63 protein-coding genes and 1 tRNA gene (2 of these 64 running past the window's edge) are annotated in these 53,975 nt (G+C 56.8%); 38 read left to right on the top strand and 26 right to left on the bottom strand.

Translation table 11 applies throughout. The annotated features are described in order from the left end of the window. Positions 1–331: the 3' end of a formaldehyde dehydrogenase, glutathione-independent gene (gene fdhA, locus FHW16_RS01470; RefSeq protein WP_182547397.1), read on the top strand. It extends 860 nt beyond the left edge of the window; 331 of the gene's 1,191 nt are visible here — the last part of the coding sequence; its start codon lies off the left edge, out of view; the stop codon is at positions 329–331. A 249-nt stretch (positions 332–580) separates the two neighbouring features. Then, positions 581–1,051 carry a DUF892 family protein gene (locus FHW16_RS01465; protein WP_182547396.1) on the top strand — a complete coding sequence of 157 codons (471 nt, stop codon included), beginning with the start codon at positions 581–583 and terminating at the stop codon, positions 1,049–1,051. Positions 1,052–1,109: 58 nt separating this feature from the next. Here FHW16_RS01465 and FHW16_RS01460 read toward each other — a convergent pair whose 3' ends face one another. Together FHW16_RS01460 and FHW16_RS01455 are read right to left on the bottom strand one after the other, a co-directional pair. Beyond that, positions 1,110–2,123 carry a sensor histidine kinase gene (locus FHW16_RS01460; protein WP_348643839.1) on the bottom strand — a complete coding sequence of 338 codons (1,014 nt, stop codon included), beginning with the start codon at positions 2,121–2,123 and terminating at the stop codon, positions 1,110–1,112. Between the two features lie 418 nt (positions 2,124–2,541). Then, a tRNA-Ser gene (locus FHW16_RS01455) sits at positions 2,542–2,633 on the bottom strand. A 78-nt stretch (positions 2,634–2,711) separates the two neighbouring features. Between FHW16_RS01455 and FHW16_RS01450 the strand changes: the two genes are divergently transcribed. From FHW16_RS01450 to FHW16_RS01435, 4 genes are all read left to right on the top strand, one after another. Then, positions 2,712–2,894, top strand: a complete 183-nt coding sequence (locus FHW16_RS01450; RefSeq protein WP_182547394.1) for a hypothetical protein — start codon at positions 2,712–2,714, stop codon at positions 2,892–2,894. A gap of 105 nt (positions 2,895–2,999) precedes the next feature. After that, positions 3,000–3,722: a class I SAM-dependent methyltransferase gene (locus FHW16_RS01445; RefSeq protein WP_182547393.1), complete on the top strand. Its 723-nt coding sequence runs from the start codon at positions 3,000–3,002 to the stop codon at positions 3,720–3,722. Between the two features lie 242 nt (positions 3,723–3,964). Continuing rightward, the gene (locus FHW16_RS01440; RefSeq protein ID WP_182547392.1) at positions 3,965–4,753 is read left to right on the top strand and encodes a hypothetical protein; all 789 of its coding nucleotides are present in this window, start codon (positions 3,965–3,967) and stop codon (positions 4,751–4,753) included. A gap of 80 nt (positions 4,754–4,833) precedes the next feature. Beyond that, the gene (locus tag FHW16_RS01435) at positions 4,834–5,238 is read left to right on the top strand and encodes a hypothetical protein (protein WP_182547391.1); all 405 of its coding nucleotides are present in this window, start codon (positions 4,834–4,836) and stop codon (positions 5,236–5,238) included. 336 nt (positions 5,239–5,574) lie between these two features. On the opposite strand, the gene FHW16_RS01430 is transcribed toward FHW16_RS01435, so the two are convergent. From FHW16_RS01430 to FHW16_RS01420, 3 genes are all read right to left on the bottom strand, one after another. Then, on the bottom strand, positions 5,575–6,522 hold the full coding sequence (locus FHW16_RS01430; RefSeq protein ID WP_182548865.1) for a tyrosine-type recombinase/integrase: 948 nt from the start codon (positions 6,520–6,522) through the stop codon (positions 5,575–5,577). 339 nt (positions 6,523–6,861) lie between these two features. Beyond that, positions 6,862–7,920, bottom strand: coding sequence for a porin (locus tag FHW16_RS01425; protein WP_182547390.1), 1,059 nt, complete (start codon positions 7,918–7,920; stop codon positions 6,862–6,864). Between the two features lie 69 nt (positions 7,921–7,989). Continuing rightward, positions 7,990–8,319, bottom strand: coding sequence for a DMT family transporter (locus FHW16_RS01420; protein WP_182547389.1), 330 nt, complete (start codon positions 8,317–8,319; stop codon positions 7,990–7,992). A 405-nt stretch (positions 8,320–8,724) separates the two neighbouring features. Here FHW16_RS01420 and FHW16_RS01415 point away from each other — a divergent pair, with 405 nt between their 5' ends. The 3 genes from FHW16_RS01415 (at position 8,725) to FHW16_RS01405 (ending at position 11,507) form a co-directional block, all read left to right on the top strand. Beyond that, complete coding sequence (locus tag FHW16_RS01415) at positions 8,725–9,807, top strand: porin (protein ID WP_182547388.1); 1,083 nt, start codon at positions 8,725–8,727, stop codon at positions 9,805–9,807. 178 nt (positions 9,808–9,985) lie between these two features. Then, complete coding sequence (locus tag FHW16_RS01410) at positions 9,986–10,651, top strand: BON domain-containing protein (protein ID WP_182547387.1); 666 nt, start codon at positions 9,986–9,988, stop codon at positions 10,649–10,651. Between the two features lie 175 nt (positions 10,652–10,826). Continuing rightward, positions 10,827–11,507: a hypothetical protein gene (locus FHW16_RS01405; RefSeq protein ID WP_182547386.1), complete on the top strand. Its 681-nt coding sequence runs from the start codon at positions 10,827–10,829 to the stop codon at positions 11,505–11,507. Here FHW16_RS01405 and FHW16_RS01400 read toward each other — a convergent pair. Beyond that, on the bottom strand, positions 11,504–12,394 hold the full coding sequence (locus FHW16_RS01400; protein WP_182547385.1) for an alpha/beta fold hydrolase: 891 nt from the start codon (positions 12,392–12,394) through the stop codon (positions 11,504–11,506). The genes FHW16_RS01405 and FHW16_RS01400 overlap by 4 nt on opposite strands. Before the next feature lie 31 nt (positions 12,395–12,425). Beyond that, the gene (locus FHW16_RS01395) at positions 12,426–14,522 is read right to left on the bottom strand and encodes a lytic transglycosylase domain-containing protein (protein WP_182547384.1); all 2,097 of its coding nucleotides are present in this window, start codon (positions 14,520–14,522) and stop codon (positions 12,426–12,428) included. A gap of 269 nt (positions 14,523–14,791) precedes the next feature. Here FHW16_RS01395 and dapA point away from each other — a divergent pair, with 269 nt between their 5' ends. Both dapA and smpB read left to right on the top strand, forming a co-directional pair. Next, positions 14,792–15,673, top strand: a complete 882-nt coding sequence (gene dapA, locus FHW16_RS01390) for a 4-hydroxy-tetrahydrodipicolinate synthase (protein WP_182547383.1) — start codon at positions 14,792–14,794, stop codon at positions 15,671–15,673. Positions 15,674–15,970: 297 nt separating this feature from the next. Beyond that, complete coding sequence (gene smpB / locus FHW16_RS01385) at positions 15,971–16,459, top strand: SsrA-binding protein SmpB (protein ID WP_182547382.1); 489 nt, start codon at positions 15,971–15,973, stop codon at positions 16,457–16,459. 113 nt (positions 16,460–16,572) lie between these two features. On the opposite strand, the gene FHW16_RS01380 is transcribed toward smpB, so the two are convergent. Together FHW16_RS01380 and FHW16_RS01375 are read right to left on the bottom strand one after the other, a co-directional pair. Continuing rightward, positions 16,573–17,223, bottom strand: coding sequence for a uracil-DNA glycosylase (locus FHW16_RS01380; RefSeq protein ID WP_182547381.1), 651 nt, complete (start codon positions 17,221–17,223; stop codon positions 16,573–16,575). 65 nt (positions 17,224–17,288) lie between these two features. Next, positions 17,289–17,861: an NYN domain-containing protein gene (locus FHW16_RS01375; RefSeq protein WP_112524482.1), complete on the bottom strand. Its 573-nt coding sequence runs from the start codon at positions 17,859–17,861 to the stop codon at positions 17,289–17,291. A gap of 310 nt (positions 17,862–18,171) precedes the next feature. On the opposite strand from FHW16_RS01375, the gene rpoZ reads away from it, so the two are divergent. The 14 genes from rpoZ to FHW16_RS01305 all read left to right on the top strand — a co-directional run bounded on the left by rpoZ (position 18,172) and on the right by FHW16_RS01305 (position 30,155). Continuing rightward, entirely contained in the window at positions 18,172–18,576 is a 405-nt protein-coding gene (gene rpoZ / locus FHW16_RS01370; protein ID WP_182547380.1) for a DNA-directed RNA polymerase subunit omega, read from the top strand. Positions 18,577–18,728: 152 nt separating this feature from the next. Then, positions 18,729–20,951, top strand: a complete 2,223-nt coding sequence (locus FHW16_RS01365; RefSeq protein WP_182547379.1) for a RelA/SpoT family protein — start codon at positions 18,729–18,731, stop codon at positions 20,949–20,951. A 9-nt stretch (positions 20,952–20,960) separates the two neighbouring features. Further along, positions 20,961–21,539, top strand: coding sequence for an orotate phosphoribosyltransferase (pyrE, locus tag FHW16_RS01360; RefSeq protein WP_182547378.1), 579 nt, complete (start codon positions 20,961–20,963; stop codon positions 21,537–21,539). 72 nt (positions 21,540–21,611) lie between these two features. Beyond that, entirely contained in the window at positions 21,612–22,172 is a 561-nt protein-coding gene (locus tag FHW16_RS01355) for a DUF2062 domain-containing protein (RefSeq protein WP_182547377.1), read from the top strand. Further along, on the top strand, positions 22,169–22,573 hold the full coding sequence (acpS, locus tag FHW16_RS01350) for a holo-ACP synthase (protein ID WP_182547376.1): 405 nt from the start codon (positions 22,169–22,171) through the stop codon (positions 22,571–22,573). The genes FHW16_RS01355 and acpS overlap by 4 nt, the downstream gene beginning before the upstream one ends. A gap of 88 nt (positions 22,574–22,661) precedes the next feature. Next, the gene (gene lepB, locus FHW16_RS01345) at positions 22,662–23,435 is read left to right on the top strand and encodes a signal peptidase I (protein ID WP_182547375.1); all 774 of its coding nucleotides are present in this window, start codon (positions 22,662–22,664) and stop codon (positions 23,433–23,435) included. A 7-nt stretch (positions 23,436–23,442) separates the two neighbouring features. After that, a complete protein-coding gene (rnc, locus tag FHW16_RS01340; protein ID WP_182547374.1) occupies positions 23,443–24,156 on the top strand; it encodes a ribonuclease III in 714 nt (237 codons plus the stop codon). Further along, complete coding sequence (gene era / locus FHW16_RS01335) at positions 24,153–25,091, top strand: GTPase Era (RefSeq protein ID WP_182547373.1); 939 nt, start codon at positions 24,153–24,155, stop codon at positions 25,089–25,091. Before rnc ends, era begins: the two co-directional genes overlap by 4 nt. A 15-nt stretch (positions 25,092–25,106) precedes the next feature. Next, on the top strand, positions 25,107–25,883 hold the full coding sequence (gene recO, locus FHW16_RS01330; RefSeq protein WP_182547372.1) for a DNA repair protein RecO: 777 nt from the start codon (positions 25,107–25,109) through the stop codon (positions 25,881–25,883). Further along, positions 25,880–26,398 (top strand): PaaI family thioesterase, encoded by a 519-nt coding sequence (locus FHW16_RS01325; protein WP_182547371.1) that lies wholly within the window; start codon positions 25,880–25,882, stop codon positions 26,396–26,398. Before recO ends, FHW16_RS01325 begins: the two co-directional genes overlap by 4 nt. 223 nt (positions 26,399–26,621) lie before the next feature. Further along, the gene (locus FHW16_RS01320; protein ID WP_182547370.1) at positions 26,622–28,013 is read left to right on the top strand and encodes a PTS galactitol transporter subunit IIC; all 1,392 of its coding nucleotides are present in this window, start codon (positions 26,622–26,624) and stop codon (positions 28,011–28,013) included. A 37-nt stretch (positions 28,014–28,050) separates the two neighbouring features. Beyond that, positions 28,051–28,512, top strand: coding sequence for a PTS sugar transporter subunit IIA (locus tag FHW16_RS01315; RefSeq protein ID WP_182547369.1), 462 nt, complete (start codon positions 28,051–28,053; stop codon positions 28,510–28,512). 27 nt (positions 28,513–28,539) lie between these two features. Continuing rightward, positions 28,540–28,827, top strand: a complete 288-nt coding sequence (locus FHW16_RS01310; RefSeq protein WP_182547368.1) for a PTS sugar transporter subunit IIB — start codon at positions 28,540–28,542, stop codon at positions 28,825–28,827. A gap of 149 nt (positions 28,828–28,976) precedes the next feature. After that, positions 28,977–30,155, top strand: a complete 1,179-nt coding sequence (locus FHW16_RS01305) for a glycoside hydrolase family 5 protein (RefSeq protein ID WP_182547367.1) — start codon at positions 28,977–28,979, stop codon at positions 30,153–30,155. A gap of 6 nt (positions 30,156–30,161) precedes the next feature. Here the strand turns inward: FHW16_RS01305 and FHW16_RS01300 are convergent, their stop codons facing one another. Then, positions 30,162–31,400, bottom strand: a complete 1,239-nt coding sequence (locus tag FHW16_RS01300; RefSeq protein ID WP_182547366.1) for an MFS transporter — start codon at positions 31,398–31,400, stop codon at positions 30,162–30,164. Between the two features lie 645 nt (positions 31,401–32,045). Here FHW16_RS01300 and nadA point away from each other — a divergent pair. From nadA to panB, 5 genes are read left to right on the top strand one after another with little or no spacing between them, the layout of a single operon-like run. After that, complete coding sequence (gene nadA / locus FHW16_RS01295; RefSeq protein ID WP_182547365.1) at positions 32,046–33,119, top strand: quinolinate synthase NadA; 1,074 nt, start codon at positions 32,046–32,048, stop codon at positions 33,117–33,119. 43 nt (positions 33,120–33,162) lie between these two features. Further along, complete coding sequence (locus FHW16_RS01290) at positions 33,163–34,743, top strand: L-aspartate oxidase (protein ID WP_182547364.1); 1,581 nt, start codon at positions 33,163–33,165, stop codon at positions 34,741–34,743. Between the two features lie 50 nt (positions 34,744–34,793). Beyond that, positions 34,794–35,657 (top strand): carboxylating nicotinate-nucleotide diphosphorylase, encoded by an 864-nt coding sequence (nadC, locus tag FHW16_RS01285; protein WP_182548864.1) that lies wholly within the window; start codon positions 34,794–34,796, stop codon positions 35,655–35,657. Next, positions 35,654–36,499 (top strand): pantoate--beta-alanine ligase, encoded by an 846-nt coding sequence (gene panC / locus FHW16_RS01280; RefSeq protein ID WP_182547363.1) that lies wholly within the window; start codon positions 35,654–35,656, stop codon positions 36,497–36,499. The genes nadC and panC overlap by 4 nt, the downstream gene beginning before the upstream one ends. Before the next feature lie 26 nt (positions 36,500–36,525). Beyond that, positions 36,526–37,341 (top strand): 3-methyl-2-oxobutanoate hydroxymethyltransferase, encoded by an 816-nt coding sequence (panB, locus tag FHW16_RS01275; RefSeq protein ID WP_182547362.1) that lies wholly within the window; start codon positions 36,526–36,528, stop codon positions 37,339–37,341. Positions 37,342–37,344: 3 nt separating this feature from the next. Here the strand turns inward: panB and FHW16_RS01270 are convergent, their stop codons facing one another. The 6 genes from FHW16_RS01270 to FHW16_RS01245 all read right to left on the bottom strand — a co-directional run bounded on the left by FHW16_RS01270 (position 37,345) and on the right by FHW16_RS01245 (position 41,239). Next, positions 37,345–37,635 (bottom strand): HigA family addiction module antitoxin, encoded by a 291-nt coding sequence (locus tag FHW16_RS01270; RefSeq protein ID WP_348643838.1) that lies wholly within the window; start codon positions 37,633–37,635, stop codon positions 37,345–37,347. A 99-nt stretch (positions 37,636–37,734) separates the two neighbouring features. Continuing rightward, positions 37,735–38,241 carry a cupin domain-containing protein gene (locus FHW16_RS01265; protein ID WP_182547361.1) on the bottom strand — a complete coding sequence of 169 codons (507 nt, stop codon included), beginning with the start codon at positions 38,239–38,241 and terminating at the stop codon, positions 37,735–37,737. An 8-nt stretch (positions 38,242–38,249) separates the two neighbouring features. Continuing rightward, a complete protein-coding gene (locus FHW16_RS01260) occupies positions 38,250–39,215 on the bottom strand; it encodes an NUDIX hydrolase (RefSeq protein WP_182547360.1) in 966 nt (321 codons plus the stop codon). A gap of 2 nt (positions 39,216–39,217) precedes the next feature. After that, positions 39,218–39,733, bottom strand: coding sequence for a tyrosine phosphatase family protein (locus tag FHW16_RS01255; RefSeq protein WP_182547359.1), 516 nt, complete (start codon positions 39,731–39,733; stop codon positions 39,218–39,220). A gap of 9 nt (positions 39,734–39,742) precedes the next feature. Beyond that, positions 39,743–40,375 (bottom strand): HD family hydrolase, encoded by a 633-nt coding sequence (locus tag FHW16_RS01250; protein ID WP_182547358.1) that lies wholly within the window; start codon positions 40,373–40,375, stop codon positions 39,743–39,745. Positions 40,376–40,387: 12 nt separating this feature from the next. Next, positions 40,388–41,239: a YgfZ/GcvT domain-containing protein gene (locus tag FHW16_RS01245; protein ID WP_182547357.1), complete on the bottom strand. Its 852-nt coding sequence runs from the start codon at positions 41,237–41,239 to the stop codon at positions 40,388–40,390. 76 nt (positions 41,240–41,315) lie between these two features. Between FHW16_RS01245 and FHW16_RS01240 the strand changes: the two genes are divergently transcribed. Next, positions 41,316–42,653, top strand: a complete 1,338-nt coding sequence (locus FHW16_RS01240; protein ID WP_182547356.1) for a dihydroorotase — start codon at positions 41,316–41,318, stop codon at positions 42,651–42,653. Here the strand turns inward: FHW16_RS01240 and FHW16_RS01235 are convergent. Further along, positions 42,641–43,429 (bottom strand): PhzF family phenazine biosynthesis protein, encoded by a 789-nt coding sequence (locus tag FHW16_RS01235; protein ID WP_246711599.1) that lies wholly within the window; start codon positions 43,427–43,429, stop codon positions 42,641–42,643. The two genes, FHW16_RS01240 and FHW16_RS01235, sit on opposite strands and share 13 nt — an antisense overlap. Positions 43,430–43,600: 171 nt before the next feature. Here FHW16_RS01235 and FHW16_RS01230 point away from each other — a divergent pair, with 171 nt between their 5' ends. Continuing rightward, a complete protein-coding gene (locus tag FHW16_RS01230) occupies positions 43,601–44,260 on the top strand; it encodes a DsbA family protein (RefSeq protein ID WP_182547355.1) in 660 nt (219 codons plus the stop codon). Positions 44,261–44,301: 41 nt separating this feature from the next. On the opposite strand, the gene FHW16_RS01225 is transcribed toward FHW16_RS01230, so the two are convergent. From FHW16_RS01225 to FHW16_RS01210, 4 genes are all read right to left on the bottom strand, one after another. Beyond that, positions 44,302–45,099 (bottom strand): sigma-70 family RNA polymerase sigma factor, encoded by a 798-nt coding sequence (locus FHW16_RS01225; RefSeq protein WP_246711650.1) that lies wholly within the window; start codon positions 45,097–45,099, stop codon positions 44,302–44,304. A gap of 55 nt (positions 45,100–45,154) precedes the next feature. Further along, positions 45,155–45,607 (bottom strand): carboxymuconolactone decarboxylase family protein, encoded by a 453-nt coding sequence (locus FHW16_RS01220; protein ID WP_182547353.1) that lies wholly within the window; start codon positions 45,605–45,607, stop codon positions 45,155–45,157. Positions 45,608–45,702: 95 nt separating this feature from the next. Further along, positions 45,703–46,095 (bottom strand): hypothetical protein, encoded by a 393-nt coding sequence (locus FHW16_RS01215; RefSeq protein WP_182547352.1) that lies wholly within the window; start codon positions 46,093–46,095, stop codon positions 45,703–45,705. Between the two features lie 47 nt (positions 46,096–46,142). Continuing rightward, positions 46,143–46,397: a hypothetical protein gene (locus tag FHW16_RS01210; RefSeq protein ID WP_182547351.1), complete on the bottom strand. Its 255-nt coding sequence runs from the start codon at positions 46,395–46,397 to the stop codon at positions 46,143–46,145. Positions 46,398–46,493: 96 nt separating this feature from the next. On the opposite strand from FHW16_RS01210, the gene FHW16_RS01205 reads away from it, so the two are divergent. Next, positions 46,494–47,273, top strand: a complete 780-nt coding sequence (locus FHW16_RS01205; RefSeq protein ID WP_182547350.1) for an AraC family transcriptional regulator — start codon at positions 46,494–46,496, stop codon at positions 47,271–47,273. On the opposite strand, the gene FHW16_RS01200 is transcribed toward FHW16_RS01205, so the two are convergent. The 4 genes from FHW16_RS01200 to FHW16_RS01185 form a co-directional block, all read right to left on the bottom strand. Continuing rightward, a complete protein-coding gene (locus FHW16_RS01200; protein ID WP_182547349.1) occupies positions 47,270–48,118 on the bottom strand; it encodes a hypothetical protein in 849 nt (282 codons plus the stop codon). The two genes, FHW16_RS01205 and FHW16_RS01200, sit on opposite strands and share 4 nt — an antisense overlap. Positions 48,119–48,140: 22 nt before the next feature. Further along, the gene (locus FHW16_RS01195) at positions 48,141–48,398 is read right to left on the bottom strand and encodes a hypothetical protein (protein WP_182547348.1); all 258 of its coding nucleotides are present in this window, start codon (positions 48,396–48,398) and stop codon (positions 48,141–48,143) included. Positions 48,399–48,501: 103 nt separating this feature from the next. Then, positions 48,502–48,870 carry a TIGR02301 family protein gene (locus FHW16_RS01190; RefSeq protein WP_432652002.1) on the bottom strand — a complete coding sequence of 123 codons (369 nt, stop codon included), beginning with the start codon at positions 48,868–48,870 and terminating at the stop codon, positions 48,502–48,504. Positions 48,871–48,955: 85 nt separating this feature from the next. Further along, positions 48,956–49,387, bottom strand: a complete 432-nt coding sequence (locus tag FHW16_RS01185; RefSeq protein ID WP_182547346.1) for an NUDIX domain-containing protein — start codon at positions 49,385–49,387, stop codon at positions 48,956–48,958. Positions 49,388–49,674: 287 nt separating this feature from the next. Between FHW16_RS01185 and FHW16_RS01180 the strand changes: the two genes are divergently transcribed. Next, positions 49,675–50,439 (top strand): SOS response-associated peptidase, encoded by a 765-nt coding sequence (locus tag FHW16_RS01180; protein ID WP_182548861.1) that lies wholly within the window; start codon positions 49,675–49,677, stop codon positions 50,437–50,439. Between the two features lie 41 nt (positions 50,440–50,480). After that, the gene (locus tag FHW16_RS01175) at positions 50,481–51,095 is read left to right on the top strand and encodes a LysE/ArgO family amino acid transporter (RefSeq protein WP_182547345.1); all 615 of its coding nucleotides are present in this window, start codon (positions 50,481–50,483) and stop codon (positions 51,093–51,095) included. Here the strand turns inward: FHW16_RS01175 and FHW16_RS01170 are convergent. Continuing rightward, positions 51,072–51,236 carry a hypothetical protein gene (locus FHW16_RS01170; protein WP_158531317.1) on the bottom strand — a complete coding sequence of 55 codons (165 nt, stop codon included), beginning with the start codon at positions 51,234–51,236 and terminating at the stop codon, positions 51,072–51,074. The two genes, FHW16_RS01175 and FHW16_RS01170, sit on opposite strands and share 24 nt — an antisense overlap. Before the next feature lie 385 nt (positions 51,237–51,621). On the opposite strand from FHW16_RS01170, the gene cysS reads away from it, so the two are divergent. The 3 genes from cysS to FHW16_RS01155 form a co-directional block, all read left to right on the top strand. Beyond that, positions 51,622–53,079, top strand: coding sequence for a cysteine--tRNA ligase (gene cysS / locus FHW16_RS01165; RefSeq protein ID WP_182547344.1), 1,458 nt, complete (start codon positions 51,622–51,624; stop codon positions 53,077–53,079). Between the two features lie 218 nt (positions 53,080–53,297). Then, on the top strand, positions 53,298–53,678 hold the full coding sequence (locus FHW16_RS01160) for an endonuclease domain-containing protein (RefSeq protein ID WP_182547343.1): 381 nt from the start codon (positions 53,298–53,300) through the stop codon (positions 53,676–53,678). Further along, on the top strand, positions 53,668–53,975 hold the 5' portion of the coding sequence (locus FHW16_RS01155) for a GFA family protein (RefSeq protein WP_182547342.1). The gene runs 187 nt beyond the window's last position; the window shows 308 of its 495 coding nt (coding positions 1–308); it begins with the start codon at positions 53,668–53,670; its stop codon lies off the right edge, out of view. Before FHW16_RS01160 ends, FHW16_RS01155 begins: the two co-directional genes overlap by 11 nt.

Here is a 53,975-nt window from a genome sequence, read left to right as displayed (position 1 = left end):
GCGTGCTGCCGGATCAATCGGCATTCCGGGTCTTTACGTGACGGAAGATCCCGGCGCTGTCGACAGTGCGGCCAAACAAGGCAATCTTTCCCTGCGCTTTGGTCTTGGCTGGGCAAAAGCCCAGTCCTTCCATACCGGACAGACACCTGTGCTCAAATATAATCGCCAGCTCATGCAGGCCATTCTTTATGATCGCCTGCCTATCGCCGATATCGTCAATGCACGGGTGATATCGCTGGAAGATGCAGCGCAGGGGTACGAAAGCTTCGACAAGGGCGCGGCACAGAAGTTTGTACTCGATCCCCACGGGGAGCTTGCCAAGGCGGCATAGGACCTGGTCCGGTTGCCGTGTGTAAAGACAGCGCCCAGCGTTGATGAAGGCTGGGCGTTCTGTTCGTCGGATAAAAGGCATCCATCGGTCAGATTGTGAAGCGCCGCGGTCTATCCAGGTGATGCGAAACTGGTCAGCAGCCAACTCGCAGGCTCGTGCCTGCTTCCGCAGCCATTCCCTGCGATAAATCGGGAACGATCGGCATCGCTGCGAGTTGGTTAAGTACTCAAATCAAAAGGGAGTACCACCGTGAAAACACTTGCAGAACTGTTCGAACACACGCTCAAGGATGTCTATTACGCCGAAAATGCGATTGTGAAAGCACTGCCGAAGGTGTCGAGTGCCGTTAAGAGTGCCGAGCTTAAGAAGGCGTTGGATCACCATCTTGAAGAGACAAAAGGTCAGATCAAAACCTTGGACAAGGTTTTCAAATCGATCGGAGTGAAGCCTGCAGGGGAGAAATGTGACGCGACGGAAGGGCTCATTAAAGAGACCGATGGCATCGTGGCAGAGGCAACGGGCGTTGCTCTTGAGGCTGGTGCACTTGCGGCCTGCCAGGCAGTGGAGCACTACGAAATTGCTCGATATGGTTCACTTCGCGAATGGGCCAAAGTACTCGGCAACGAGAAAGCGCATGTCCTGCTCAGTGAAATACTCGATCAGGAGAAAGCAGCGAACAACAAGCTGACCAACCTGGCGGTAACGTCAATCAACAAATGACAGAGTAAAATCGACAGTCGAAATCAGCGGCCATATGCTCGCTGTTTTCGATCCGGTTTTACCCCTCTTCTTTTTCCCGGAGGCATTGATCGAGGGGTGCTTTTAGTTCCCAGATGCGCAGCCCACCTTCTCGGGTAAATGTTGACGTCCCGTTGAGTGAAGACGGCGCCACCCGAAATAGGACAATGCTGCCGAAGCCTGTCCTTTGCTTCTTGTCCTCAACCGCGTCACCCGGAACATTATCCGTTTCGCTCCATGTCAAAGATAGGTATTTTTCATCTTCCTGAAGCACACGCCAGGTAACGGCAATTGTCCCTTCCGACGTTGCGAAAACGCCGTATTTTGCTGAGTTGGTTGCCAGTTCATAAATTGCCATTCCGATGTTTAAAACGGCATGCGGAGCCAGGTTTAGGAGTGGTCCCGACAGATGTACGAGACCGTCATGACCAAAGGGGCGCAACTGGTCTTCAATGAGCGTTCCTAAATATGCGCCACGCCAATCAGTTGCGACAAGCAGATCGTGCGAACTCGCCAACGAAGAGATGCGGGAATTAATCTGCGACGCAAAAGAATCCACACTCTCGGCTCGTTTTGCAGTCTCTCGAATGATCGACTGGATGACGGCATACTGATTCTTGACTCGGTGGTTTACCTCTCGAAGAAGAATGCGGATTCGCCGCTCGTTCTCCTTCGTCGCCGTTATATCACGGACTATCTTTGATGCTCCGACGATGCGGCCCGTGGCGTCTTTGATGGGCGAGACAGTGAGTGATACGAAAATCAAATCACCTGACTTCGTAAGACGTTGCGTCTCAAAGCTTTCTACGACCTCGCCGCGCCTGATGCGCGCAAGTATGGCATCCTCTTCGTCCTGATGGTCCGCTGGAATCAGGATCCTTATACTTTTGCCAATCATTTCTTCAGCGGAATAGCCGAAGTACTGCACGGCCGCTCTATTCCAGCTCTTCACGTTTCCGTCGAGATCTTTGCTGATGATCGCGTCGAATGAGCTATCCACAATCGCTGCAAGCCGCGCTTCAGTCACGCGATCGTCTTTGGTGTTCGAAGCCACGGTGATTTTTCCACTCATTTTAAAAAGCAACGCCTTCGGTATTTCATGAGTTTAAAAGCTTGTCCAATATAGTTGAACCATCGGTCCGTTGGCCTTCCCATGTTGCGATGGTCGATCACAACGATCTGAAACGATGGCTGAGACGTCTTCTTCAGGAGACGGTTCACCAGAGCTTCGATTTTCCACTCACGCAATACGCGGAGTCTGATTCCTTATACCTGAATCTGTCCGTTGAGGCGTGGTAGAGTGAATGGCGCGTGGAAATCATGCGATAATCAAGCAAGAATTCCGTTTTCGGGTCTGTAGCTGTGATGACGCATCACAGCTTCTGCACCACTTTAGCGAGAAAGCCGCTACGGGGTTTCTCCCGAGGAAAAATGCTGAAGTACTTGAAAAAGAAAATGAAAATCCAAGTAAATGGCGGAGAGGAAGGGATTCGAACCCTCGAGACCGTTTAACGGGTCTACTCCCTTAGCAGGGGAGCGCCTTCGACCACTCGGCCACCTCTCCAAGGACGCTGACTAAAGATGAAACCCCTTGTTGGCAAGGACTTTATGCGGGTCTGTCGAAAATTCTGTGAAAGGAAAGTTGACGACAGAAAACGGCGGCAAACGCCGGTTACAGGTCATTTCAGCAAAATTCGATCGCTCACCCTTTCGTTATATTTGGCGGATGGCCGGAGGCGTAATGAAGGCGGGCGCGATCGTTGCTCTGCTGGACCTGTTCGGGAGAATTGCATTGGTTGATCCCAAAGCAGTTGTCGTGTGCTGACTGGCTGGAATGCTGTGTTTGTTATCCGATTGGATGAATGCGTCTCAAGCAATCGGGATGGTAGGCTTCAGCATTGGTTTGTGGTTATGATATCGGGGGCTGGTCATGGGTGCGCCGATTGCTATGCAGCAGCGCTTCTGGAATGAGTGGAACGCTTCGACTCGGGAGATGCATCTTGATGAGGTATCCTTCCGCCAGGCAGCAGTAGTCCGTGACTGGCTCATGCGGCAGGGCAGTAAAACACTCGACATTCTGGAGGTTGGTTGCGGAGCATGCTGGTTTTCCGACGAACTTTCACAGTTCGGTCAGGTTACAGGCACAGATCTTTCTGATGAGGTTCTTGCGCGGGCACAACAAAACATACCTCAGGTGAGATTTGTTTCCGGAGACTTTATGGGACTCGATTTCGGCATCCAGTCCTTTGACGTCATTGTCTGTCTTGAAGTGTTGTCGCACATAGCTGACCAGCCAGCGTTTATAACCAAACTTGCAAGCCATTTGCGTCCCGGCGGCTACTTGATGTTGGCCACTCAGAACAAGACCGTTCTTCAGAAATATAACCGCATTCCACCGCCGGGCCCGGGTCAACTCCGGCAATGGGTTGACAGGACAGAACTCGCGTCGCTCTTGTCTGCGCACTTCGAGATCATCGAACTCTTCTCCGTAACACCAAGAGCCAATAAGGGCCTCTTGAGGATACTGCACTCGCGAACCTTGAATCGACCCGTTCGAGCGCTAATAGGGGATCGTCTGGACAAGTTGAAGGAGGCCATGGGGCTGGGTTGGACTCTCATGGTGCGCGCGCGAAAGCCTGTATCGGCGCTCTGACCGAATCTGGTTACAGGCAAGTTGGGTGCATGATTTTATGGAGATGGCCATATCTATTGAATCACGCTGATAAACCTGTCCGGACAGATGATGCCGCTATATTCCCATGATAAAGCATATGGCCCTTGCGGGCATTCAAAGCCTCAAATCGATTGATCCTGAAACTTGCCCGTAACGCATGACTTGTCGGTGTCATTCAGCTCGTGTAATTCAGGGTGTGTGCGGTATCAAAGAGGCAGCCTATGACATACGCTATTTATCGACGGGGTGCTCCGCACCGGCCGAGTATCACACATGACAATGGTTTTCTCGACAAGTTTGCCCGGCGCGCCCCGACGACCGAGGATCGCATGAACTATGCGCGGTGGCGTGCGAAACTGGAGCTGGGCGAATCGATACAGGGCGTGCCGGGGGTGCCACACAACAATCTTCCCGATGCTTTGGCGGCATACCGCCATTTTCTGGACGGCAGCGGCAGCGATCGCACATTCGGCTATGAGCGTTACGTTGCGAATGATCCATCAGGGCAGGTCACATTGCAGTCGGCAATGGTTGAGGCGATGGGAGCAGCCTACGACATCCATACGCTGCTCTATTCCGGAGCAGATGGTGTATTCCAATTCACCGGTACTGCAATCGCCTGCGGCGGCACCAACAGTTATTTCCCCTATCCAAAAACGGAAAATTGGCAAAAGGCCATTGGTGCCCATCAAATCTGGATCAGCGGTGATGTCAAAGCCAAGTGGAATGCGCCGGCCAATGGCGCGGATTTTGAAATGACATTCGTTCTCCATGCCGAGGACCGGTATAATTTCAATCCGGGCGCCGCTGATATTGCGACCGGCATTCCCGACAGCGACAATGGGATCTTTGAAATCACAGGGTTGGCCAAGCAGTATATGAATTATTCGACCCTCGAGCGGCATGTCAGCTGGACCGGCAAGCCGGCAGCCGGGTTCAATGTGTCGATGGTCCCATGGTTGCGCCAGATGCAACCGTCGGATAATCGGCGTGCCAGGAACCGCATATGATATCCCGGCGAAACATCTTTTCCATTTTCCTCACGCCTATATTCCTGTTCGCCGTGGCGAGTTCTAAGAGCGAGGCCGATATGACAATACCCGTGAGCACCGATGCTGCGATCCTGGCGAAGTTCATTCATCTCGATCCAAAGCCGATTGCCGTCAAATGGTCGGTCAGCGAGAAGGGGGAAGGTGAAGTTTTCGGCCCATCCGATTCGAGCCTTTACGCGCTTCTCACCTACGCGGATGCGGATTTTGCAAAAGTCGCGGCGAAACTCGCCTCCGGTCAGAAGCTTCCGGCTGCCAGCGTAGATGTCTTGCCGCCTTGGCTGTCCGAGGAAGCGGATCTCAAGAGCTTTAAAACGAATACGGGTTACGATTTCACCGGTCAGGCACTGCCGGCCGATCCATACCTCGCCAGTCCATATAGCGACGGTTTTGCTGTCACCTTCAGTCACAGCCGCACCATACTGGTTTACGGCTTCTCGCGTTAAGCCGGCAGTTCACCGTACCCACTGCGGACACATCGTCCCGATGCTGTAATGGCCGGTGAGGGCCTGAGGAGAATGGATATGCCGCTAGGCCCGGCGACGTTGAGGCCCGTATTGTCTTCGTCGGGATTGGTGGTGCCTTCATTCGCACCATGATGGTGATTGTAAAGGCCCGATCTTTCACGCGAATCTACCGGACAACCGGACGGGACTTGCACACGACCGGGCCAACGATCGCGGCAGGATTGCCGGCAGTATTCGGGTTGCTTGCCCTTGTCATCGCCGGACTGATTTTCCCGCTGATCAGTTGACGCTAACACCTTGCTTGTGACGCGCGGATCACCCGGCCATGCCGGCTCCGCAGCCTTTATTTTGTTCCAGAACAACCACGCAGGAGTCGAGATCATTGGTCGCCAGATGTGCGTAGCGCATGGTCATCTGCAATGTCTGATGACCAAGCCACATCTGCACGCGCCGGATATCAATGCCGCCGCGCACCAGCCGTGAGGCGCAGGTGTGCCGTAAGATATGAGGGACGACCTGATCGTCTGCTCCCAATCCTACTTCCAGCTTGGCCTCGTTCCAGATGGCGCGGAATCGCACCTGATTGTGCATGGAGAAGGGGCCTTTCAGACGGCTGCGTGGAATTTGGGTGGCCTCATGGGCCCGTCTCGTCAGTGGAACCGTGCGGCTGCGTCCGGATTTGGTCAGCCAGAATGTTGAACGGCTTCCTTGCAGATCGTTCCAGCTCAGCCCGATGGCTTCACCGAGCCGGCAACCCGTATCGACGAGAAAGATACTCAAACGGTAACTGTCCTCGCATTTGACCCTGATCGCCGAGAACAGGCGCGCTTCTTCCTCTGCTTCCAGAAAACGAATACGGCCCTGCCGCTCCTTTTGGCGGCGGAATTCCGGCAGATTATAGATATCGCCCATCTTGCACGCTTTCCGGAGCAATTTGCTCAAGGCAGCCATCTTTCGATTGATGGTTGCGTTGCTATTGCCGCGTTCGCGTAACGTGCCGATCACAGAATCCAGCATTTCCTGTGAAAAGATGCTGAAACGTTCACCGCCCAAAATCTCGCCGATCTCACCGAGGAAGGATCGTACGTTGCCCTTGTGCGAACCCTCATCCCACAGGATGCTGATATAATGTGCGGTCAATTCACTGAGAGAATGATCCTTGACCAGCCGTTTGGTGGCGTGATCCGCGGATGCGTAAGTGAGATTATACTGAAACTGGACCGGAAATTTCGTGTCCGGCCGTGTCGTACCCATGGGTGACATTGTCATAATGATTGCACTCTAAATCAGAAAAATATGCATAAAAAGAATATGCCACGAGTTGTAATCGTCTTTCTGAAAAGCACAATCGGGTGGGTTGTAACACTTTAGACTAATACCAATCCATTCGAGGAAGCCTTGCACAGCCCCGTCAACAACCAGTTCCCAGCGGTATTGCCCAAACATTTCAATGTCTCCTCGGCTCGCAGCCGTTTCGGAATCCTTTCTCGGTAAATGTCTGTGCGTCGCAGCTACGAACGCTGAAAATTGATTGTTGAATATGAATTAGGGAAAAAACCCAACGCCGGAAAATCCCCGGCGTTGGTTATGCAAGTCATGAGATCAGAAGTTGCGCTGGAAGCGGAGGAAACCGCCAATCGCGTCGTCGCCGCCTTTATTAGCCAGGGACTTGGTCTTACGGGCGCCATCGAACTTGGTGTAATTGATTTCAGGCGTGATCGTGAACCCGGGTACCAGCTCGTATCCGACGCCGAGTGCACCGGCGTAGGTGCCTTCGGATTCGTAGGCCAACTGCGCGTTGACTGTAGCCTTGTCGGAAACCTTGGCGGACAGACCACCCCAGAGTGCCCAGTCACCATCCCATGAACCATAGTAGGAACTGGTGCGGGGCTCTTTCAGATGATCGCCATAGCCGGACTGATAGCCACCCAGAATGAAGGCGGATATCGCTTCGGTGAGCTTCACGTCCAGACGGAGTTTACCGGCGAACTCTTCAATAACAGAGTCATATCCGACAACACCGGCAATGTCGCCCCAGCCCTGTTCGAACTTCGCACCAGCCACAACGTGCGGCAGGTAGTCAGTAATCCGGTGATCCTTGTCACCCTGCTCTGCGCCGATCAGAGCTGAGAAGCCATTGCCGCCAGTGAATGTGTAGCTGACCTGATTGGTGGAATCACCGGCATAGGCAATCACACCATCATTCAATACGTTACCGGCGGAACCGGTCCATGTGTCGTAGAGCGAGTCGGTGACACCGATGCGAAAGCCGCCGAGCGAGATATACGCATGGGGGATTGCCGCGCTGTTTTCAGCGTCCGCATAATTGAACTGTGTTTCGGCGAAGGAACGCAGCGTACACAATTCGGTGTCCGAACGGGCATCGAAGCGAATCGTGGCACGTGACTTCAGTTTCCAGGTGCCAAGTTTGCCGCCCTTGGAGACGTCGTCGCCGCCCTTGGTATCAAACCGTACATGGCCGGATACCTTAAGGCAGGTTTCGGTGCCTGGGATGTAGAAGAAGCCGGCGCCGTATGCGTCGCAAACGCGAACGTATTCGACAGCTTCTGGCTCGGCGACGACAACTGCATCGGCAGCGCGTGCACCGGTTACTGCAACGAGGGCTGCAGCGGAGCCGAGTAGAAGGCTCTTGATGTTCATTTCTGACCTCCAGTCACAGTTTGACCGGAAGCCGTGGTGATTTTGGGAGATCAGCCAGGCGTTAGAGCATCAATGCCCGACGGTTCCCGAGAACAAATTGACGATGAGAACACCAGCAATGATGAGTGCGAGGCCTATAATGGCAGGCAGATCAAGCGGTTGCTTGAACCAGAACCAGCCGATTGCTGCGATCAGCACGATTCCGGCACCGGACCAGATTGCGTAAACAATGCCGACAGGCATGGTTCTGATCAGAATGGACAGGACATAAAAGGCGGCCGCGTAGCCCGCCAAACAGATCAGAGATGGCCAGAGCCTTGTAAAACCATCGGCTTGCTTGAGGGCAGACGTGGCAGCAACTTCAAAAACTATGGCGACAATCAGATAGAAATAAGTCATGGCGGACCACCTGTCAGAATCGGCGTGCAATCGGTTCGATTCGATTCACGCACAGCAACTGTGCAGGTGATTGATGCCCGATTCCCAATCAAAACACCGTTCCAATTCCGCCATCGGCGCCGACGATTTTATGAAAATCCGGTTACCTATATTAATGAGTGGTAAAGATTTCGCCGGGGCGGCGACGATTTCGTGTCATTTGTGCAACAGGGATAAGGCATAGAGCCCCAGTGGGGTGTGGATGCCGACATTCATGGTTGAAACCCCGGAGATGGCGAGTATGTTCGGTCGCAGAGGAAGGGCGTCGATCGCATTTCTTCTTGGACTTAGGGGATGGGGACAAGGTTGTCCTTCAGCCAAATTGGAATGCCCAGACCCATTTTTAACTTTGACTGGAGGTCAGAAATGAACATCAAGAGCCTTCTACTCGGCTCCGCTGCAGCCCTCGTTGCAGTAACTGGCGCACGCGCTGCCGATGCAGTTGTCGTTGCCGAGCCAGAAGCTGTCGAATACGTTCGCGTTTGCGACGCATACGGCGCCGGCTTCTTCTACATCCCAGGCACCGAAACCTGCCTGAAAATCGGCGGTTACTTGCGTTATGACGCCAAGGGCGGCGATGACGCTTATATCGGCGGTGAGCGCGGTACTTGGAATAAGCAGACACGTGCAACTGTTCGTTTTGACGCTCGTTCGGAAACCGAACTCGGCACACTGCGTTCCTACATTGAAACACGTTTCAACTACACCGACGGTTCCAACAGCGGTGGTCTGATTCCTCAGGCTTACATCGAACTCGGCGGCTTCCGCATCGGTGTTGCTGACGAACTGTTCGGTTCGTGGACCGGTTATGCTGGCGACGTCATCAACGATGACGTGATCAACTATCAGTCAGGCACATCGAACCAGGTTAGCTACACGTTCACTGGCGGCAACGGTTTCTCGGCGATCATCGCTGCTGAACAGGGCCAGGAACAGACTGCAAGCTTCTTCGATTACGACTACCGTATCGACGACTACATGCCACACGTTCTTGCTGGTGCAAAGTACGAGCAGGCTTGGGGCGGCATCTCCGGTGTTGTTGGTTATGACTCCAAGGTTGAAGAATGGGCCGGTAAGCTGCGTTTGGACGTGAAGTTCACCGACACAGTCAAGGCATTCGTCATGGGTGGCTATCAGTCCAACTATGACTCCCGTGTAAATGGCGACCGTAACTGGTTCGGCACATGGGAAGGCGATTGGGCTGTTTGGGGTGGTCTGTCCGCTAAGGTTTCCGAAAAGGCAACTGTTAACGCACAGCTCGCTTACGAAGAAGAAGGTACATATTCTGGTACTTTGAACGTCGCTTACGAACTGGTTCCTGGCTTCACGATTACTCCTGAAGTAACATACACCAAGTTCGATGGCGCTCGTAAGGACTTCGCTGAAAGCCAGCGCGGTGGCAAGGACGATGCCATTCAGGGCATGATCCGTTTCCAGCGTAACTTCTAATCCTTCTTAGGATTAAAGGTCATCAGGACCCGGCAGCGCAAGCTGCCGGGTTTTTCTTTGCGCGCAGCTGAGCATGCATTTTGCAGAACGCATTTGATGCCAGCCGCCATGTTGATATTCCCGATGACATGGGGCAAGACAGCATTCTGTCCGATTGCCACAAGGGAAAACGTTGCACATGCACATCGTCAAAAGCTGGTTTTGGCCCGGTATCATCACCGTTGCATGTTTAACGACGCTTGCCGGCTGGTTCCTTGCCGAGCCGATAGACCGTCAACTGACCGATTCGGTCGCCGCTGCACTGGAAGTTGACAACAGCTGGGCCAGTATCGAGGTGGACGGTCGCGATCTGATATTAAAAGGTGTAGCACCTTCCGAAGAGGCACTCGCGTCGGCGCTCAAGATAGCCGATGAAACCAACGGTATCCGCGTGGTTGAAAACGCCGCAACACTCCTGCCGCTGGTGGAACCCTTCAGTTTCGTGGTCACGAAGTCCGATCAGGGGGTTCTTCTGTCTGGAAATGTTCCGTATGGCGATACGCGCGCGAAACTCCTGGCCGCCGCTGAAAATGCCATGCCGGGAATTGATATCCTCGATGAGATGGCTGTTGCGCGTGGCGCACCGAACGGGTTTGTTGAACTTGCCAATTTCGCCCTGCAACAGGCATCACAATTGGTGAGCGGGGAGATCAGCCTTGCCGGTGAGACCTACGGCATCAACGGAACAGCGGCAAATGCGGCTGATTATGAGTCGATCACCAACGCGTTGAAGACACAGCTTCCGGGTAATGGTAAAGTCGGTGAAGTAAAGCTGGCTCCTCCAGCCGTCAGCAATGCCGGATGATAGTCACGGGGCGGCGCTATTTCGGGCGCATTCAACAGGAGTGTGTACAATGATGTATCTCATCACCAAGCTGTGGCTTTTTCTGTTGGTGGCTGTTCTCGTCGGTTTCTATGTCGGCTGGTCGACCCACAGTGAGAAGCGCAACTGATCTCTCTTGAAACCGGAGTAAAGAGCTATGGTCATTTTTCTTGTACAGTCCCTTTTACTCGTTGCAGCGGCCTTTGTTATCGGTGCAATTTTAGGACGTTTTTTCAAAGGGTTGTCGCCAAAAACCGATTCTGTATCTCAGGATTCTACGCGTGCGGCTGATGCGCGTCTTGCAGCGGCTGTCACCCCTGCCAATGATGATGTCAACAAGCCCGCTTCGAACACTGTCGCGATGGTTCCCCCCGCCGAGCCGATTCCCGCAATGGCCGCTGCTACCGTGTCTGCAGATTCAGCTGTCAGCAGCACGGTAAAGGCGAAGACCAGAGCCCCGGCCAGAAAGAGCGGCGCAAAGAGTGCGCACGCGCGTCCCTCCAAGACAACGGAAGATGACAAACATCGTCCGGCAACGTTGAAGAACGCGCGGAGAGGCAAGCCTGACCGATTGCTGGATATTGACGGCATCGGCAATGTCATACAGTCGGAGCTCTACACACTCGGTGTATTTCACTTCGACCAGATTGCCGGCTGGGACGCAGATCAGGCGGCATGGGTCAGCCGGGCAATCGGTTTCCCGGGCCGTGCGCATCGCGAAAATTGGATAAAACAGGCTGCGGCACTGGCGAAGCCAGTGGCGGAAGCACCGGCCAAGCCGAAGGCTGCCGCAAAAGCCAAGCCCAAAGTGCAGGCGAAAAAACCTGCGAAAAGCTAGGCCGGACGCAGATCGACGCCAGACGCAAAGGCTGCGATCAGGTCAGGCAGACGTCCCGTTTCGAGCAACGGAGCATGACCCTGACCGGCAACGTTGAACAGCTGAAGCGCGTTATGCCGCCGCGCCATTTCGTCAACGGTTTCCTGCGCGAGCAGCTTGGTGTTTTCGCCCCTGATAACCAGCAACGGCAGATCTTTCATCAGGTCGAACTGGGCCCACAAATCGGGCAGTTTCTGCGAATAGTCGACACCTTCCATTGTTTTCAGAAGATTTGAATCGTAATCCGAACGGATAATACCATTGTCTTCGCGATAGATCGCATGGGCAAACCGGTGCCAATCCGCATTCGTCAGGGCAGGGAAGGCTGAACCATGCACCGCCAGCTGCAGTTCGGCTGCATCATCCCAGTTCCCGGGTTGGCGCGCTCCATCGAGATAACCGGCGATCTGTTTCAATCCCTCGACTGCTATTTCGGGTCCGATGTCGTTTAAGATGACACCGGCCAGCAACTGCGGGGCAAACGCCGCCAGAATGTGGGTGATAAGCCCGCCACGGGAGGTTCCCAGGAAGATCGCCCTGCTGATCTGAAGATGGGCAAGACCTGCGATAATATCGCCGGCTTCCGTGCCGATATTGTAGTGGGACCAGTCTGGATCATAGGCCGACAGCCCACGGCCACGATAATCAAAGGTTATCACCCGGCGCCGTGTCTGCGGATGCTGCGACAGAAAGAGGGCAAGCTCGTGAAAATCCCGGCTGTTGCGGGTGAGGCCCGGCAGGCATGCGACGGGGAGGTTGTCTGTCTTGATCTCCGGCTCGTACAGGCGCGCGTAAAGGCTCAGACCATCGGGGGCAGCGAAATGAATCTCACGAAATGAATCGGCCAATCTGCAATCCTGTTGTTGAGTTTCAGGCGGGCTACCGTTGCAATCTTCCGGCGGTCAGATCACTCTCGATCTGGGCCTTGCCGTAAAGTCGCGATTTATAGACCTCATAGTTTTCCATGACACGTTGCACGTAATTGCGTGTCTCCGTGTAGGGAATGCGCTCGATCCAGTCCACGACCTCATCCACCGATTTGCCGCGGGGATCGCCATAGCGTGAAACCCATTCGTTTGCCCGGCTGGGACCGGCATTGTAACCGGCAAAGGTCAGCACATAGGAGCCGTCGAATTTTGCGATCTGTTCCCCGAGGAACCGCGCACCCAAGGTTGCATTGTAGGCTGCATCGCCCGTGAGCCGGTCCTTGGAGTAGGAGATGCCGGCGCGTTTGGCGACGTCTTTTGCCGTGCCTGGCAGCAATTGCAGCAGACCCCGCGCACCGGCGCTTGAAACCGCGCCGGCATTGAACTCGCTCTCCTGCCGCGCAATCGCATAGGCGAGTGCCGCGCCGGAACCGGATATATTGGCATTCTGCGGAATAGCCCCGATGGGATGCGAGAGCGCCCCAACATCAATGCCGCGCTGCGCTGCGGTCTTGCCGACCCGCAGGGCAACGAAGTGGTTGCTCTTGCGCTCTGCCATTACGGCCAGCAAAGCCAGCTCGCCCGGACTGTCGAGTTCCTGGCTCAGACTGGTATAAAGCATGGCGGCACGCTGGTCGTATCCGGTCTCTTCGAGGCGCAAGATGGCACGAACGGCCTCGCGCTGGGTGAAACGTGCACGATCGGCATCGCTCGGTTTCGGATAGGGAAGCTGCAGGCTCGATTGTCCAAGTTTGGCGGCGGCCAGCTGGCCGTAAAACGTCGTGCCATAGCGGGCGGAACGGCCGTAGTAATCACGGGCATTGCCGCCAGCGCCGGCTTCTGCCGAACGGCCGAGCCAATAGTAGGCGCGCGAAGCCGACATTGGGCGTGATGAAATTTCGGCAATGCGGGCAAAATGGCGCTGTGCCGTCTGCGGATCTTTCAGGGCGCGCAGGGCGTACCAGCCCGCATGAAATTCGGCTTCCGCTGCCACCGCAGGCGTTTCTGCGCTGTGCATCGCCGCAACCTGATAGGCGCGCTTTGCGTCACCAATATCCAGCAGCTCCCGCGAAAGCACACGCCGCTCTACCCACCATGCGTCGGGATCAACGAGCGATACGGCATCACGCGGCGCGGTCGCCATGACATCGGCAGCTTCCTTGAAGCGCTCCTGACGGCGCAGATACTGTGCCTTGGCAAAGATATAGGCCGGATTGGATTGCCACGCGCTGCTGATTGCCGCCAGTTTCTTGGCCGCGTCAGGTGATTTCTGTAGAACAGCGGCGAATGCGTCATAGAGCGATTCCGCATTGGCGAGTTTGGCGACACGCCCGGCGGACTTTGCCTTGCCTTCATAAAGCATGGTGAGCATGCGCATCATATGATCCTCGCGCGGAATAACCGCTGCGAATTCCTTCAGGATCATCGCTTCCTGTACATCGTCGAGCTTTTTCGTGCGCCAGAAAGGGCCGAGCACCTGACGAGCTCGCATGGGGTTCCCCGTTGCGACGAAAGCCCGCGCGAGAATGATTGTGCCTTCGGCCGTTTGCGGCGGAGTGCCGCCAAAGGCGCTGATCACTGTCGCGGGAGCCGGGTTCTCCTTGTAGAGCGCCCGTTCCGAATTATTGCGGAAGGTAGCCATGCCGGGCCATCCCGGCAATTCCGCGGCTGCATGGGCAATTTCCGAACTGGGGACACCCGGTGCATTCGACAAACCAATGGCCCAGGTCAGGATATGCCGGTCGAGAGCATTGACCGGCAGGCCATTGCGGATGCCGAGGGCCTGCTGCACATCGCCGCTTGAAAGCGCGTCAAGCCCGCTTTTCAGGCTGCCGGCAATGGCCGATGGTTTGGAAGGCTGGGTGATGCCTGATGTTGTAACAGGATCGGGTTTCGCCAGGATCTGCGCAGCAGGACTTACCCGTGTTTGCGTCGGCGCAAATGGCTTGAGGGTCGGGATAGGAGGTGTTGAATTTTGCGCAAGCGAGGCCGTCGTCACAAACAGGGACGACGCAAGAAGAACATGACGCAAAACAGAAGTTCTCAGCATACAGACGACCAGTTTTTTCGAATAGGATCACATGACAGCCCCAGGATCCAGAACTGTTGGATCATATAATAATGGCGGACGTGTGAAGGCACTCTTAACGAAAGGTTAGCACGGCGTGTTGCTTTTGATCAAAACATCAATTGTATTGCTGTTTTTCATCAAGGAAATCATCTTGCCCGGCGGAGGCTGCACGACTATGGTGCGCCACCTTGTGGTCCTTAGCTTATTGGTTTGGGCCATGACCCATTCTTGTTTTCTTGGAGTTTACTATGCTGAAAGGCTCAATTACCGCTCTCGTCACGCCATTCGACCAAAACGGCTCGTTTGACGAGAAAGCCTTTCGTGCGTTTCTGGGCTGGCAGATTGCCGAGGGCACAAATGGTTTCGTTCCTGTCGGAACCACGGGTGAATCGCCCACACTGTCGCATGCCGAACATAAGCGGGTGGTTGAAGTGTGCATCGAGGAAGCCAAGGGTAAGGTTCCGGTGATTGCAGGTGCAGGCTCCAACAATACCCGTGAAGCCATCGAACTGGCACAGCATGCCGAGAAGGCTGGAGCGGATGCCATTCTGGTTGTCACGCCCTATTACAACAAGCCGAACCAGCGCGGTCTCTATGCCCACTACAAGGCCGTGGCCGAATCGGTCTCGCTGCCCATCATCATCTACAATATTCCGGGTCGTTCGATCATTGACATGACTCCGGAGACGATGGGCCAGCTGGCGCACGATTTCAAGAATATCGCCGGCGTCAAGGATGCGACTGGCAAGATCGAGCGCGTCTCGGAACAGCGCATCACCTGCGGGCTTGATTTCATCCAGCTCTCTGGCGAGGACGCCTCCGCTCTCGGCTTTAACGCCCATGGCGGCGTCGGCTGCATTTCCGTCACGTCAAACATCGCGCCGCGCCTTTGCGCTGAATTCCAGGCAGCGACTCTCCGCGGTGATTATCCTGCTGCCCTGGCCATTCAGGATCGCCTGATGCCGCTGCACAAGGCACTCTTTATCGAGCCAAACCCGACCGGCCCGAAATATGCCCTGTCCAAGCTGGGCAAGATGAACAATTCGCTGCGTTCCCCGCTCGTCCCGATTGAAGCCGCTACTGCGGACCGTATTGATCAGGCGATGAAACATGCGGGGCTGATCAACTGACAATTGAGGTCGTGCACTCATAAATCTAATTGAAATGGTATGAGGCCATTTGCTTGGATACGAGGAGCAAAGGCGATGGCAATGTGGTTCATTGTCGAGCCTTTGCGACGACGTAGCCGGGCAAATGGACCATATCCTCCGGACGCCGAAACGGCTGCAATCTGCAGTGTCGAGCCGCTCGGCCGGGGGAAAGGCCCCGCCCTTCACGCCTCTCCTCGCATCTTCTTGCCGTTTCAGGCGCCATTTCGATCAGATTTGTGAGTGTACGACCTACTTGGAAAGCACTATATAGGCCTCATGAACAAGCCCAAAGCTGCCAAAAAACCCATAACGGTTAGCAAGATCATTGCTGAAAACCGCAGAGCGCGCTTCAATTTCGAGATTCTCGACACGATGGAGGCTGGCATTGTGCTGCAGGGCACGGAAGTCAAATCCCTGCGCAACAATCAGTCCAACATAGCGGAAAGCTACGCCAGCCTTGAGAATGGCGAGTTCTGGCTGATCAATTCCTATATTCCGGAATATCTGCAGGCCAACCGCTTCAACCATGAACCGCGCCGCCATCGCAAGCTTCTGGTCAGCAAGCGTGAAATGGCACGGTTGGCGCAATCGGTCGACCGCGAGGGCATGACAGTCGTGCCGCTGAAACTCTATTTCAATGATCAGGGCCGGGCGAAGCTGGAACTTGCCGTCGCACGCGGCAAGAAACTGCATGACAAGCGCGAAACGGAAAAGCAGCGCGACTGGAATCGTGAAAAATCACGGCTGCTGCGCGATCGCGGCTAGTTCTTCCTGTTTTGCAATCCTCACTCTCCCTCATGGTGAGCTTGTCGAACCACGGATAACGGTGGTGCGTGGTTCGCAAGTTCATCCTGAGGAAGATCATGCTGTAGGGCGTCTCAGGCCGCCGCATTGAGATGCGCGCGTACGGCAGCAAACACGCTCTTGAACATGGCCTCGGTCAGGCGTCCGGTATTCGTATTGTACCGCGAGCAATGATAGCTGGAAAAAATCCGGATGTCCCCGATATCGGATTGACCGCCATGGCTGAAGGGGAATTTGGCAACCGGCTGCTTCAGGGCGCGCACGGTAGACTGGTGCGCAATGGTGCCCAGTGTGACAATGGCACGCAGGTTTTTGAACTGTTGGATTGTCGGCGTCAGAAACCGGCGGCAATTGTTGATTTCGCTGCCGACGGGTTTGTTTTCCGGCGGCACACAACGAACGGCATTGACGATAGCCGTGTTGAGCAGTTCCAGACCATCGTCAGGACGGGCGGCAAACGTGCCACGGGAAAAGCCGAACTCTGACAGCGTGCCGTATAGCAAGTCTCCGGCATAATCGCCGGTGAATGGACGGCCTGTCCGGTTCGCCCCACGTACACCGGGTGCGAGTCCGACAATAAGCAGTTGCCCTGATTCAATTCCACCAGCGGGGAGAAATGTCGGAACCGGCGCATTGTGCCATGTCGGCTCCTTCACCCGCCATTCGGCGATGAAATCATGAAGACGCGGGCAGATGGGGCAATCGGGGGAGGGTTCGACACTCATGAGCCGGTAAAAAGCACAATGCCGCACGGTTTTCCATGCGGCATTTCCAAATCTTTCGACAAATATTAGTAGTCGACCTGTTCTTCTTCGACGCGGCGTGGTGCGCGCTCAGACGGTTCGCGGCCAATTTCGGTGCGCAAGGATGTCAGATCGATGAAATGGTCCGCCTGACGGCGCAGTTCATCTGAAATCATCGGTGGCTGGGTCGAGAGGGTCGAGACAACGCTGACCTTGCGGCCCTTGCGCTGCAAGGCTTCGACCAGCGAACGGAAATCTCCGTCACCGGAGAAGATAACAAAGTGATCAACTGTGTCGGTCAGCTGCATGGCATCGACAGCAAGTTCAATGTCCATGTTGCCCTTGATCTTACGGCGGCCCGCAGAATCGGTGAACTCTTTGGCGGGCTTTGTAACGACCTTGTATCCGTTATAGTCCAGCCAATCGATCAAAGGACGAATGGAAGAGTATTCCTGATCTTCAACAAGCGCAGTATAGTAATACGCGCGAAGCAAATAACCTCTCTTCTGAAAAGCTGAAAGAAGCTTGCGATAGTCAATATCAAATCCCAGTACCTTTGAGGCTGCGTAGAGATTTGCACCATCGATAAACAAGACGATCTTTTCACGTGGATCAAACATAATAACGTTCCATTTCAAAAAGGTGAGCTTCAATTTCAAATCAGCTTGGAGGTAATAAAGCCCGATCTGATCTTATACGTAAGTAGCATATTTACTACGTCGGGTTCGGTTAAAAGCCAATACCTCGCCGGAAAATTTGTCCGAATTTCGGACAGGAGTGCTCAACATATGGTGATTGACATGATGATCGATTTTTAGACGATCAACAGGTCTTGTCGAACACTTCGACGGCTTTTACTTGTTTTTTCTGCGCAACCGCGTTATGTCCGGCTTAATCCGCTAATTCAGTTAAAAATGAAAGGGGCAGTTCATGGCCCGCGTCACTGTTGAAGATTGCGTTGACAAGGTCGAAAACCGGTTTGAACTGGTTTTGCTCGCCAGTCATCGCGCGCGCCTGATTTCGCAGGGTGCAGCGATCACCATTGATCGCGACAATGATAAGAACCCGGTTGTTGCATTGCGCGAAATCGCAGATGAGACCCTGTCACCAGGCGATCTTAAGGAAGATCTCATCCATTCACTGCAGAAGCATGTGGAAGTCGATGAGCCGGAAGCCGTTGCTGTGGTAGCGCAGGTCACGTCAAGCGACAGCGAAGGCAACGAAGTTGTCGAAGTGGAAGCTGACGACAATGTTTCGTTCGACAGCATGTCGGAAGAAGAATTGCTGGCCGGTATCGAGGGCTTGGTAGCTCCGGAAAAAAGCGACGACTATTAATCAAATGTCGCGCGTAAGGCGCGACCGATTGCCAGTTCAGGCTATCTTGATGCGTCGCAGTCTTTCTGCGGCGCATTATTTTTGCGTCTTGGTAACGCAATTACCATATATCGCTCGATAATTTAGATGAATGAGTTTGGGGGCTTCCGTCCATGATGCGTCAGTATGAGCTTGTCGAGCGTGTTCAGCGTTACAAGCCTGACGTCAATGAGGCGCTGCTCAACAAAGCCTACGTCTATGCCATGCAGAAGCATGGCCATCAGAAGCGTGCATCAGGCGATCCCTATTTCTCGCATCCGCTCGAGGTTGCGGCGATTCTCACCGACATGCATCTGGACGAGGCCACGATCGCCATTGCCCTGCTGCATGACACGATCGAGGACACGTCAGCGACGCGTCAGGAGATCGATACGCTGTTCGGCCCGGACATCGGCAAGCTTGTCGAGGGCCTGACCAAGCTGAAAAAGCTGGATCTTGTATCGAAGAAGGCGGTTCAGGCGGAAAACCTGCGCAAACTGCTTCTCGCCATTTCCGATGACGTGCGGGTGCTGCTGGTCAAACTTGCCGACCGTCTGCACAATATGCGCACGCTGCATCACGTGCCGCCGGACAAGCGTTTGCGCATCTCCGAGGAAACCATGGATATCTATGCGCCGCTCGCCGGCCGCATGGGTATGCAGGACATGCGCGAAGAACTGGAAGGACTGGCTTTCCGCTATATCAACCCCGAAGCCTTCAACGCGGTGACCAACCGGCTCGCCGAACTGATGGAGAAGAACCGCAGTACGCTGGCCCAGATTGAGACCGATCTTTCCAGCCTGTTCGAAAAGCACGGCATCAAGGCCAACGTCAAAAGCCGGCAGAAAAAAGCATGGTCGGTTTTCCGCAAGATGGAAAGCAAGGGGCTCTCCTTCGAACAGCTTTCCGACATCTTCGGATTTCGCGTCGTCGTCGATACCGTGGCCGATTGTTATAACGCGCTCGGTATCATCCATACCACGTGGTCAATGGTTCCGGGCCGTTTCAAGGATTACATCTCGACACCCAAGCAGAACGATTATCGCTCGATCCACACAACCATCGTCGGTCCGTCGCGTCAGCGTGTCGAACTGCAGATCCGCACCCGCGAAATGAACGACATTGCCGAATACGGTGTCGCTGCCCACTCGATCTACAAGGATCGCGGCAGCGCCCAGAATCCGCATGTCATTTCGACGGAAACCAACGCCTACGCATGGTTGCGGCAGACCATTGAAGCACTGGCGGAAGGTGATAATCCGGAAGAGTTCCTCGAGCACACCAAGCTCGAGCTGTTTCAGGATCAGGTGTTCTGCTTTACCCCCAAGGGGCGTCTTATCGCACTGCCGCGCGGGGCAACACCGATCGATTTCGCCTATGCGGTTCACACCAATATCGGTGACAGCTGCGTTGGTGCCAAGGTCAACGGCCGCATCATGCCGCTGATGACCGAGCTGCATAATGGCGATGAAGTGGAAATCATCCGCTCCAAGGCGCAGACACCGCCGGCTGCCTGGGAATCCGTGGTTGTAACGGGTAAGGCGCGGGCGGCCATCCGCCGGGCAACGCGCATTGCCGTACGCAAGCAATATTCCGGCCTGGGCACGCAGATTCTGGAGCGTGCATTCGAGCGGGCAGGCAAGGTCTATTCCCGCGACGAGCTGAAGAAGGGCTTGCCGCGTCTTGCGCGCAAGGAGATCGATGATGTTCTGGCAGCGGTTGGCCGGGGTGAATTGCCGTCTTCCGACGTCATGAAGGCCGTCTATCCGGAATATCAGGACTCGAAGCCGAAGCCGACGCCGACCGAGCGCGAAGAGGGCTGGGTCAATTTCCGCAATACATCAGGCATGATCTTCAAGATACCCGAGGGCAGCGAAGCCACGACAGGATGGGAGCCGGGTGGTCCGCACGCCCTGCCTATCCGTGGTGCGAGCCCTGATATGCCCGTGCATTTCTCGCCGGAAGGTGCGGTGCCTGGTGACCGCATCGTTGGCATTCTTCAGCCTGGCTCAGGCATGACGATTTATCCTATCCAGTCGTCGGCACTCATGGCCTATGACGATCAGCCGGAGCGCTGGATCGACGTGCGTTGGGATATTGACGAGAGCAGGCGTGACCGCTTTCCGGCCCGCATCAACATTTCAGCGATCAATGCGCCGGGTTCATTGGCAGAAATTGCCGAGATCATTGCGGCGAACGAAACCAATATTCACAATCTCTCCATGGTCCGCACGGCACCTGATTTTACGCAGATGATCGTCGATCTGGAGGTCTGGGATCTGAAACATCTCAACCGGATCCTGTCGAAACTCAAGGAAAGCAAATGCGTCAGCGACGCACAGCGCGTGAACGGATAGAGGGCACACATGAACACGGATGAAGTTCTTCAGGTATTTCGCGAAGCAGGGGCAGTGCTCGAAGGGCACTTCATCCTGACATCAGGCTTGCGCAGCCCGACCTTCCTGCAAAAGGCCCGTGTGTTCATGCACGCTGACAAGACCGAGCAAGTCTGCCGGGCACTCGCTGCCAAGATCAGGGACGCGGACCTTGGCCAGATCGACTATGTGGTCGGACCGGCTATTGGCGGCATTATTCCTGCATATGAAACGTCACGCCATCTCGGCGTCCCGGCAATCTGGGTCGAACGCGAAAACGGCATATTCCGGTTGCGCCGCTTTGAAATTGCCAAGGGCGCACGCGTCGTCATCGTTGAAGATATTGTCTCGACAGGCTTGTCGATCCGCGAGACCGTCACCACCTTGCAGGAACTGGGCGCCGATGTTCTGGCTGCTGCCTGCATCATCGACCGCTCGGCGGGGAAAACAAATGTTGGCGTACCGCTTATCGCACTGGCGGAATATGAAGTACCGGCATATCCTGCAGATCAATTACCACCGGAGCTTGCCGCAATTCCGCCCGTTAAGCCCGGTAGTCGTAATATTTAGTTAACCATAAGAAGACAGCACCTGAGTCAGTTTTACACTCGCTGGCTCCGGTACCGAGGAACCTGAATACCAATGCTCTTCAAACGGCGTGCAAAACCGGGCTTTCGTGAACGGATGCGTACTGCGCTGTGGCCGCGCCGCTCCATCGGCCGGTCACTGCGTTATTTTGGCAAGCGCGTATTGCGGCTGCGAGCGACGCCGCATGCTATTGCTGCGGGCTTGGCCGCGGGCATTTTTGCCTCGTTTATTCCGCTTCTTGGTGTTCATATTGCCGTGGCGCTGGCCATTGCCTGGGTGATCGGCGGCAATATAGCAGCCGCTGTTCTCGGTACGACGCTCGGCAATCCGGTTTTCCTGCCATTTATCTGGGGTGCAACGCTGGAAGCGGGGCGCTTTGTTCTGAGCGGCGGTCCCAGCGACGAACCATTTCCTCACCATCTTGCCCACATGTTGCGGCATCTCGATTTCGGTCAGCTGTGGGGCCCAATCATCAAACCCATGTTGATCGGCGCTGTTCCCCTTGGATTGATTGCCGCGCTTGTCGTTTATTTTCCGACGCGCTGGATTGTCGCGAGTTTCCAGAACCGGCGAAAGGCCGGGTTTCGGATGGAAAAGGTCGCTGAACCGTCATGATCATCGGGATCGGCAGTGACCTGATCGATATAAGGCGCATCGAGAAGACATTGGAACGCCATGGCGAGCGTTTCATCAACAGAGTCTATACATCAGTCGAGCAAGTCAAATCCGAACGCCGCAAACAGCGTGCTGCGTCCTATGCCAAGCGTTTTGCCGCAAAGGAAGCCTGTGCCAAAGCCCTTGGAACCGGTCTTTCCCAAGGTGTTTTCTGGCGCGATATGGGTGTTGTGAACCTGCCGAGCGGCGCACCGACGATGCGTCTCACCAATGGTGCGGCCAAGCGTCTCGATGCGATTCTGCCCGTTGGCCACACGGCTCGCATCCATGTGACGATCACTGACGATTTCCCGCTCGCGCAAGCATTCGTGATTATCGAAGCGCTGAAAATCGAAGAATAGCCGCAATCAAACGCCATTAAGCGGCATTGCTCCCTGCGGATTCAGCGGTTAAGAGGGTGCACGTTATAAATTTGGAGATAGGACGAGCGTGAGCGACAAATCTGTTGTGAAAAAATCTGGCGGTCTGGGCGAGACGATCAGCGTTGTCGTACAGGCTCTGCTGCTCGCTCTGGTTATCCGGACGGTGCTGATCCAGCCATTCAATATTCCGTCCGGCTCCATGCGCCCGACTTTGCTTGAAGGCGATTACCTCTTCGTTTCGAAGTTTTCCTACGGCTTCTCGAAATATTCGCTGCCACTGTCGCCCAACCTGTTTTCGGGCCGCATCTGGGGCAGCGAGCCGCTCCGGGGTGACGTTGCCGTTTTCCGCACGCCTGCCGATACGTCCATTGACTACATCAAGCGCGTCATCGGTCTGCCCGGCGACAAGGTGCAGGTCCGTGAGGGGGTTGTCTATATCAATGGCGTTGCCATACCGCGCGTGAAGGTCGGCCAGATCAACAATCCTGATGTGACCGAGGTGACGCATCCGGTTGACGTTTATCGTGAGACGCTGCCGAACGGTGTCACGTACGATACGCTTGACCTTACCCAGAATGGTCTTGGGGACAATACGCGGGAATTCACTGTTCCTGCCGGACAGTTCTTCATGATGGGCGATAACCGGGACAATTCTGCCGACAGCCGTTTTGATCTGGGAACAGTGCCACTCGAGAATTTCATCGGCCGCGCCAACATCATTTTCTTCTCCATTGCCGACAAGGCAAGCCCGCTGGAAATCTGGCGCTGGCCAACGGAAATGCGCTTCGATCGTCTCCTGCGCAGTGTGAATGGAACCTCTTTCACCCCGAAGAGCCAATGAGCCGCCTATGACCTTGTCCGCAGACGCCGTTCGCAGACTGGAGGAGCAGACGAGCCATACATTTCGTGATATCGCCCGCCTCGAGCGTGCGCTGACCCATGCCAGCGCGCGCCAGTCGGTCGGGTCCGATTATGAGCGGCTCGAATTTCTTGGTGATCGCGTCCTGGGGCTGGTCATTGCCGAGATGCTGTTCCGCGTCTATCCCACGGCAAGCGAAGGCGAGCTGTCGTTGCGGCTCAATTCGCTGGTCAACGCGGATACATGCGCTGACGTGGCCGATGAAATCGGCCTGCACGAATTCATCCGCACCGGTTCCGATGTGAAGGGACTGGCGGACAAGCGGCTGAAAAGCCTGCGCGCCGACGTTGTGGAATCGCTGATCGCAACGATTTATCTGGACGGCGGGCTTGAAGCGGCGCAACCTTTCATCCAGCGTTACTGGGATGCCCGCGCGCGCGAAATCAATTCGGCGCAGCGCGATCCCAAGACTGAGTTGCAGGAATGGGCACACCAGCAGGATGGTGCCCAGCCATTATACAGCGTGGTCGAGCGCACCGGCCCTGACCATGATCCACAGTTTACGGTGAAGGTAGAGGTGAAGGGCTTTGCCCCTGCCACCGGCATGGGGCGCTCCAAGCGTATTGCCGAGCAGGAAGCTGCCGTCGCCTTGCTTTACCGGGAAGGCGTCCGTCAGAAGACGCAGGAAGAGGGACCAAAATGACCGATCAGGATGTAACACCGGAGGCGACCCAGCCAGAGGGCCCGACGCGTTCGGGCTTTATTGCTTTGATCGGCGCTCCGAATGCCGGCAAGTCGACGCTGGTCAACCAACTGGTCGGCAGCAAGGTTTCGATTGTCACCCACAAGGTGCAGACAACGCGTGCGCTGGTGCGCGGCATTGTCATTCACGACCGCACGCAGATGGTACTGGTTGACACTCCGGGTATATTCAAGCCGAAGCGCCGGCTTGACCGCGCCATGGTGACGACTGCCTGGGGTGGCGCGAAGGATGCCGATATCGTTCTTGTGCTGATCGATGTGGAAGAGGGCATTAACGAAGAGGCTGAAGCCATTCTGGGCAGCCTGCACGAAAAGAAGCGCAAGGTCATTCTCGTCCTCAACAAGGTCGATCGCATCGAAGCGCCGAAACTTCTGGAACTGGCGCAACGCGCCAATGAGAAGATCAATTTCGACAAGACGTTCATGATTTCGGCCCTGAAGGGCTATGGCTGCAAGGATCTGCTGAAATACCTCGCTGACAATCTGCCTGAGGGTCCTTGGTATTATCCGGAAGACCAGATTTCCGACATGCCGATGCGCATGCTGGCTGCTGAAATCACTCGCGAAAAGCTTTTTTTGCGCCTGCACAATGAATTGCCGTACTCCTCGACCATCGAGACCGAGAGCTGGGAAGAAAAGCCGGACGGCTCTGTCCGTATCCAACAGGTCATTTATGTCGAGCGCGACAGCCAGAAGAAGATCGTACTTGGCCACGAAGGGCAGGCGATCAAGTCCATCGGTCAAGCGGCGCGCAAGGAACTGATGGAGATCCTGGAACAGAAAGTCCATCTGTTCCTGTTCGTGAAGGTTCGTGACAATTGGGGCAACGATCCCGAGCGTTACCGCGAAATGGGCCTTGAATTCCCGCACGGATAGCGCGAGTCTCGCCCGATGGAATGGCGGGACGAAGGAATCATACTGGGAACGAGGCGGCACGGTGAAACCAGTGCGATCCTCGAGCTGATGACGCGTGAGCACGGCCGCCACATGGGCCTTGTGCGCGGGGGACGTTCCCGCCGTATGCAACCGCTGCTGCAACCGGGAAACCGGGTGGATGTCATCTGGCGCGCGCGCATCGACGAACATCTCGGCATGATGCAGATCGAACCCGTCTCCTTTGCCGCTGCGCGGCTGATCGAACAGCCCGTCGGTCTCTATGCCCTGCAACTGGCTGCCGCGCATCTGCGGTTGCTGCCGGAGCGTGATCCGCATCAGGGCCTCTTCGAAACGCTCGCCATTATCCTCGAACATTGCGACGACCCATTGATCTCCGGCGAACTGCTCCTGCGGTTTGAGGTGATGATGCTTGAGGAGCTGGGTTTCGGCCTTGATCTGAAACGCTGTGCGGCAACGGGCAGCGACGAGAACCTGGCCTATGTCTCGCCGAAATCCGGCCGGGCCGTATCGCGCGATGCCGGTGCGCCGTGGGCTGACAAGCTTCTGGTGATGCCGCCCTTCATGATCAGTTCAAAGGTGCGGGTGGCTTCCCTCGCGGAACTTGCGGATGCATTTCGCCTGACCAGTTTCTTCTTTACCCGCCATGTCTGGGAACCGCGGGCGCTGAAAGCGCCGGAGTCGCGCGACGGGTTCTTGACGGCAGTAGCCCGATCGATATCAAAAGCGGGAGGACAGACACCGGCTGCAGAGGAAAGGTCAGCGCTTCCATGAGTTCAGACACTGTGTCAGCGATTGAGTTTCCCGGCGGCATAGGCATGCTGCCGCTTGCCGATCTGGCAAAGCGCAGCGGTCTGGATATCCTGCAGGCAATGTTGCGAGGCGAGTATCCCGCACCGCCCATTGCCAGAACGCTGTCCTTCAACCTGCACGAGGTCGAACTGAACCGGGTTGTCTTCAAAGGCATCCCGGCACAGGAACATCTCAATCCCCTGGGCGGCATTCATGGCGGCTGGGTCGCCACGCTGATGGATTCGGCGCTTGCCTGCTGCGTGATGACGACCCTCAAGGCGGGTGAAGCCTACACAACGGTGGAATTCAAAGTGAACCTGGTCCGTCCACTTTCACCGGAGACCGGTCCTGTCTTCTGCGAGGGCAAGCTTGTGCATCGCGGCCGCACGCTCGCGACGTCCGAAGCTTTCCTGAGGGACGCCAATGGCAAGCTTCTCGCCCATGGTACGGAGACCTGTGCGATTTTCCCGCTTGAGAGTTTCATGCGCGGCGGCTGAGACCGGTTTGAATACTTAAAACCGGCGAAGATTTTCCGATACATGAAATTCTGCCCACACGTTGGGAATTTGCATAAAAATCGCTGCGTACAAGTGTGAATTCCCGTCGAATTTTCTGAAAATCCGCTAGTTTTTCCTGCATATCCTGTCAAACATTGGCGCGACGCAAAAACGAGCGTTGTGGGGTTATGCGCAGCCCAACATGGCTGCTGGGGAGGTTGGAATGGACAGTTTCTTGGCGGGCCTGAAGGCAGCCGTCGACACGATGGGACCGACGGTCCTTTTGCCGATCGTTATTTTTATCATTGCCGTTGTGCTGGGGGCCAAGGTGGGACGGGCGTTCCGCGCTGCCGTCACCATCGGTGTGGCCTTTATCGGCATCAATCTGGTTCTCGGGCTGATGCTGACATCGATTGGCGATGTCGCCAAGGCGATCGTCACCAACACCGGCATTCAGCGCGATATCGTTGATGTAGGTTGGCCGTCTGCCGCTGCCATCGCTTTCGGATCGTCCGTCGGTTTGTGGGTGATTCCGATCGGTATCGCTGTCAATATCGTACTGCTTTTGACCCGTTTGACCCGTACGCTCAATGTGGACGTGTGGAATTTCTGGCACTTTGCCTTTATCGGCTCACTCGCCGTCGCTGCCACCGACAGTCTGGTTTATGGCCTGATTGTCGCTGCGCTGATGGTCGCGCTGTGCTTGCTCTTTGCTGATTGGTCGGCCAAGGCCGTCCAGCAGTTCTACGGCATCCCCGGCATTTCCGTGCCGCATCTGGCGTCTGCGCAGATCTTGCCGATCGCTATTGTGCTGAACTGGATCATCGACCGGATTCCCGGCATCAACAAGATCGAAATCAATACGGAGACATTCGAAAAGCGCTTCGGGGTTTTTGGCGAGCCAGTCATTCTCGGCCTGATCATCGGTCTTATCCTGGGTATCATAGCCTATTACAATGCCGGAGATTTCGGCGTGGTTCTCAGCAAGGTGCTTCAGACCGGCATGACCTTGGCCGCAGTGATGCTGTTGCTGCCGCGCATGGTGAAAATCCTGATGGAAGGACTTCTGCCGGTCTCCGACGCGGCGCAGGCTTTCGTCAAGAAGCGGACGGGCGATCGTGAATTGCTGGTCGGTCTTGATTCGGCAATCCTGATCGGTCATCCCGCAGCGATTTCCTCGTCGCTGATCCTCGTGCCGATCGCGATTATCCTGTCGATCATCCTCCCGGGTAACCGCGTCATCCTTTTTGCCGATCTGGCGGTTATTCCGTTCATCGTTGCCATGACAGCGCCGCTGTTGAAGGGGAATGTCTTCCGCATGGTCATCGTAGGCACCTTCACGCTGGCTGTCGGTTTCTATGTTGCCAACGCGCTCGCACCGCTGTTCACCAGCGCCGCCCAGTCGTCCGGCTTCAAGATGCCAGCCAATGCGGTGCAGATTACCAGTGTCGTTGATGGGTTCCTGTGGGTTTCCTATGCGGTAATTGCTGCGATCCGCGGTCTCGGTGCTGCTGGTCTTGGTGTTCTCGCGATCATCATTGCTGGTGCGTTCTGGGCTTATCATCGCAACACGGCCGCATGGGAGCGTGCTGCCGGTGCCGATGAAAATGCCTGATAAGACTGCCTGACAAGACGCATACTGGAGTAAGTGAATGGCGAAAGCCTTGTTGAACTATCTCGATCCCGGGGCGATAGTCCTTGGGGTCGAGGCCGGAAGTGATCAGGACGTGATCCGGATTCTTTCCGATCGTTTGCACCGTCTGGGATACGTGAAACCGAGCTTTGCCGAAGCGGTGCTTGCCCGGGAGGCCACGTTGCCGACTGGCTTGCCGTTGGGGTTGGACAACAATGTTGCCATTCCGCATACGGACCCCGAACATGTGCTGAAGCCGGGGCTGGCCATGGCGACGCTGTGCAGGCCGGTGACCTTCTGTAACATGGAAGATCCGGATGAAAAGCTGCAGGTCAGCGTGGTTTTTCTGATGGCATTGAACGACAAGGATCAGCAGATCGAAATGCTGCAGGAAATCGCCATGACGATTCAGTCTGCAGAGACAATCGCTGCCTTGATGCAATCCAATACTGTTGAAGACATAACCCGGCTTCTGGCTTGATATGATGCCTGGGATAAAGAGGGACCAATGACCAAACAAAAGACCGTACTTTTCGCCTGCGGAACCGGTATCGCGACGTCAACCGTCGTTGCCCATGCAGTGGAGGACGCACTGAAGGAACGCGGTATCACGTTCAATTCACGCCAGTGCAAGGCAACCGAGGTGGCTAGCCAGATCGATGATGTCGATCTGGTCGTCTCCACAACCCAGTTGCCGAAAGATCTGGGCAAGCCGGTGATCACAACGCTGGCCTTCCTGACCGGAATTGGCAAAGCCGAAGCACTCGACAAGATCGAGGCAGTTTTGCGCGATTGATATCTGCACATGATATTGCCGAAATTGCCGCCGCTTGACCCGTCAGGCGGCGGTTTTTGTTTATAATCACTGTGCTGGACAAAATTGGACCCATTCTCGCCTCACTACCCCGTCAATCGTCGTTCAAACGATTGATCCGAAAGAGCTCCATGCGTATCGCGACAACCCTGTTTCTCTCCCTCTCCATGACCTGTGCGGCCAATGCTGCCGATCTCATCACCTTCTGGGACACGCCCCAGCATGGCGGTAACAGCTTCAACAGGCTGCCGCCCGACCAAACCTATTTCGACGCATTGAAGAAGTACGGCGCAAGCTGGGTGCGGCTTTCCTACGACAAGTGGAAGCCAGCCAGGCGCGACTTTCTCATCGGTGATGCGGATCATTACGAGGGTATCCCTGCGACCGATCTTGCCACGTTGAAGGCGGCGCTCGACCGCGCGGACAAGGCCGGCCTCAAGGTCGTCATCACGCCGCTTTCCCTGCCATCCATGCGCTGGTCGCAGAACAACAATGGCAAGTTCGATGACCGGCTCTGGCAGGACAAGTCGAAATGGCAGGAGGCAGCGCGGTTCTGGCGTGATCTGGCCGCGGCGTTGAAGGATCATCCGGCCGTGGCCGCCTACAATATCATCAACGAGCCCGCGCCGGAAAAGATGGGGGGCATTGCCGAACATGCCGCCGCAGCCGATATGCGGGCATGGTACGACAAGCAGAAGGGCGGCCCGCGCGATCTCATTGGCTTCTACAACACGGTTATCGCTGAAATTCGCAAGGTCGATCCCGTGACACCTGTTATGGCGGATGCCGGGTGGTATGCCGCTGCGGATGCTTTCAGCTACTGGCCGACGCCGCTCGATGACAAGAAGGTGGTCTACAGCTTTCACATGTATGAGCCCTATGAGGCCACGAGTGCTCCCAATCTGAAGCGGACGAAGCCCTATGCCTATCCGGGCGCGGTCTCCTATGCCGGATCAACCGTGACATGGAACGCGTCGAGGGTAACGGAATATCTGGCCAAGCCGGTAGAGTGGGCCAAGGCGCAGGGTATCCCGCTCAACCGGCTGGTGGCGGGCGAATATGGCTGCGTACGGATGCTCGCGGGTTGCAAGACCTATCTTGAGGATGTGCTGACTGCGCTCGACAGCAACAGGCTGCACTGGGCCTTCTACAGCTTCCGGGAGGACAGCTGGGACGGCATGGACTACGAGCTCGGATCAGAAAAGGTGAACTGGAAATACTGGGAAGCCATCGATGCGAATGAGCCGGATCCGGTCAAGCGCAAGGCCACGCCGGAATTCGAACCCATCCGCAAACGCCTGCAGCCGTAACGCGACCTATTCGGCCGGTTGCAGGGCGGGGCGGTCCGCCTGGCGCTCTTCAATCGGCCAATGCACGATCGCTGCAAAGACTCCGAGGACGACACTCAACCACCACACGGGATCATAGCTGCCGAAGTGATCGTAGAGATATCCGCCCAGCCAGACACCGAGGAACGACCCGACCTGATGCGATAAAAAGACGATGCCGCCGAGCATGCCGAGATGGCGTGTGCCGAACATGATGGCGACGAGTGCATTTGTCGGCGGCACTGTTGAAAGCCACATCAGTCCCATCAGGATGGCAAACACGACGACTGTCGTACCGGTCTGCGGCAGCAACAGGAAGGCTGCGACGAGCACAGAGCGGCCGATATAGAGATAGACGAGGAATTTCGGCTTGGAATAACGCTGGCTGATGACGCCTGAAGCCAGCGAGCCGATCACATTGAAAAAGCCGATGAGGGCAAGCGCCAGCACCGCATATTTGGCGTCGATGCCGATATCGCTGATATAGGCGGGAAAATGCGCGGTAATGAACGCCAGCTGGAAGCCGCAGACGAAAAATCCTGTGGTTAGAAGTACATAGCTCCTGTGTCCAAGCGCTTCACGCAGTGCCTCGCCCATGGATTGCTTGTACTGCGCTTCGCTGATCCGCCCGCTGGAGGAATTGCCGCGCAACGGGATGGCCAGAAGCGGGACGATCAGCATGGCGATGCCAAGATAGACCAGCGCATCGGACCAGCCAAACCGGTCGATCAGGGCGAGACTGAGCGGGGAGAACACGAACATGCCGGCAGAACCCGCTGCAGTGCCGATGCCAAAGACGAATGTACGTTTTTCGGCTGAGACGTTGCGCGCAAATGCCGACAGGATCGTTCCAAAGGAGCCGGAGGCAATACCAAGGCCGACGAGCAGCCCACCACCGATATAGAGCATTCCAGGCGTTGAAGCCCACGCCATGAGAATGAGCCCGGCACTGTAGAGAATTGCCGACATGAGCAATACCCGCCATGTGCCGAACTTGTCGGCGATTGCGCCGAAAAACGGTTGGCCGATACCCCAGAAGAGGTTCTGCAGGGCGATGGCCATGCCGAATGTGGTGCGGTCCCAGCCCTTGTCATGCAGGAGCGGAAGCTGAAAGAGCCCCATGGCCGAGCGCGGGCCGAACGTCATGACAGCGATGAGGCAGCCGGCAATGATGATCAGCCAAGGGATGCCCGATGGCTTTGCAGTGCTCGACTGAATCGCAGACATGGTTTCTTTCCCCCTTAAATATGGGAGAGGATTATCCTATTTACGATGTCAATCAATTGAATAGATGTGAATTGGCACTTCAATACATTTGATACGTTATGGGAGAATCCGCTCCCTGCTGACCACATAGATAAAGGGGTTTCTTATGCGATTTCTTTTACCGATTCTGGCATTGGGTGCCGTCACCTTGGCGGGTTGTGCCAATTCGGGCCGGGTGAGCCCGTTGGTTTTTTGCGACCGGCCGTCGGATTTCAATGCAAAGATTTTTACTGATTGTACGCCACGTCTGGGTGGTGACAGCCCTGCCAAACGTGATCGACAGGACCGAAACTATTATCGCCACCGCGGCACGACGTATTAACCTTATGGAATAAATCAAGGAAATACCCTTAAGCCGGGCGGCGTTACCGGCTTGCACAGTATCCGTAATGGAGGAAATCTCGCGCCGGATTGTTTCCGGCGTGTTCGTTCCTGCGACAATCTTTAGCCGATTGTTGAAAATCTGCCCCTTGAAGCCGTGAAAATATTGGCCTATGTATTCGTCGACGGCCTTGCCGTCTTTCTTTTGATCACAAATATGCTCATATTGAGTATAAATGATCGATAACAGGCAACCGGAGGAGGTTGCTTTTGGAGGAAAAGACGATGACCAGCACTGCGCGCACCACCAGCGGCCACATCTCCGGCCCATCCGCAGCGGAACGTTTTGGCGTTCTCAAAATGCCGGACCTGTCTTTCACCCCCGAAGTGGCAGCGGAAACCGAACATCTCTACCAGCGGGTTGCGCATCATATTCCCCGCATCGAATGGCCGGTTTATGCGCCCTATGTGGCGGCGATCAACCGCGTGAAAAAGCAGCGCAATGCCGTCATTCTTGCGCATAATTACCAGACGCCGGAAATCTTCCATTGCGTCGCTGATATTGTCGGGGACTCGCTGCAGCTTGCCCGTGAAGCCACGCGTGTCGATGCCGAAATCATCGTTCAGTGCGGCGTGCATTTCATGGCTGAGACGTCAAAACTTCTGAACCCGCAGAAAACCGTTCTTATTCCGGATATGCGTGCTGGCTGCTCGCTGGCTGAATCCATCACTGGCGCCGATGTCCGCCTGCTCAGGGAAACCTATCCCGGTGTGCCGATTGTCACCTATGTCAACACCTCTGCCGAAGTGAAGGCGGAGAGCGATATCTGCTGCACGTCGGCCAATGCCGTTCAGGTGGTCGAAAGTTTTGGCGTTGATCGGGTTCTTTGCATTCCCGATGAATTCCTGGCGCAGAACGTCGCTGCACAAACCGATGTGAAAATCCTCACCTGGAAAGGCCATTGCGAAGTGCATGAGCGCTTCACCGCCGATGAGCTTCTGGCCTACAGGGCTGCCGATCCGGATATCCAGATCATTGCCCATCCGGAATGCCCGCCAGAAGTCGTGGCGATTGCCGATTATACCGGCTCCACCAGCGGCATGATCAATTATGTGAAAGACCGCAAGCCCGCAAAGGTGCTTCTCGTCACCGAATGCTCGATGGCTTCGAATATCGAGTCTGAGGTGCCTGAGGTAAAGTTCATCAAACCGTGCAACCTTTGCCCGCACATGAAGCGCATCACGCTGCCGAATATTCTGGAAAGCCTGCTCTATATGCGTGAGGAAATTCATGTTGATCCGCTGGTTGCCGAACGTGCGCGTCTCGCGGTCGAACGCATGGTGAACCTCAAGAACTGACCTTCAACCCAATGGCCCGGCTGGGCAACAGGGGGTAATTGCGATGCATGTACCATTCTCCGATGCTTCGGCTCAGGTCGAGCCTGTGATCATTATCGGTGGCGGTCTGGCGGGCCTGTTTTGCGCGCTGAAGCTTGCACCCCGCCCCGTGACTGTTTTGGCCGCTGCCCCCATCGGCCGGGGTGCCTCGTCCGCCTGGGCACAGGCGGGCATTGCCGCCGCTGTCTCCGAGGGCGATACCACAGACAAACACGTGGCCGACACGGTCGCGGCGGGCGATGGCATTGTTGACGAAAGCATTGCGCGTTTGATGGCAACAGAAGCTGCTGCCCGCGTGCACGACCTGCTGGGCTACGGCGTGCCGTTTGACCGCGATCTCGAAGGCAAGCTTCAGGTATCGCGCGAGGCAGCCCATTCGGAAAGCCGCATTGTCCGTGTGCGCGGCGACATGGCGGGTCGTGCAATCATGCAGGCACTGGTGCATACGGTCGAGAACACGCCATCCATTCGTGTGATGGAAGGCTATGTGGTGGAAGACATCACCACGGAAAAGGGGGCGGTGACCGGCGTGATCGCCCGCGCCGATGCCGGGCGCGGCGAGAAGGTACACCTTGCGTCCCGCTCGGTCGTCATTGCGACAGGCGGCATCGGTCATCTCTATGCGGTCACCACCAATCCATCCGAAGCGCGGGGCGAGGGTATCGGCATGGCCGCACGTGCCGGTGCGATGATGGCGGATATGGAGTTTGTGCAGTTTCATCCGACTGCTCTCGACGTGCACAAGGATCCGGCCCCGCTGGCTACTGAAGCGTTGCGCGGCCATGGCGCGACGCTGATCAACCGTGATGGCGAACGATTCATGCTGAAGATCGACCGGGAAGGCGAACTCGCCCCGCGTGATGTGGTGGCGCGCGGCATCTACGCCGAAGTGATGGCAGGGCGAGGCGCCTGGCTCGACTGCACCACGGCGGTCGGTGCGGCTTTCCCCGAGGAGTTTCCGACGGTGTATCGCTATTGCCAGGATGCCGGTATCGATCCCGTCACCCAGCCTATCCCTGTCGTTCCGGCTGCCCACTATTTCATGGGCGGTATCCAGACGGATGCGGATGGCCGCACCTCGATTGACGGTCTTTGGGCCTGTGGTGAGTGCACATCGACCGGCGCCCATGGTGCCAACCGCCTTGCATCCAATTCGTTGTTGGAGGCGGTCGTCTTCTCCGCCCGCATCGCTGCCAAGATCGGCAGGGATGGCGCAAAACCGGTCAAAGACTGGTCCGCCGGATCCGTTGACCGCGATGATCTTCAGTCAGAAGGCGATAGCTCCACCATGGCGACACTGCGCAAGACCATGAGCGCCAGCTTCGGCGTTATCCGCAACCGCGAGGACATGATCACAGGCCTGAAGACCATTCTCACCCTCGAACAGGCCAATCGCGACCCGGCATTCCGCAATGTGCTCGCCACCGCCAAGCTGGTGGCGGTCAGCGCCTTGCGGCGCGAGGAAAGCCGGGGCGGGCATTTCCGTACGGATTTTCCTCAAAAGCGCAAGGAATGGCAGCACCGGACATTTCTGACACTGGACGATGCGCAGGCCTATGTCGGCGACATGATGGAACTGGCCTGAGGGCAAAGGGAAGGAATAATCAAATGAACGTTTCGCAGAAAGCCAAAGCTATGCAACACGCCTTTCCGCCCAGCCTGCCGGATCTGCTGATCGAAGATGCGGTGCGCAGTGCGCTGCTGGAGGATCTGGGCAGGGCTGGCGACATCACCAGCAACGCAACTCTGCCGGAAGAAGCAACTGCGAAGGCGGTTCTTTCCAGCCGCGAAGCCGGAACGGTCTGCGGTCTGGGCTTTGCCCGGATGGCCTTTACGCTGATCAATCCGACGGTAAAATTCACGGCTCTGGTCAAGGACGGCGCGCGGGTCAAATCCGGCGAAGACATTGCTATTGTCGAAGGCAATGCCCGCTCCATCCTGTCAGCTGAGCGGGTAGCCCTCAATTTCCTCATGCACCTCAGTGGCATCTCCACCTATACGGCGCGCTTTGCCGATCTGATCGCTCACACCAATGCCAAAGTGTGCGATATACGCAAAACCATTCCGGGTATGCGCGCCTTCGCCAAATATGCAGTGAAATGTGGTGGCGGCTCCAATCATCGTTTTGGCCTCGACGATGCGATCCTAATCAAGGACAACCACATTGCAGTTGCCGGCGGTGTGGCGAAGGCTATCCTCGCGGCGCAGGCCTATGCCGGACATCTCGTTAAGATCGAGGTGGAAGTGGATGGCCTCGCACAGCTCGATGAGGCATTGTCCGTCAATGCCGAGGTGATTCTTCTTGATAATATGGGGCCGGAACTGCTTGAAAAAGCGGTAAAAATCAACGCAGGTCGTGCCAAGCTTGAAGCATCGGGCAATATTACCTTTGATACGATCAAGGCGATCGCGGAAACCGGCGTCGACTACATCTCGACCTCGAAAATTACCATGGCAGCCCCACCGCTGGATATCGGACTGGATATAGAACTGAAATGAAAGTCATCTCCACCATCGCCGAACTTCGCGCCGCCCTCAAGGCGGAACGGTTGAAGGGCAAAAGCATCGGTCTTGTGCCGACCATGGGCTATCTGCATATCGGTCACATGACGCTGGTGCGCCAGTCGCGTGCCGCGTGCGATGTGACTGCTGTATCCATTTTCGTCAATCCAACTCAGTTCGGGCCCAATGAAGATCTGTCCAGCTATCCCCGGGACATGGCGGGTGATCTCGCCAAGCTGAAAGCCGAAGGCGTAGATTATGTCTTTACGCCCGAGGTGGCAGAAATTTATCGGGCTGGCGCCCACACCATCGTCGAAAACCCGGTTCTTTCGCGCATCCTGATCGGCAAGATCCGGCCCGGCCATTTTCGCGGCGTCAGCACGGTGGTGACGAAACTGTTCAACATCGTGCAGCCGGACCACGCCTTCTTCGGCGAGAAGGATTATCAGCAATTGACGATCATCCGCCGCATGGTCGTTGATCTCGATATGCCCATTGTGATCACCGGCGTGCCAACAGTGCGCGAAGAGGATGGCGTTGCCTGTTCGTCGCGCAATGCCATGCTGAAGCCCGAACATCGCAAGGCGGCGGTAGTCCTGCCAAGGTCACTCGAACGTGCCGATGAAATGGTCGCGAGAGGACAGCGTTCCGTTGCTGCCATCCGCAATGCGGTTCGCTCGATGCTGGAAACCGAGAAGCGCGGCGAAGTCGAATCCGTGGATATTCGCGATGCCCAGACGCTTGATCCTGTTTCAGGCAAATTCAAACAGCCCGTGGTCATCCTGCTCACGGTGCGCTTCGGTAAGGTACGGCTGATCGATCAGCGCGTGATCGGCTGACAAGCAATGCAAGGGAGCGCATCGATATGAGCCAGGAAATCGCCACACGCCGGGTCACGGCACCGGAAATCCGTTCACGCAAGGGCGGCGAACCCATCGTGGCGCTGACATCCTACCATGCCATCACGGCGCGCCTTGTCGACAATCATGCGGATATTCTGCTCGTCGGTGACAGTCTCGGCATGGTGCTCTACGCCATGGACTCCACGCTTGGCGTTTCGCTCGACATGATGATCATGCACGGCAAGGCTGTCGTGCGCGGTTCGAAGCGCGGCATGGTTGTTGTCGACATGCCCTTTGGCAGTTACGAGGAAAGCCCCGCTGTGGCGTTCCGCAATGCGGCACGCGTCATGCAGGAAACCGGCTGTGGTGCCGTCAAGATCGAAGGCGGCGTGCGCATGGCTGAGACCATTCGCTTTCTCACCGAGCGCGGTATTCCGGCGATGGCGCATATTGGCCTGACGCCGCAGTCGATCAACACGCTCGGCGGCTTCAAGACGCAAGGGCGCGACACGGCATTGTGGCCGCTGATCAAGGCCGACGCAAAGGCTGTCAGCGATGCCGGAGCGTTTTCCGTGGTGCTAGAAGGCATTGTCGAGCCGCTTGCCGCCGAGATTTCCAGGGAGACGTCGATTCCGACCATCGGCATTGGCGGGTCGAAAGAATGCGATGGGCAGATTCTCGTGCTGGAGGACATGCTGGGCTACAATCCCAAGCCGCCCAAATTCGTCAAAGTCTATGGCACGGTTGGCGCTGGCATTGATGCCGCAGTGAAGGCCTATGCGGATGATGTCCGCGCACGGGTATTTCCGGGTGATGAGAACGTTTATCTGCTGAAGTAAGGTTTAAGCGGCGCGGATCGTCGGAATGTTGCTGACGTCGACTTCACGTTCCGCATGCCACGCGTCATATGCTGCCTGCATCCGTAGCCATACCGCTGCGCCATCGCCGAAAGCCTTGCCAAGGCGCGCCGCTACGGCGGGAGACACCGGCTTGCGCTCACCGACAATGTCATAGAAATGTTGGCGCGATATCCCCAGAAGCTCTGCGATTTCCGCCTTGGTCTTTCCAGTCGCCGGAATCATGTTATCGAGTAGCGCGCCGGGATGAGACCGGCGACGATCTGAATTGGTCACAGCGTCGATCAGGGCTCCTTGTCAATCGCTAAGGTTTGCGAGTCTGTCTGGACCGAGCCAATCAGTCAATTCTACATTGGTAGGATATGACGCTGACGCTTACCTCTTCCGCTCCATATCGGCACCCTGCCAATATTCCATCGTGGCCGACTTGTCATAGCCTTCACCGGTCAGACGGACGCTGACCCGGCCGGTTTCCGGATAGACGATCACGTCATGCGGGTTCTTCTCTCCGATGATGAGGAAGCGGCAGGGCTCTTGGCTGTGGTTGTAGAAGGAATGCCCGGCCTTCTGGCTAGCGGGAAAACAGACGTAATCGCCGGTTTTGACCAGATAGGTCTTTTCGCCAAGCTTCAGGGTCATCTCGCCCGCCACGATGAGCGCCTGCTCTTCCTCCAGCATGTGATAATGGTTGAGGCTGGACTCCATGCCCGGTGCCAGTTCCTCCATCGCAACGCCGACATGGCTGGCACCGCCGAACCCCGAGAGGTAGCGAAAGCGCGAGCCGTAACGGGTACCTTCCGACCAGTCCTGCCAAGGTACGCTTTCCACGGCGAACGGTTCCGAAATGCCCTCCGCATTCACGGCATTGGGTTTATCGGTCATAACCTCTCCTATCCGCGCCCGCCGACCCGCAGGCCCGCGACGCTGCGCTCTTCCAGCACATTGTGTCTGAACCGGTAAAGGGCCGCCGGCCGCCCGCGGGCCTGCGTCTGTTCAGCCCCGGTGGGTTCGACCAGTTCCGTCCCTTCAACCAGACGGCGGAAATTCTGCTTGTGCAGGTGACGGCCGGAAATGGCTTCGACGGTTTCCTGCAGCGCGGTGAGGGTGAAGGTCGGCGGCATCAATTCGAACACGACGGGCCGGTATTTCAGCTTGGCGCGCAGGCGTGAAATCGCCGTCGCCAGAATCCGGCGGTGGTCGAAACTCATGGGCAGGCCGAGATTGCCTGTGAGGGCGGGCGGGTCGGCGCGCCCGTCGCGCACGGCCTCGCTGACAAGACCCGCTTCGTAGAGCAATTCATAGCGTTCCAGCACGCGCTCTTCATCCCAGACTATGCCATCATCGCCGAAGGCCAGCCGGAACCGGCTCATGCGCGCGTGGGAGTTGCCCTGTTCGGCCCATTGGCACAGTGCCGGGCGAATGGTGTCATCGATCATGGCGGGCTTGCCGCCGCGCCAATCTTCCCATGGCAGAAATGAATACCAGCTGCGCCAGCGCGCGCCGGATTTGCGCAGGGCTTCCCGGTTTTCGTCGGTGATCCGCGTGAGCGCGAGATAGCCGACGGAGACGATATGCAGGTCACGGTCCTCAGCCGTCTTGTGCCGCCCGCGGTCGCCGAATGTGTAGAGCTGCTCGACATAACCGAGGCGCAGGGGGGTCTGCTCTGCCACCCACTCGCGCAGGCCGGTCTCGAACGTGCGGTGCGCCAGTGGATTGAACGGGCCGAACGGCAATTCATCCCGTTGGGTATCATCGCTGGCCGGCGTCGTCAGGATCAGCGGATCATTGTCGGCAACCGCAGCAATGGCGGCGCTCAGGTTGATCTCGACAGCGTTGGGTGCAGCGATCGTCGTCATCGCTATACCACAAGCGGCAGGATGAAAGGGGTGCCTTCAAACGCTTCTTCGCCGCGGCCGATGGCCTTGATTGCGTCGACCATACGCCCGTTGCGGCCAAGGATATCGTCGCCCAAAGCAACAAGCCTGCTGTTCGGCGTGGCGGAAGGAGCGTTCCGGCGCAGTGCCTGGGCCAACCATATCTCGTCAAGCTCGGGATTGAGCGCCAGTGCGGTAATATAGGCCCCGGCAGTAGAACGCGAGATGCCCGCATAGCAATGCACCAGCAGCGGCGTCCGGCGGTCCCAGTTGCGACCAAAGGCAATAAGGCTCTGCACGTGCTCGGCACCCGGCGGGGTCATGCCATCTGCCGGTTCGACAATATCGTTGAACCCGAGAAACAGATGCCGTGCTTCGGCAATTTCGGCGGGCCGTTCAACCGGGGTGCCCATATTGATCAGCGTCACCATATCCCGCGCACCCGAACGCGTTGCCGTCTCGGCAAGCCGGGAAAGGGGAGTGACGATGATATGCGGCATAGCTGGCCTCTATGTTTTGCGGGCGCGTTGTGATTCCAATACAGCAAAACGCTGCAAAAAGGCATTCTGCGCATTCTGGGTGGCCATGGCGGTCAAGTCGAGACCCTGCGGGTCGATTCCGCGCGGGCGTCCAAAGAAAAGCACGGCTTCCCTCTCGGCAAAGCCCGCAAGCCGGGTTGCCTCAAAATAGGCGGCGATGGCATCGGCACGTTTGATCAGGCCGCGCAGACTTTGCGATACGGCAGGCGGCAGGGCAAAGCGCAGATGAATGGCCTGCTGCAGGCGCAGCTCGACACTTTTGTAATCGCCGCCCACCACCGCCTTGAACGGCGATATCATGTCGCCGATCACATATTCCGGTGCATCGTGCAAAAGCGCGGCCAACCGATGTTCGGTGCTCGCATCAGGGACGATCAAACCAAAAATATGCTCGACCAGCAGGGAGTGCTGCGCCACCGAATAGGCATGGTCGCCGACGGTCTGGCCGTTCCAGCGTGCCACGCGTGACAGACCCTGCGCAATATCTTCGATTTCGATGTCGAGCGGTGAGGGATCAAGCAGATCCAGCCTGCGGCCGGACAGCATGCGCTGCCATGCCCGTTGCTCGTTCTTTGAACTTTTAGGTGTCGCCGCCTTCGGCATGAAATCTCCCGCTCAGGCCTCTTGGGTCGTCACGGGAAATGTAAACCGGTGTTCGGGCGGAATGGCAAGGGTGAGAACTGCATCTCCTGACAGGATGGGCGTGCCCGCATCCATGGCGTCCTTCACCCGGTCGATGCGCACAAGCGCCAGCCCGGCATTGCCGACAACACTGCCAAGCGTGCCGATCTCTCGCCCGTTTGCGGTAATGGCCGTGCCTGTTTCCGGCAGGCTGGCATTGCCCGAGGCGATCAGAATGCGCCTGCGCGCCGTGCCGCGGTGCTGCATGCGTGAGACCACTTCCTGCCCGATGAAGCAGCCTTTTTTGAAGGACACGCCGGACGTCTGGTCGAGATTGACGTCATGCGGGAAAGCATCGCCAAGCGCATAGTCAAAGGGCGCTTCCGCGACGCCATGGGCAATGCGCAGCGCCATCCATTGCGACTCGTCGGCAGTCGGCGCGGTTTCCCCGCCGTAGTTGCGCCGGACATTCAAGGCATCGGGAAAGCGGCGGTCCTGCACGCTTGAATCATCGCCTGAAGTGGCTGACTCATTTTGCCAGGAAACCCGGATAACCGATTCAGCCCGCAGGGTAATTTGCGCCTTGGCACGCAGCTTGTAGAGCGTCAGTCTTTTCTGAAGGTCGCTGACCGACGTTTGCAGCGTATCGAGAATCAGGCCTTCCGGGGATCGGGATACAAGGAACTCGAACAGGATTTTCCCCTGTGGGCTCAGCAGCGCGCCGGGTTTGAGATCACCCTCGGCGAGGGTGTCGAGATCGGTTGTAATCAGGTTCTGCAGAAACTTTTCAGCGTCTTCTCCGGTCACATCGAGAAGCACTCTTCCGCTTAAGTTTGCCGATGGCATCATATCACCCTTGCCTTTGCTGTCCCTGTTACGTAAGCCGCAAGTGAAGGGTTCGCAAGGCAGGAATGGAAACCAAATGGCTCAGACGTTCGATACGATTTTCAGAAGCGCAATGGTTGTCAATCAGGATGGTGTCGGGTTGCGCGATATCGGCATTACCAATGGCCGCATTGCTGCGATAGGCAATCTTGGCAGTGCCTCCGCTGGCGAGGTGATCGATGCGACCGGCCTGCATATTCTTCCCGGTGTTGTCGACAGTCAGGTGCATTTCCGCGAGCCCGGCCTTGAGCACAAGGAAGATCTGGAAAGCGGTTCACGCGCTGCCGTCCTCGGCGGTGTCACCGCCGTCTTTGAAATGCCCAATACCAAGCCTTTGACCACGTCAGCGGAAACGCTTGAAGACAAGATAAGGCGCGGAAATCACCGCATGCATTGTGATTTCGCCTTCTGGGTTGGCGGCACACGCGACAACGCGAAAGACGTGGCCGAATTGGAACGTCTGCCCGGCGCCGCTGGTATCAAGGTGTTCATGGGCTCGTCCACCGGCGACCTTCTGGTGGAGGATGACGAGGGTGTGGCTTCCATCCTGCGCAACACCCGCCGCCGCGCTGCCTTCCACTCCGAAGATGAATTCCGTCTGCGCGAGCGCGAAAGCTATCGCATTGCCAATGATCCGTCGTCGCACCCGGTCTGGCGTGATGAGATCGCCGCGCTTCAGTGCACCGAGCGGCTTGTCCGCATCGCCCGGGAAACCGGCGCACGCATTCACGTGCTGCACATTTCGACGGCGGAGGAGATCGATTTTCTGGCCGGGCACAAGGATGTGGCAAGCTGCGAGGCAACACCGCACCATTTGACGCTCGATGCCAGCCAGTACGCGACTCTTGGCACACTCCTGCAGATGAACCCGCCGGTGCGCGATGTGCGCCACCGTGATGGTGTCTGGAAGGGCATCGGGCAGGGCATTGTCGACGTACTCGGTTCCGACCATGCGCCGCACACGCTGGAAGAAAAGTCAAAACCCTATCCGGCATCGCCATCGGGTATGACCGGCGTGCAGACCCTGGTGCCGATCATGCTGGATCATGTCAATGCCGGTCGCCTGTCGATCGAACGTTTTGTCGATCTGAGCTCGCACGGCCCCAACCGTCTGTTCGGCATGGCGCGCAAGGGCCGCATCGCCGTCGGCTACGACGCGGATCTGACCATCGTCGACATGAAGCGGCGCGAAACCATCACCAATGCGCAGGTCGGCTCCAAGGCCGGCTGGACGCCGTATGACGGCAAGATCGTCACCGGCTGGCCCGTCGGCACCATCGTGCGCGGCATCAAGGTGATGTGGGACGGCGAAATCGTCACGCCGTCGCAGGGCGAGCCGGTCCTGTTCGGCGAAGCGCTTGGTCAGGGCAGGTAAATCCGCGCCTTCATGAAGGTGACCGCCGATCCTGAAATGAGAACGCGGTCGCCTTTCAACTCGCACAGGAGATGCCCGCCGCGGCTGGAGCGCTGGAAGGCGGAAAGATTCGGCTTGCCCAGCTTCTGCGCCCAATAGGGCACGAGCGTCGCGTGAATGGAGCCGGTGACCGGATCTTCGGGAATGCCGGCGAGCGGCGCAAAGTAGCGCGAAACGAAATCGTGCTCGTCGCCCTTTGCCGTGATCACAAGGCTTAAAGGATCGAGTTTCAGGATTTCGGGCAGATCGGGTACGAAGCTCAGAATGGCCTGTTCATCGGCAAGCACGACGAATATGTTTTCGAAATTGCGGAACGCCTTGATCTCATCCGTGCCGAAAATGGCCTGCAAAGGCGCTGGAGTTTCGGTCAGGATCTCAGGTGGAAAGCTCGGAAAATCAAGCTGATAGCCGCCATTGCTGCGATCAACGCGCAAGGTACCGACCTGCGTTTCAAACACCAGCTGGCCGTCAATGCCCAGCTCGTGTGCGAGCACGTGCGATGTCGCCAGCGTGGCATGGCCGCAGAACGGCGCTTCGTGCACCGGCGTGAACCAGCGCAGATCCCATCCCTTGCCATTGGGCCTGACGAATGCGGTTTCCGCGAGATTGTTCTCGGCGGCAATGTTTTGCATTGTTGCCTCGGGCAGCCAGTCGTCGAGCACCAGAACAGCGGCCGGATTGCCGCGAAAAAGCACACTGGTGAAGGCATCGACCTGATACATTGTGAGTTCTTGCATGGGATCATTCCATTGGGTGAGAGGTGGCGCTATCGTTAGCGCGGCTTTTCGGTGGGTCAACGTGCAAATGATCAACGGGTATTCGCGCCGATAGGCGATACTCCATGAAAAAGTCACGGATACTGATGTAGACAGGTGCCTGCTTCGAATGCTGATCGGGAGAAAATTCCAATGCCAAATCGCCGCGATACGCTGCTGATGTCCGTCGGCGCCGCTCTGTCTGTGGCTGTCCCGGCGATGGCCGCCGGCGAAGCCATCCCTGAACCGGTCGGCACGGTGGATGTGACAAAGCTCATGCAGCCGGGACCGCTTGAGGATATGATCCTCGGCAATGCTGACGCGCCGGTGACCATCGTTGAATACGCGTCCATGGGCTGCTCGCACTGTGCGGATTTTACCGTGGAAACCCTGCCCGCGATCAAGCAGACGTATATCAGCACCGGTAAGGCGAAGCTTATCTTTCGCGAATTGCCGCTGGAGCCACGCTCTACGGGCATCTTTATGCTGGCGCGCTGCGTGACGAAGGAACGGTACTATCCATTCATCGAGACGTTGTTCCGGCATCAGCGGCAGTGGATGGAGACCAAGGATATCACGGGGTATCTGCAACAGACATCGAAACTGGCGGGTCTGACAGAGGGCGAGTTCAAATCCTGCCTGGCAAATCAGGAGCTTTTGAACAAGGTGAATGCCTCTCGCGAACGGGCGCTCAAGGAATTTGGGGTCACCGGCACGCCGACATTCTTCATCAATGGCAAGAAATATGTTGGCTCGCTAACGACCGCCCAGATGTCGTCGATCATCGAGACCGAGCTCAAAACGCTGCGATAAAGCCCGGACCAGATTGGGCAGGCTTTATCGCAGTGGCTGGATCAATTTGGAAATACAATATGACCCAGTTTTTCCGGATTGCGGACGATATAGATGGCCTTGATCTTTCCGTCCTCGATTTCGAGGGCCGTCGTTTGAATTAGACCATCAGATTCGCGGGTGACATAGCCGGGAAGACCGTCGATGAGACACTCACGCAGAATAGGCGGTTTGTAGTATTTCTCGCGGTGGGAAATACCGGCGAAAAAGCGCGAAACCTTGTCGGGCGTATAGACGGGATTGATCGCCGAGGGACGGATACCTCCGCCATCGGTATAGAGGGTTACGTCTTCTGCAAGCAGAGCCTGCAAGGCCTGCGTGTCGCCACTGCGTGACGCGTTGAAGAAAGCCGTCGCAATATTCTGGCCGTGTTCGTTCGATACGGGAAACCGTGGTTTCGCCTCCTGTACATGGGTACGCGCCCGGCTGGCCAGTTGGCGGCAGGTTGCGGGATCGCGGCTGATGGCTTCCGATACCTGGTTGAAATCCTGTCCGAAGACGTCGTGCAGCAGAAACGCGGCCCGCTCGAGTGGCGAAAGGCGTTCCAGCGCCATCATCAGGGTGAGGGTGATGTCATTGTCGGCTTCTTCTTCACTTGGATCGAAGATCGGTTCAGGCAGCCAGCTTCCCACGTAGGTTTCCCTTCGGACCCGAGCGGATTTCAAGTGATCGAGACAAAGCCGCGATATGGTGCGCACGAGGAAGGCCTCCTCGCTGCGCACCTGAGACCGGTCGGCCTGGTGCCAGCGAATGAACCCTTCCTGCACAATATCCTCCGCCTCCACGACGGAGCCGAGCATGCGGTAGGCAATGCGGATCAGCCGGGGCCGGAGGCGGTTGAACGTTTCGGTAGCGTCAGGCTGCACGGGCTTTGTCTACCGGATGAATGGAGCGGAAGCCGATGGCGATCCGGTTCCATGCGTTGATGGTCACGATCAGCATGGTCAATTTGACGATCTCCTCCTCGGTGAACTGCGCCTTGAGTGGCTCAAAGTCGCTGTCTGCCGCATGAGTTTCTGCGACCAGTGTCAACGCCTCGGTCCAGCCGAGAGCGGCGCGTTCCCGATCGCTATAAAGCGGCGATTCCCGCCAGGCATCAAGCAGGAACAACCGCTGCGGGGTTTCGCCGTTCTTGATCGCATCCTTTGAGTGCATGTCGAGGCAGAAGGCACAGCCGTTGATCTGTGAAGCGCGCATCTTGACCAGTTCGATCAGGCTGTGTTCCAGACCGCTGTTGACCACGCTCTCTTCCATGGCAAGCATTGGCTTGAGGGCGGCGTAATTATAGGCGTTCAATCGGGCTTTCATCATTCGTCTCCTTGTTGGGCATTTCGTTGCCTGCACACAAGACGAGATGGAAAGGCCCGATGTGACATCCTCCGAAAATTTTTCAAAGATATTTTTCAGCCGAGCGGAAAGGCCTGCGGAACGAGGATGCGCCGCGCGGTTTCCCGGGCAGTAATATCGTCTTTGACAAAGGCGAATGGTACGCCGAACGCATGCCCGAATGCTTGCGAAGCCAGCTTGATCGGCTTGGCTACGGGACCCCTGTTTTCGATGACGATGGCACCCGCACACCAACGTGACAGCTGATCGCGGAAGCGCTTGAGAATGAGCGCCCGTTCCTTGCGCTGCGCATGTGGTTCCTCATGATGATCTTCCGGCGAATGATCGGCGATCATGACGAAACGCTCGCCGCGCGCGAACAGGGCCTTGATCTGGGCTTCAGGGCTTCGGTTGCTTTCCTGCTCCGCCCGCAAATAAACAAGCGGAAATTCCGTGAGATCAATAAGCATTGCTGCCTCCGTGGCGAAAAAGCCGGCGGCGCTGCCGCCAGCGTGGTTCAGATGTGCATGGCGACGAGTTCGCTGAGTTTTGGATTGCGGATCGATAAGAAGTCGAACAGTCCGAGTGCCACCAAGGCGGGCAGGGCCTCAAGAATGTCCTCTTCGGCCGCCGCGCGCTCCTCGGGGGATGCGTCCGGTTTCAGCCACAGCCGCGAATTGATGAGGAAGGCACCGACGGTGCCTTTGCGCACGGCCACATCGTTGACCTGAACCTCGTTGATATCGTCGGGTAAAATATCCTTGGCACGCATGTCTGTCTCCTTTGGGAAAATGCTGAGTGCAAACTACCCAAACTGCTTTGGCCCTGCTATCGTATTGGTGCCAATGAATACGGCGTTGAGGCCAAAATGAGCTATTTCATTACACCTGAGCGAGCCATGTCATCCGAAGGCCCAATGATTATAGCGGGCAAACAGGATGGCAGTATTCCGCGGTTCATTGCCGTGCACGCCCATGCGCGGGGACAACTGCTCGGGGCGAGCACAGGTTTGCTCACGGTTGGCACGGAAGCAGGGCAATGGGTCGTGCCTGCCATTCATGCGGTCTGGATACCGCCGCACCACAGGCATTCCCTGCGCTCGCACGGTCCCTATTTCGGCTGGAGCGTCTATGTGGCGGAACCCGAATGCGCCATGCTTCCCGCCGTTCCCTGCACCCTGCGCAGTTCCGGACTGCTGCGTGAGGCCGTCTATCGTGCGGCAAGCTGGAAGGGCGGTGACCTCAATCCGGTGCGGGAGCGCATAGCACGCGTCATCCTCGATGAAATTGCCGGCCTGCCGCATGAGGATCTCGGTCTGCCCATGCCGGTGGATACACGACTCGCGCGTATCGCACAGGCTTTCACCGATAATCTGCTGGATGAACGAAAAGCAGAGGAATGGGCCGAATGGGCCGGCATTCCCGTTCGCACGATGACGCGAAAATTCGTTGTCGAAACTGGTTTTACATTTACGGAATGGCGCCAGCGCGCCCGGCTGATGCGGGCACTGGAATTGCTGGCAGCGGGAGAGGCGGTCACGTCAGTCGCGCTGGATGTCGGCTACAACAATATCAGTGCGTTCATTGCCATGTTCCGGCGTGTGTTCGGTGTCACGCCAACACGCTATTTTACCGGTGAGGGCTCTTAGTCGCCGTTGACGAAGAAGCGCCAGCGGCCCTTCGGTGTAATGCCCAGGCGGTAGAACACATAGGTCCCGAACTGCTTCATCTCGTCATAGTCACCCGCCGTGACGATCTGGAAAAGTTCGACGCGCTGCTTCGCATCCAGCTTGTCGAGCGGGTAGGCAAAGAAATAGGGCCAAACGTAAAGCTCGTCCGGCGTTCCGGCGTCGAGATGGACATAGCCGGAATTGAGGATATCAACCGCTATGGCAAGGATTTCCTGTCCGTCAGTGTCACCGGCGAGGCTTTTCAGATAGGCAATCGGATCGCCGTCCGTATCGGCGAGCGACAGCATGGTCATGTCATCGCCGGAGCCGATCAGCGGCCGCAAGGCTTCCAGAGAACCGGATTTGGCCGCGGTGAGGATGAGTTCGCGCATCTTCTGCACCGGGAAGGGCAACTTGGTTACGTCATATTCGACGTGGGGAGGTGCAGATCCCTCGGGCACATTCGGCAGTGCAGGATTGCTGCGGGCACCGGCAGTGTCATCTTCCTTGGCGGCAGGCGCTTCAGGAGCCTTTTTGTCGGGTGTTGCAGCCGGGGCAGCAGGTTTTTCCGGCGCAGCGGCAGGCTTGGTTTCGGATGCGGCAGGAGGAGGGGTTGGAGGCGTTGTGCCCGGTACTTTTTCTGCATCCGGCTTGGCGGGTGCCGTTTCGGCCGCCTTCGGCAGCTCTTCCTTCTTGATCTCGCTCAAGGCCAGCTGAACGGGCCTGTCAGGTGCTGCGTAGGCAGAAACAGCGCCGGCGCACAGGACCACCGCTAGAAAACCTGTTCTGGCGATCACTGAAGCGGAAACGAGCTTGTCGAGCATGCAGGATCACCTGGAAGTTAAATTATTGCAGAACGCGATTCGATGAAAACTCGCCTGCAGAGATACGGTCACGAAGCGCCTCAAGCAAGGCCAGTGCGGACACTTCCCCGTTATCCCTGATCAATTCAGTCAATGCGGTCGCAAATGCAGCTTCGGCCATAATCTCTGGCTCGATACCTTCAAGCGTGCCATCTGCCCAGACTTCATTCTGATATTCGATCGCAACCAGCTTTTTTTCTTCTGCAACCAACTTATCAAGGTCTGCCGATGTCATGTTCATGATTATACCATCCTTGGCCGAAGCCAATTCTTAAACTGCCGCTAAACAATACCATAAGTTTTGCTTAAAATGCGGTCCTTTGGCTTCAACAGTTAAAGCCTGGTTAATTTCCATAGCCCGATATGATCTCCGAAGAAAGCCTTTCTCCTTCGGTCTGGTAGCGGTCAATCGCCGCAATCGCCTGGCTCGTGCACGTCGTATAGGTCTCGGTAAAAGTCCGGTAGCCGCGGTTGAAACTGGCCACCAGCCGCGCCCGGCGGGCGGGATCCGGATTCTCCGCGGCAAGCAGTGAATCCATCCGGTCGCGCCATTGGCTGCTTTTCTCGCCGCAAAGGTTGCGCAGCGAATGAACGGAACCGAGAATTTCCGCCAGCCGGATCAGCTTTGTTTCATAAAGAGGGTCCACCGCATGGGCGGGGCCGGCGCTGACAATTGCCAACAGAAATGCTGATATCAATGCTCTGCGGCGCACGTCATGACCCTGTGGCGGTGGAATCCCCTGGTGACGGTTGTGGCCGGAAAGCAAGGCGTCTTCAAGGCGCAAAGCGGCGATACCCTCAACTTTTGAAGTCTTGCGCCAGTTTGCGGGCCATTTCGAGCACACTTGCAGTGACATCGAATGCGGCCATCTCCTCGACCTTCAGCCAGTGGACCGCCGCAGCGTCATCGGCCGCAACGGCATCGCCAACAGGATCACATGCCAGGAAAACCGCGAGATGATAGGGTCTGGAGGCAGGAAATTCCGGTGTCGAGTAGTCGAAAACAACCGTATCGAGATAGGATACCTCAGTCGTGCGGACACCGGTTTCTTCGAAGAGTTCCCGAATGGCTGCCGTATCAGGCGCTTCTCCGTCTTCCCGCCGTCCGCCGGGGAAAGCCAGCCAGCCCTTTGACGGCTCGCGCCCGCGCTCCACCAGCAGGAATGCCTCATTGCGGATACAGACGGCCGAAACGCCGTCAACATCGGGGGAAAGCGGAATCTGTGCCATGGGTTAGGGGTAAGTCGCGGTTGGGATTTTGACAAGGGAATTGTCCGTGGTTCGTGGTTCGACAAGCTCACCATGAGGGAGAGCGTTGCTGTAAGGCCAATCGGAAACAATGTGCCATGAACAATCTTGCAGAATATGGCTCCCTGAAGCCCTCACTCTCCCTCATGGTGAGCTTGTCGAACCACGGACCACCCACCGCAGAACATGCAACGTCCCGCAAACTCCACCTTGACCCGGCATCGAAAAACCGGATGATCGCCGTTCCAATTCAAATAGGCTTTTATTGCATGTGCGGACGTTTTGCCCTCCTCGGTACCCCGGAAGAAATCGAATCGTTGATGGGAACGATGGGTGTTGATGCATTTCCGGCCCGCTACAACATCGCGCCGACACAGCCGGTGCTGATGATCGTTTCGGGAGAAACGCCGCCGCCCGGCAGCAATCGCCCCGATCGCCGTGCGTTGCTTGTGCGCTGGGGCTTTATTCCGGGCTGGGTCAAGGACACCGCCAATTATCCGCTGATGATCAATGCCCGTTCGGAAACGGCAACCGACAAGGCATCGTTCAAAACAGCCATGCGGCATCGCCGTGCGCTTATTCCGGCGTCGGGTTTTTACGAATGGCGCCGCGACGGCAAGAACAAGTCGCAGGCCTTCTGGATCCGCCCGAAACACGGCGGCGTGATCGCTTTCGCCGGACTGTATGAGCCATGGGCGAATGCGGAAGGGTCGGAAATGGACACGGGCGCGATCCTGACCACCAGCGCCAATGAAACCCTGCGCCCTATTCATGACCGTATGCCTGTGGTCATCGAACCCAAAGATTTCAGCCGCTGGCTCGACTGCAAGACGCAGGAGCCGCGCCACGTCGCCGATCTTCTGAAGCCTGCGCAGGCGGATTTCTTTGAAGCCATCCCGGTTTCCGATAGGGTCAACAAGGTTGCCAATATGGGCCCGGATATTCTGGAGCGGGTTGCCGAAGGGATGGCGGAAGTCAAAAAACCAGTGCGGCAGAAGCCGCCGGAGCCCGATGATCAGATGAAGCTCTTCTGATCGCCCGTCCAAGTCTCCTCTTCATATTTCAGGATTTTCCCATGTTTTCCGCCGCTTTGTCCGGGTTTCTTCTCGGTGCCTCATTGATCATCGCCATTGGTGCTCAGAATGCTTTCATTCTGCGTCAGGGACTTCTGCAACAGCATGTTTTCATCCTGTCACTGATCTGTGCACTGTCCGATGCACTGTTGATCACGGCTGGTGTTGCCGGTCTTGGGACGCTGATCGCCCGGTCACCCACGCTGATTTCGGTCGTCACGCTTGGCGGTGCGGTATTCCTGTTCTGGTATGCCTCGGTCGCATTCCGCCGGGCGCTCAAGCCCGAAGCCCTGCAGGCGGCGCGGTCGGGTGAGGGGTCGCTGAAAGCAGCCATTGCCACGGTGCTGGCTCTGACCTTCCTCAATCCGCATGTCTATCTGGATACGGTGGTTTTGCTGGGCGGTCTGTCAGCGCGTTTTGAGGGTGCGAACCGTGCGGCCTACGGCGCCGGAGCTGCAGTCGCTTCTTTTGTCTGGTTCTTTGGCCTCGGTTATGGCGCGAGGCTGTTGCAGCCGGTTTTTGCAAAGCCGGCCGCATGGCGCGTTCTGGACGTCCTGATCGGCCTGGTGATGGCCGGGATCGCCCTCAGTCTGTTAGTCCGTTTCCTGCACGGTTGAAACGGTCAGCAGCGGCCGTTGGCGCGGCTTGGTCAAAACGGCAGCCTGCACGGCGGCCGGGCCGATCGCACGGTATTGTGCGGCCAGATGATCGGCGAAAACGGTGTCGCGGGCTTTGGCCGCTACGGAAGTGTTGGTCATGGGTCCGGTCCTGTGTCGCGGGAACAATTTCCCGTTGATTTGAGATGCAGGAATCCCGGTCAATTCCGCCGGAAAAAAGGCACTTTCCGGGAGGATTTTGGGCTTTCCGGTTAATTTGGATTAACCAATTCAAACCTGATAAATTTGCCACACCCGCCCGCTGACAAGTTGCGCTTGACGTTGCGGCTCCTCTCAACCATAAATGCAATCATGAAAACGTCGTCCGTAACGATTATTACCTGTCGGATTATTATCAGCTAGCGCTTCGCTGGCCCCGGCCGTTTTCGTCTCAAAATTCGATCCAAAGATGTGAAACGCACCGGTCGCCAGACCAGCGTCGTGATACGCGTTTTTGCCAATGAAACCCGAATTTGAGATCAAAGACATGCCGCAGACACTGAGCCTCTACAACACGCTCACCCGCACGAAGGAAGACTTCGTGCCGATCGATCCGAAAAACGTGCGCATGTATGTCTGCGGTCCAACCGTCTATGACTATGCCCATATCGGCAATGCCCGCCCGGTGATCGTCTTTGACGTCCTGTTCCGGTTGCTGCGTCATCTCCATGGCGAAGCGCAGGTGACCTATGTGCGCAACATCACCGACGTCGATGACAAGATCAATGCCCGTGCGGCGCGCGATTATCCCGGCCTGCCGCTCAACGAGGCGATCCGTATCGTCACCGACAAGACCAATGCGCAGTTTCAGGCCGATGTGAAGGCTCTGGGGAATCTCGAGCCCTCGGATCAGCCGCGTGCCACGGACTATATCAAGGAGATGGTCGCGATGATCGACCGTCTGGTCGAGCAGGGTGTCGCCTATGTTGCCGATGGTCATGTGCTGTTTTCACCCTCGGCGATGAATGCCCGCAAGGGCCCGCCCTATGGCCTGCTTGCCCGCCGTTCGGCCGATGACATGCTCGCCGGTGCCCGCGTTGACGTTGCATCCTACAAGCGCGACGAGATGGATTTCGTACTGTGGAAGCCGTCCAAGACGGATGAACCGGGCTGGCCGTCTCCGGCAGGCATCGAAGGACTCGGCCGCCCCGGCTGGCACATCGAGTGCTCCGCCATGTCCATGGCCAAGCTTCTGGAACCCTTCGGCGGCGGTCTGAGTTGCGATGATCCGATGAAGAACATCTTTGATATCCATGCCGGCGGTATCGATCTGGTGTTCCCGCACCATGAGAACGAGATCGCCCAGTCGTGCTGCGCGTTTGGTACCGAGCGCATGGCCAATATCTGGATGCACAACGGATTCCTTCAGGTCGAAGGCCAGAAAATGGCCAAGAGCGCCGGTAACTTCTTCACGATCAACGAGCTGCTGCAGACGGCCATCTTTGGCGAGCGCAAATGGCCGGGTGAGGTACTGCGTCTGGCGATGCTGATGACCAACTACCGCGAGCCGATTGATTTCACCGTCAAGCGCCTCGAGGAAGCGGAGAACATCCTGGTCAAGGCACGCGAATATGTGGGCGATGCGCCGGTTGGCACGATCCCGGATGACGCGATCACCATCCTGTCGGATGATCTGGCAACGCCAAGCCTGATCAACTGGCTCGCAGGGATCAGAAAATCCGGTTCGGTCAGCCCGGAAGATTACCATGCGGCATTTGCGCTGCTTGGTGTGGATGTGGCGGGGCAAACGGCCGCCAACCTGTCCGATGCTTTCAAGGCGGAGCTCGATGCCAAGATCAACGAGCGATTGTCTCTGCTTGCGGCGAAAAGCTTTGCCGAGGCCGATCGCATCCGCAATGAACTGCTGGAAAAGGGCATTCAGCTGAAGGATGGTAAGGACCCGCAGACCGGCGAGCGCGTGACAACCTGGGAGGTGAAACGGTGACATTGGCGCTGTTTGGCTTTCACCCCCCTCTGCCCTGTCGGGCATCTCCCCCGCAAGGGGGGAGATCACGCCTGCATCAACGTTTGAGTCCAATGTCGAATATCGCCAGTTTTGCCGGGACGGTAATGAAGGCTGATCTCCCCCCTTGCGGGGGAGATGGGCGACAGCCCAGAGGGGGGTATACGACGGTGCCCCAGCTTCCGGCACGAGGATTGGTAATGCCGCATCAGGACGTACCTCCCCACCAACGTGGCTTTGCGAAAACGATGCGCAAAGTGATGACACAGCCAGAAGCAAAACTTTGGAATGCTTTGAGAGCACATCGCTTGATGGGGTTGAGTTTCCGGCGGCAGATGCCGGTTGGCCAATACATCGTCGACTTCGCCTGCCCATTACACCATGTGATTGTCGAACTTGACGGCACGCAGCACGCCGATAAGCACAATATGCGCCGGGACAGCGTGCGAACCGACTACCTTCAATCTCGCGGCTGGATCGTCCTGCGTTTCTGGAATGACGATGTTGTGCGGGATATCGAGGGGGTGTGCCAGCATATCGTTCGTGTCGCGCTGAATGGGAGTGAGCGTCATGAGTCTTGATAACAAACCCGTTTATACCGGCGGCTGTCAGTGCGGCGCGGTGCGTTTCCGCATCGAAGGCGCGCTGACAGACACGTCCATCTGTCACTGCCGGATGTGCCAGAAGGCGTTTGGCAATTTCTATGCACCGCTGGTCTCGGTCGGGCCAGCGCATCTGCAATGGACGCGCGGCGCGCCAAAGCGCTTCCACTCGTCCAATCATGTAAAACGTGGTTTCTGTGATAGCTGCGGCACACCATTGACCTATGAGGCGCCCGATGGCGTCGCATTGGCCATCGGCGCTTTCGATCATCCGGA

This window comes from Phyllobacterium myrsinacearum (assembly GCF_014138285.1).
Taxonomy (GTDB): domain Bacteria; phylum Pseudomonadota; class Alphaproteobacteria; order Rhizobiales; family Rhizobiaceae; genus Phyllobacterium; species Phyllobacterium myrsinacearum_A.
Note: the sequence above shows the minus strand (reverse complement) of the source record. Positions and strands in the feature narration are given on the sequence as shown.

What these genes read in the sequence shown, in the direction of transcription:
- FHW16_RS01445 (WP_182547393.1), top strand. Translation starts at nt 3,000, where the DNA reads ATGGGTGCGCCGATTGCTATGCAGCAGCGCTTCTGGAATGAGTGGAAC.
- FHW16_RS01440 (WP_182547392.1), top strand. Translation starts at nt 3,965, where the DNA reads ATGACATACGCTATTTATCGACGGGGTGCTCCGCACCGGCCGAGTATC.
- FHW16_RS01435 (WP_182547391.1), top strand. Translation starts at nt 4,834, where the DNA reads ATGACAATACCCGTGAGCACCGATGCTGCGATCCTGGCGAAGTTCATT.
- FHW16_RS01430 (WP_182548865.1), bottom strand. Translation starts at nt 6,522, where the DNA reads ATGTCACCCATGGGTACGACACGGCCGGACACGAAATTTCCGGTCCAG.
- FHW16_RS01425 (WP_182547390.1), bottom strand. Translation starts at nt 7,920, where the DNA reads ATGAACATCAAGAGCCTTCTACTCGGCTCCGCTGCAGCCCTCGTTGCA.
- FHW16_RS01420 (WP_182547389.1), bottom strand. Translation starts at nt 8,319, where the DNA reads ATGACTTATTTCTATCTGATTGTCGCCATAGTTTTTGAAGTTGCTGCC.
- FHW16_RS01415 (WP_182547388.1), top strand. Translation starts at nt 8,725, where the DNA reads ATGAACATCAAGAGCCTTCTACTCGGCTCCGCTGCAGCCCTCGTTGCA.
- FHW16_RS01410 (WP_182547387.1), top strand. Translation starts at nt 9,986, where the DNA reads ATGCACATCGTCAAAAGCTGGTTTTGGCCCGGTATCATCACCGTTGCA.
- FHW16_RS01405 (WP_182547386.1), top strand. Translation starts at nt 10,827, where the DNA reads ATGGTCATTTTTCTTGTACAGTCCCTTTTACTCGTTGCAGCGGCCTTT.
- FHW16_RS01395 (WP_182547384.1), bottom strand. Translation starts at nt 14,522, where the DNA reads ATGCTGAGAACTTCTGTTTTGCGTCATGTTCTTCTTGCGTCGTCCCTG.
- dapA (WP_182547383.1), top strand. Translation starts at nt 14,792, where the DNA reads ATGCTGAAAGGCTCAATTACCGCTCTCGTCACGCCATTCGACCAAAAC.
- smpB (WP_182547382.1), top strand. Translation starts at nt 15,971, where the DNA reads ATGAACAAGCCCAAAGCTGCCAAAAAACCCATAACGGTTAGCAAGATC.
- FHW16_RS01380 (WP_182547381.1), bottom strand. Translation starts at nt 17,223, where the DNA reads ATGAGTGTCGAACCCTCCCCCGATTGCCCCATCTGCCCGCGTCTTCAT.
- FHW16_RS01375 (WP_112524482.1), bottom strand. Translation starts at nt 17,861, where the DNA reads ATGTTTGATCCACGTGAAAAGATCGTCTTGTTTATCGATGGTGCAAAT.
- rpoZ (WP_182547380.1), top strand. Translation starts at nt 18,172, where the DNA reads ATGGCCCGCGTCACTGTTGAAGATTGCGTTGACAAGGTCGAAAACCGG.
- FHW16_RS01365 (WP_182547379.1), top strand. Translation starts at nt 18,729, where the DNA reads ATGATGCGTCAGTATGAGCTTGTCGAGCGTGTTCAGCGTTACAAGCCT.
- pyrE (WP_182547378.1), top strand. Translation starts at nt 20,961, where the DNA reads ATGAACACGGATGAAGTTCTTCAGGTATTTCGCGAAGCAGGGGCAGTG.
- FHW16_RS01355 (WP_182547377.1), top strand. Translation starts at nt 21,612, where the DNA reads ATGCTCTTCAAACGGCGTGCAAAACCGGGCTTTCGTGAACGGATGCGT.
- acpS (WP_182547376.1), top strand. Translation starts at nt 22,169, where the DNA reads ATGATCATCGGGATCGGCAGTGACCTGATCGATATAAGGCGCATCGAG.
- rnc (WP_182547374.1), top strand. Translation starts at nt 23,443, where the DNA reads ATGACCTTGTCCGCAGACGCCGTTCGCAGACTGGAGGAGCAGACGAGC.
- era (WP_182547373.1), top strand. Translation starts at nt 24,153, where the DNA reads ATGACCGATCAGGATGTAACACCGGAGGCGACCCAGCCAGAGGGCCCG.
- recO (WP_182547372.1), top strand. Translation starts at nt 25,107, where the DNA reads ATGGAATGGCGGGACGAAGGAATCATACTGGGAACGAGGCGGCACGGT.
- FHW16_RS01325 (WP_182547371.1), top strand. Translation starts at nt 25,880, where the DNA reads ATGAGTTCAGACACTGTGTCAGCGATTGAGTTTCCCGGCGGCATAGGC.
- FHW16_RS01320 (WP_182547370.1), top strand. Translation starts at nt 26,622, where the DNA reads ATGGACAGTTTCTTGGCGGGCCTGAAGGCAGCCGTCGACACGATGGGA.
- FHW16_RS01315 (WP_182547369.1), top strand. Translation starts at nt 28,051, where the DNA reads ATGGCGAAAGCCTTGTTGAACTATCTCGATCCCGGGGCGATAGTCCTT.
- FHW16_RS01310 (WP_182547368.1), top strand. Translation starts at nt 28,540, where the DNA reads ATGACCAAACAAAAGACCGTACTTTTCGCCTGCGGAACCGGTATCGCG.
- FHW16_RS01305 (WP_182547367.1), top strand. Translation starts at nt 28,977, where the DNA reads ATGCGTATCGCGACAACCCTGTTTCTCTCCCTCTCCATGACCTGTGCG.
- FHW16_RS01300 (WP_182547366.1), bottom strand. Translation starts at nt 31,400, where the DNA reads ATGTCTGCGATTCAGTCGAGCACTGCAAAGCCATCGGGCATCCCTTGG.
- nadA (WP_182547365.1), top strand. Translation starts at nt 32,046, where the DNA reads ATGACCAGCACTGCGCGCACCACCAGCGGCCACATCTCCGGCCCATCC.
- FHW16_RS01290 (WP_182547364.1), top strand. Translation starts at nt 33,163, where the DNA reads ATGCATGTACCATTCTCCGATGCTTCGGCTCAGGTCGAGCCTGTGATC.
- nadC (WP_182548864.1), top strand. Translation starts at nt 34,794, where the DNA reads ATGCAACACGCCTTTCCGCCCAGCCTGCCGGATCTGCTGATCGAAGAT.
- panC (WP_182547363.1), top strand. Translation starts at nt 35,654, where the DNA reads ATGAAAGTCATCTCCACCATCGCCGAACTTCGCGCCGCCCTCAAGGCG.
- panB (WP_182547362.1), top strand. Translation starts at nt 36,526, where the DNA reads ATGAGCCAGGAAATCGCCACACGCCGGGTCACGGCACCGGAAATCCGT.
- FHW16_RS01265 (WP_182547361.1), bottom strand. Translation starts at nt 38,241, where the DNA reads ATGACCGATAAACCCAATGCCGTGAATGCGGAGGGCATTTCGGAACCG.
- FHW16_RS01260 (WP_182547360.1), bottom strand. Translation starts at nt 39,215, where the DNA reads ATGACGACGATCGCTGCACCCAACGCTGTCGAGATCAACCTGAGCGCC.
- FHW16_RS01255 (WP_182547359.1), bottom strand. Translation starts at nt 39,733, where the DNA reads ATGCCGCATATCATCGTCACTCCCCTTTCCCGGCTTGCCGAGACGGCA.
- FHW16_RS01250 (WP_182547358.1), bottom strand. Translation starts at nt 40,375, where the DNA reads ATGCCGAAGGCGGCGACACCTAAAAGTTCAAAGAACGAGCAACGGGCA.
- FHW16_RS01245 (WP_182547357.1), bottom strand. Translation starts at nt 41,239, where the DNA reads ATGCCATCGGCAAACTTAAGCGGAAGAGTGCTTCTCGATGTGACCGGA.
- FHW16_RS01240 (WP_182547356.1), top strand. Translation starts at nt 41,316, where the DNA reads ATGGCTCAGACGTTCGATACGATTTTCAGAAGCGCAATGGTTGTCAAT.
- FHW16_RS01235 (WP_246711599.1), bottom strand. Translation starts at nt 43,429, where the DNA reads ATGCAAGAACTCACAATGTATCAGGTCGATGCCTTCACCAGTGTGCTT.
- FHW16_RS01230 (WP_182547355.1), top strand. Translation starts at nt 43,601, where the DNA reads ATGCCAAATCGCCGCGATACGCTGCTGATGTCCGTCGGCGCCGCTCTG.
- FHW16_RS01225 (WP_246711650.1), bottom strand. Translation starts at nt 45,099, where the DNA reads ATGCTCGGCTCCGTCGTGGAGGCGGAGGATATTGTGCAGGAAGGGTTC.
- FHW16_RS01220 (WP_182547353.1), bottom strand. Translation starts at nt 45,607, where the DNA reads ATGAAAGCCCGATTGAACGCCTATAATTACGCCGCCCTCAAGCCAATG.
- FHW16_RS01215 (WP_182547352.1), bottom strand. Translation starts at nt 46,095, where the DNA reads ATGCTTATTGATCTCACGGAATTTCCGCTTGTTTATTTGCGGGCGGAG.
- FHW16_RS01210 (WP_182547351.1), bottom strand. Translation starts at nt 46,397, where the DNA reads ATGCGTGCCAAGGATATTTTACCCGACGATATCAACGAGGTTCAGGTC.
- FHW16_RS01205 (WP_182547350.1), top strand. Translation starts at nt 46,494, where the DNA reads ATGAGCTATTTCATTACACCTGAGCGAGCCATGTCATCCGAAGGCCCA.
- FHW16_RS01200 (WP_182547349.1), bottom strand. Translation starts at nt 48,118, where the DNA reads ATGCTCGACAAGCTCGTTTCCGCTTCAGTGATCGCCAGAACAGGTTTT.
- FHW16_RS01195 (WP_182547348.1), bottom strand. Translation starts at nt 48,398, where the DNA reads ATGAACATGACATCGGCAGACCTTGATAAGTTGGTTGCAGAAGAAAAA.
- FHW16_RS01185 (WP_182547346.1), bottom strand. Translation starts at nt 49,387, where the DNA reads ATGGCACAGATTCCGCTTTCCCCCGATGTTGACGGCGTTTCGGCCGTC.
- FHW16_RS01180 (WP_182548861.1), top strand. Translation starts at nt 49,675, where the DNA reads ATGTGCGGACGTTTTGCCCTCCTCGGTACCCCGGAAGAAATCGAATCG.
- FHW16_RS01175 (WP_182547345.1), top strand. Translation starts at nt 50,481, where the DNA reads ATGTTTTCCGCCGCTTTGTCCGGGTTTCTTCTCGGTGCCTCATTGATC.
- FHW16_RS01170 (WP_158531317.1), bottom strand. Translation starts at nt 51,236, where the DNA reads ATGACCAACACTTCCGTAGCGGCCAAAGCCCGCGACACCGTTTTCGCC.
- cysS (WP_182547344.1), top strand. Translation starts at nt 51,622, where the DNA reads ATGCCGCAGACACTGAGCCTCTACAACACGCTCACCCGCACGAAGGAA.
- FHW16_RS01160 (WP_182547343.1), top strand. Translation starts at nt 53,298, where the DNA reads ATGCCGCATCAGGACGTACCTCCCCACCAACGTGGCTTTGCGAAAACG.